The organism is Gemmatimonadaceae bacterium (assembly GCA_020851035.1).
Taxonomy (GTDB): Bacteria; Gemmatimonadota; Gemmatimonadetes; order Gemmatimonadales; family Gemmatimonadaceae; genus JACMLX01.
In genome coordinates this window covers 1-57,671 of the sequence record JADZDM010000004.1, presented here as the reverse complement: position 1 = coordinate 57,671, position 57,671 = coordinate 1, and the positions used below count along the sequence as shown (strand labels likewise).

At 69.1% G+C, this 57,671-nt stretch carries 54 protein-coding genes and 1 tRNA gene (1 of these 55 running past the window's edge); 47 read left to right on the top strand and 8 right to left on the bottom strand.

The window, feature by feature from the left end:
* The 4 genes from IT355_03170 to IT355_03155 all read right to left on the bottom strand — a co-directional run.
* Positions 1–379 carry the start of an AAA family ATPase gene (locus tag IT355_03170; GenBank protein MCC7052240.1) on the bottom strand. The gene continues 1,391 nt to the left of window position 1, outside the view, so only the first 379 of its 1,770 coding nucleotides appear in the window; it begins with the start codon at positions 377–379; its stop codon lies beyond the left edge, outside the window.
* 109 nt (positions 380–488) lie between these two features.
* Positions 489–2,483 carry a hypothetical protein gene (locus IT355_03165; GenBank protein ID MCC7052239.1) on the bottom strand — a complete coding sequence of 665 codons (1,995 nt, stop codon included), beginning with the start codon at positions 2,481–2,483 and terminating at the stop codon, positions 489–491.
* A gap of 9 nt (positions 2,484–2,492) precedes the next feature.
* Positions 2,493–3,341 carry a protein phosphatase 2C domain-containing protein gene (locus tag IT355_03160; GenBank protein ID MCC7052238.1) on the bottom strand — a complete coding sequence of 283 codons (849 nt, stop codon included), beginning with the start codon at positions 3,339–3,341 and terminating at the stop codon, positions 2,493–2,495.
* 4 nt (positions 3,342–3,345) lie between these two features.
* Entirely contained in the window at positions 3,346–4,023 is a 678-nt protein-coding gene (locus IT355_03155; protein MCC7052237.1) for a VWA domain-containing protein, read from the bottom strand.
* A 750-nt stretch (positions 4,024–4,773) separates the two neighbouring features.
* Here IT355_03155 and IT355_03150 point away from each other — a divergent pair.
* Positions 4,774–4,857 (top strand) — tRNA-Leu (locus IT355_03150).
* Positions 4,858–5,224: 367 nt separating this feature from the next.
* Complete coding sequence (locus tag IT355_03145) at positions 5,225–8,491, top strand: TonB-dependent receptor (GenBank protein MCC7052236.1); 3,267 nt, start codon at positions 5,225–5,227, stop codon at positions 8,489–8,491.
* Positions 8,492–8,641: 150 nt separating this feature from the next.
* Here the strand turns inward: IT355_03145 and IT355_03140 are convergent, their stop codons facing one another.
* The 3 genes from IT355_03140 to IT355_03130 all read right to left on the bottom strand — a co-directional run bounded on the left by IT355_03140 (position 8,642) and on the right by IT355_03130 (position 11,176).
* Positions 8,642–9,187: a hypothetical protein gene (locus tag IT355_03140; protein MCC7052235.1), complete on the bottom strand. Its 546-nt coding sequence runs from the start codon at positions 9,185–9,187 to the stop codon at positions 8,642–8,644.
* 132 nt (positions 9,188–9,319) lie between these two features.
* Entirely contained in the window at positions 9,320–10,591 is a 1,272-nt protein-coding gene (locus tag IT355_03135; protein MCC7052234.1) for a hypothetical protein, read from the bottom strand.
* Positions 10,592–10,669: 78 nt separating this feature from the next.
* Positions 10,670–11,176: a hypothetical protein gene (locus IT355_03130; protein ID MCC7052233.1), complete on the bottom strand. Its 507-nt coding sequence runs from the start codon at positions 11,174–11,176 to the stop codon at positions 10,670–10,672.
* Between the two features lie 214 nt (positions 11,177–11,390).
* Between IT355_03130 and IT355_03125 the strand changes: the two genes are divergently transcribed.
* The 27 genes from IT355_03125 (at position 11,391) to IT355_02995 (ending at position 36,650) form a co-directional block, all read left to right on the top strand.
* The gene (locus IT355_03125) at positions 11,391–12,866 is read left to right on the top strand and encodes a leucyl aminopeptidase (GenBank protein MCC7052232.1); all 1,476 of its coding nucleotides are present in this window, start codon (positions 11,391–11,393) and stop codon (positions 12,864–12,866) included.
* An 8-nt stretch (positions 12,867–12,874) separates the two neighbouring features.
* Positions 12,875–14,722, top strand: a complete 1,848-nt coding sequence (locus IT355_03120) for a hypothetical protein (protein ID MCC7052231.1) — start codon at positions 12,875–12,877, stop codon at positions 14,720–14,722.
* 7 nt (positions 14,723–14,729) lie between these two features.
* Positions 14,730–15,623, top strand: a complete 894-nt coding sequence (locus IT355_03115; protein ID MCC7052230.1) for a YicC family protein — start codon at positions 14,730–14,732, stop codon at positions 15,621–15,623.
* Positions 15,620–16,255: a guanylate kinase gene (gene gmk / locus IT355_03110; protein ID MCC7052229.1), complete on the top strand. Its 636-nt coding sequence runs from the start codon at positions 15,620–15,622 to the stop codon at positions 16,253–16,255. Before IT355_03115 ends, gmk begins: the two co-directional genes overlap by 4 nt.
* Before the next feature lie 163 nt (positions 16,256–16,418).
* Positions 16,419–16,634 (top strand): DNA-directed RNA polymerase subunit omega, encoded by a 216-nt coding sequence (locus IT355_03105; GenBank protein ID MCC7052228.1) that lies wholly within the window; start codon positions 16,419–16,421, stop codon positions 16,632–16,634.
* Between the two features lie 21 nt (positions 16,635–16,655).
* Positions 16,656–17,879 carry a bifunctional phosphopantothenoylcysteine decarboxylase/phosphopantothenate--cysteine ligase CoaBC gene (gene coaBC / locus IT355_03100; GenBank protein MCC7052227.1) on the top strand — a complete coding sequence of 408 codons (1,224 nt, stop codon included), beginning with the start codon at positions 16,656–16,658 and terminating at the stop codon, positions 17,877–17,879.
* Positions 17,876–18,952, top strand: coding sequence for a uracil-DNA glycosylase (locus tag IT355_03095; protein MCC7052226.1), 1,077 nt, complete (start codon positions 17,876–17,878; stop codon positions 18,950–18,952). Before coaBC ends, IT355_03095 begins: the two co-directional genes overlap by 4 nt.
* Positions 18,906–20,324: a replicative DNA helicase gene (dnaB, locus tag IT355_03090; GenBank protein MCC7052225.1), complete on the top strand. Its 1,419-nt coding sequence runs from the start codon at positions 18,906–18,908 to the stop codon at positions 20,322–20,324. The genes IT355_03095 and dnaB overlap by 47 nt, the downstream gene beginning before the upstream one ends.
* Positions 20,321–21,703 carry a DNA repair protein RadA gene (gene radA, locus IT355_03085; GenBank protein ID MCC7052224.1) on the top strand — a complete coding sequence of 461 codons (1,383 nt, stop codon included), beginning with the start codon at positions 20,321–20,323 and terminating at the stop codon, positions 21,701–21,703. Before dnaB ends, radA begins: the two co-directional genes overlap by 4 nt.
* On the top strand, positions 21,700–22,509 hold the full coding sequence (ispD, locus tag IT355_03080; protein MCC7052223.1) for a 2-C-methyl-D-erythritol 4-phosphate cytidylyltransferase: 810 nt from the start codon (positions 21,700–21,702) through the stop codon (positions 22,507–22,509). The genes radA and ispD overlap by 4 nt, the downstream gene beginning before the upstream one ends.
* A complete protein-coding gene (locus IT355_03075; protein ID MCC7052222.1) occupies positions 22,506–23,177 on the top strand; it encodes an L-threonylcarbamoyladenylate synthase in 672 nt (223 codons plus the stop codon). Before ispD ends, IT355_03075 begins: the two co-directional genes overlap by 4 nt.
* Positions 23,170–23,655: a low molecular weight protein arginine phosphatase gene (locus IT355_03070; protein MCC7052221.1), complete on the top strand. Its 486-nt coding sequence runs from the start codon at positions 23,170–23,172 to the stop codon at positions 23,653–23,655. The genes IT355_03075 and IT355_03070 overlap by 8 nt, the downstream gene beginning before the upstream one ends.
* Positions 23,655–24,488, top strand: coding sequence for a shikimate dehydrogenase (locus IT355_03065; protein MCC7052220.1), 834 nt, complete (start codon positions 23,655–23,657; stop codon positions 24,486–24,488). The genes IT355_03070 and IT355_03065 overlap by 1 nt, the downstream gene beginning before the upstream one ends.
* The gene (locus IT355_03060) at positions 24,488–25,288 is read left to right on the top strand and encodes a ComF family protein (protein MCC7052219.1); all 801 of its coding nucleotides are present in this window, start codon (positions 24,488–24,490) and stop codon (positions 25,286–25,288) included. Before IT355_03065 ends, IT355_03060 begins: the two co-directional genes overlap by 1 nt.
* Before the next feature lie 4 nt (positions 25,289–25,292).
* Positions 25,293–26,306, top strand: coding sequence for a type I glyceraldehyde-3-phosphate dehydrogenase (gap, locus tag IT355_03055; GenBank protein ID MCC7052218.1), 1,014 nt, complete (start codon positions 25,293–25,295; stop codon positions 26,304–26,306).
* Positions 26,306–27,514: a phosphoglycerate kinase gene (locus tag IT355_03050; protein MCC7052217.1), complete on the top strand. Its 1,209-nt coding sequence runs from the start codon at positions 26,306–26,308 to the stop codon at positions 27,512–27,514. Before gap ends, IT355_03050 begins: the two co-directional genes overlap by 1 nt.
* The gene (locus tag IT355_03045; GenBank protein ID MCC7052216.1) at positions 27,511–28,260 is read left to right on the top strand and encodes a triose-phosphate isomerase; all 750 of its coding nucleotides are present in this window, start codon (positions 27,511–27,513) and stop codon (positions 28,258–28,260) included. Before IT355_03050 ends, IT355_03045 begins: the two co-directional genes overlap by 4 nt.
* Positions 28,261–28,325: 65 nt before the next feature.
* A complete protein-coding gene (secG, locus tag IT355_03040) occupies positions 28,326–28,739 on the top strand; it encodes a preprotein translocase subunit SecG (protein ID MCC7052215.1) in 414 nt (137 codons plus the stop codon).
* Positions 28,740–28,750: 11 nt separating this feature from the next.
* A complete protein-coding gene (carA, locus tag IT355_03035; protein ID MCC7052214.1) occupies positions 28,751–29,866 on the top strand; it encodes a glutamine-hydrolyzing carbamoyl-phosphate synthase small subunit in 1,116 nt (371 codons plus the stop codon).
* 92 nt (positions 29,867–29,958) lie between these two features.
* Positions 29,959–30,303: an integration host factor subunit beta gene (locus IT355_03030; protein MCC7052213.1), complete on the top strand. Its 345-nt coding sequence runs from the start codon at positions 29,959–29,961 to the stop codon at positions 30,301–30,303.
* A gap of 167 nt (positions 30,304–30,470) precedes the next feature.
* Positions 30,471–30,716, top strand: coding sequence for a MoaD/ThiS family protein (locus tag IT355_03025; GenBank protein ID MCC7052212.1), 246 nt, complete (start codon positions 30,471–30,473; stop codon positions 30,714–30,716).
* Positions 30,713–31,162 (top strand): molybdenum cofactor biosynthesis protein MoaE, encoded by a 450-nt coding sequence (locus tag IT355_03020; GenBank protein MCC7052211.1) that lies wholly within the window; start codon positions 30,713–30,715, stop codon positions 31,160–31,162. The genes IT355_03025 and IT355_03020 overlap by 4 nt, the downstream gene beginning before the upstream one ends.
* Complete coding sequence (moaA, locus tag IT355_03015) at positions 31,159–32,145, top strand: GTP 3',8-cyclase MoaA (protein MCC7052210.1); 987 nt, start codon at positions 31,159–31,161, stop codon at positions 32,143–32,145. The genes IT355_03020 and moaA overlap by 4 nt, the downstream gene beginning before the upstream one ends.
* A 129-nt stretch (positions 32,146–32,274) precedes the next feature.
* Complete coding sequence (mdh, locus tag IT355_03010; protein MCC7052209.1) at positions 32,275–33,204, top strand: malate dehydrogenase; 930 nt, start codon at positions 32,275–32,277, stop codon at positions 33,202–33,204.
* An 81-nt stretch (positions 33,205–33,285) separates the two neighbouring features.
* Positions 33,286–33,945 (top strand): succinate dehydrogenase cytochrome b subunit, encoded by a 660-nt coding sequence (locus IT355_03005; GenBank protein MCC7052208.1) that lies wholly within the window; start codon positions 33,286–33,288, stop codon positions 33,943–33,945.
* 15 nt (positions 33,946–33,960) lie between these two features.
* The gene (locus tag IT355_03000) at positions 33,961–35,874 is read left to right on the top strand and encodes a fumarate reductase/succinate dehydrogenase flavoprotein subunit (GenBank protein ID MCC7052207.1); all 1,914 of its coding nucleotides are present in this window, start codon (positions 33,961–33,963) and stop codon (positions 35,872–35,874) included.
* Positions 35,874–36,650: a succinate dehydrogenase/fumarate reductase iron-sulfur subunit gene (locus IT355_02995; protein ID MCC7052206.1), complete on the top strand. Its 777-nt coding sequence runs from the start codon at positions 35,874–35,876 to the stop codon at positions 36,648–36,650. Before IT355_03000 ends, IT355_02995 begins: the two co-directional genes overlap by 1 nt.
* Before the next feature lie 78 nt (positions 36,651–36,728).
* Here IT355_02995 and IT355_02990 read toward each other — a convergent pair whose 3' ends face one another.
* Positions 36,729–37,283, bottom strand: a complete 555-nt coding sequence (locus IT355_02990; GenBank protein MCC7052205.1) for a dCTP deaminase — start codon at positions 37,281–37,283, stop codon at positions 36,729–36,731.
* A gap of 186 nt (positions 37,284–37,469) precedes the next feature.
* Here IT355_02990 and IT355_02985 point away from each other — a divergent pair, with 186 nt between their 5' ends.
* From IT355_02985 to sucD, 18 genes are all read left to right on the top strand, one after another.
* Positions 37,470–37,874 (top strand): NADH-quinone oxidoreductase subunit A, encoded by a 405-nt coding sequence (locus tag IT355_02985; GenBank protein ID MCC7052204.1) that lies wholly within the window; start codon positions 37,470–37,472, stop codon positions 37,872–37,874.
* Complete coding sequence (gene nuoB, locus IT355_02980; protein MCC7052203.1) at positions 37,865–38,494, top strand: NADH-quinone oxidoreductase subunit NuoB; 630 nt, start codon at positions 37,865–37,867, stop codon at positions 38,492–38,494. The genes IT355_02985 and nuoB overlap by 10 nt, the downstream gene beginning before the upstream one ends.
* On the top strand, positions 38,491–39,183 hold the full coding sequence (locus tag IT355_02975; protein ID MCC7052202.1) for an NADH-quinone oxidoreductase subunit C: 693 nt from the start codon (positions 38,491–38,493) through the stop codon (positions 39,181–39,183). Before nuoB ends, IT355_02975 begins: the two co-directional genes overlap by 4 nt.
* Positions 39,184–39,323: 140 nt before the next feature.
* Positions 39,324–40,493: an NADH dehydrogenase (quinone) subunit D gene (nuoD, locus tag IT355_02970; protein MCC7052201.1), complete on the top strand. Its 1,170-nt coding sequence runs from the start codon at positions 39,324–39,326 to the stop codon at positions 40,491–40,493.
* Positions 40,490–41,014, top strand: a complete 525-nt coding sequence (locus IT355_02965; protein MCC7052200.1) for an NAD(P)H-dependent oxidoreductase subunit E — start codon at positions 40,490–40,492, stop codon at positions 41,012–41,014. The genes nuoD and IT355_02965 overlap by 4 nt, the downstream gene beginning before the upstream one ends.
* Complete coding sequence (nuoF, locus tag IT355_02960) at positions 41,014–42,339, top strand: NADH-quinone oxidoreductase subunit NuoF (protein ID MCC7052199.1); 1,326 nt, start codon at positions 41,014–41,016, stop codon at positions 42,337–42,339. Before IT355_02965 ends, nuoF begins: the two co-directional genes overlap by 1 nt.
* Before the next feature lie 34 nt (positions 42,340–42,373).
* Positions 42,374–43,912 (top strand): (2Fe-2S)-binding protein, encoded by a 1,539-nt coding sequence (locus IT355_02955; GenBank protein ID MCC7052198.1) that lies wholly within the window; start codon positions 42,374–42,376, stop codon positions 43,910–43,912.
* Positions 43,913–43,926: 14 nt separating this feature from the next.
* Complete coding sequence (gene nuoH / locus IT355_02950; GenBank protein MCC7052197.1) at positions 43,927–45,192, top strand: NADH-quinone oxidoreductase subunit NuoH; 1,266 nt, start codon at positions 43,927–43,929, stop codon at positions 45,190–45,192.
* A gap of 41 nt (positions 45,193–45,233) precedes the next feature.
* Positions 45,234–45,689 carry an NADH-quinone oxidoreductase subunit I gene (locus IT355_02945; GenBank protein ID MCC7052196.1) on the top strand — a complete coding sequence of 152 codons (456 nt, stop codon included), beginning with the start codon at positions 45,234–45,236 and terminating at the stop codon, positions 45,687–45,689.
* Positions 45,686–46,213: an NADH-quinone oxidoreductase subunit J gene (locus IT355_02940; GenBank protein MCC7052195.1), complete on the top strand. Its 528-nt coding sequence runs from the start codon at positions 45,686–45,688 to the stop codon at positions 46,211–46,213. Before IT355_02945 ends, IT355_02940 begins: the two co-directional genes overlap by 4 nt.
* Positions 46,210–46,503 carry an NADH-quinone oxidoreductase subunit NuoK gene (nuoK, locus tag IT355_02935; protein MCC7052194.1) on the top strand — a complete coding sequence of 98 codons (294 nt, stop codon included), beginning with the start codon at positions 46,210–46,212 and terminating at the stop codon, positions 46,501–46,503. The genes IT355_02940 and nuoK overlap by 4 nt, the downstream gene beginning before the upstream one ends.
* Positions 46,504–46,516: 13 nt before the next feature.
* Positions 46,517–48,577 carry an NADH-quinone oxidoreductase subunit L gene (gene nuoL, locus IT355_02930; GenBank protein ID MCC7052193.1) on the top strand — a complete coding sequence of 687 codons (2,061 nt, stop codon included), beginning with the start codon at positions 46,517–46,519 and terminating at the stop codon, positions 48,575–48,577.
* Positions 48,574–50,097, top strand: a complete 1,524-nt coding sequence (locus tag IT355_02925; GenBank protein ID MCC7052192.1) for an NADH-quinone oxidoreductase subunit M — start codon at positions 48,574–48,576, stop codon at positions 50,095–50,097. Before nuoL ends, IT355_02925 begins: the two co-directional genes overlap by 4 nt.
* Positions 50,094–51,656: an NADH-quinone oxidoreductase subunit N gene (locus IT355_02920; GenBank protein ID MCC7052191.1), complete on the top strand. Its 1,563-nt coding sequence runs from the start codon at positions 50,094–50,096 to the stop codon at positions 51,654–51,656. Before IT355_02925 ends, IT355_02920 begins: the two co-directional genes overlap by 4 nt.
* Positions 51,653–53,017 carry a phosphomannomutase/phosphoglucomutase gene (locus IT355_02915; GenBank protein ID MCC7052190.1) on the top strand — a complete coding sequence of 455 codons (1,365 nt, stop codon included), beginning with the start codon at positions 51,653–51,655 and terminating at the stop codon, positions 53,015–53,017. Before IT355_02920 ends, IT355_02915 begins: the two co-directional genes overlap by 4 nt.
* 22 nt (positions 53,018–53,039) lie before the next feature.
* Entirely contained in the window at positions 53,040–55,484 is a 2,445-nt protein-coding gene (locus IT355_02910; GenBank protein MCC7052189.1) for a UPF0182 family protein, read from the top strand.
* Between the two features lie 141 nt (positions 55,485–55,625).
* Entirely contained in the window at positions 55,626–56,768 is a 1,143-nt protein-coding gene (gene sucC, locus IT355_02905; GenBank protein MCC7052188.1) for an ADP-forming succinate--CoA ligase subunit beta, read from the top strand.
* A complete protein-coding gene (gene sucD / locus IT355_02900) occupies positions 56,765–57,634 on the top strand; it encodes a succinate--CoA ligase subunit alpha (GenBank protein MCC7052187.1) in 870 nt (289 codons plus the stop codon). Before sucC ends, sucD begins: the two co-directional genes overlap by 4 nt.
* Positions 57,635–57,671: the final 37 nt, after the last annotated feature.

Below are 57,671 nucleotides of genomic sequence, written 5' to 3'. Positions count from 1 at the left end.
GGCGACCTTGCTGATTCTGCGCAGATGCGAAGATTTGTGAATCGCCGACGTAAAGCCGTAGAACCGCACCATGCGAGAACTCGGCTGTGATCACACTTGGCGGCGGAGCATATCGGTGGTGAGCAGTGTCAAAATCGAAAGACGTACCGTCGAGCGACGAGAAAATTCCTCGCCCGGCGCCAGGCTGGTCGAGCCACTCCGGTGGCGGTCTGAAAGTACCAGTCGGCAATCTGGACGTGAACAGTGCAACAAGCCGCAAGGCTTCGACAATCGTTGACTTGCCAGCATTGTTGCGGCCGACGATGATCGTTTGCCTGCGCAAGGGAAGCTCATGCTCCTCGAATCCGCGAAAGTTCTTAAGCGTCAGCTTCGTAAGCATGTATAGAGTTCAGGTGACAATTGCGTCGTAACAGTAGTTCCGAACAAGTGCGACAATCGGATCTTCGCAGAACAACCAGTTGATTAGATACCCAGTCCCAGGATGTCACTCACTGTCCAACCGCAAGATTAGCTTCAGAGAGGGAGACTTCTCTCCGCTGCGCTGCGAAACGCTCCTCCAGTCGCTGCCTGACTTGACTGTGAGATGAGAGCATTCGACGCAAGTCACTTGGGCCCGCGAGAAGTGTTCGTTCAATCTCAACCTTCCGCCGAGCAAACTTCTGCTCAAGCGCAGCCACCTCGGCGGGATCGACGGGCTTCGTCGGGTCAAATCGGAATCTGGCTTCGAGTCCTTGTCGCCACGCCATAAGCGTAGCCACGCGCGCGGGTCCGAATCCAGGAACGCCGTACACGCGCCTCCCCTCCAGATCAGCGGCAGTCTCAAAGCCGAACGACGCCAAGGTCGCCGTGAGCCCTGGACCAATTCCACTCAGCGTTGCAGTTCTGATGTAGTGCTTCTGGAGAAATGCGCGCCGCTGTTGTGCCAGACGCTCTCGATCAAGCTTCTGACGCGCCGCATTCTTTGACTCCTCGAGTTTCAGATACTCGTCGCGCATGGCAGCAAGATCCGCGACGCGTCTGCTGAACTGATCCGCGGCTTTCTGGTGTTCCGAGACCCACTCGGCCTCAAGGCCGCGGAGTCGCGCGCGCGCATCCGTGACAGCAGCCTTCAAGCGAACATGCTCGTGCGCGAGGCGGGACACTCTTCGGAGAGCATACGCGCTTACGCCGGCACCGACGATGGCGAGCTTCTCCCGCGTGTCCACGGCGTGACCTTGAGCAGATGCGATCCATGCGACGACACCACCGGCGACGGACGCCCGCATGAGCCACTTCTGGGTTCGCCACGCCAGCCGTCGCCACCAGGTCACCTTCGCGCTCGGCGTGAGCGCACCGACCACTGGTGCGGGGAACGGCGGATCTCTTTCCGGTGCTGTCTGGGCAATGATGGATGCCCACACGCCGTGTAGATCGAAGCCGCCCGCCGTGGCTTGAACCGCTGCAACTACTGACACGAAGAAGTTCGGTCCGCCGGTCGCTTCGATAGCACACCATGGACATGCTGTCCCGAGTGATCGATGGAAGCGATGAGCGCGGTTGACATTGCAGGTCGCGAGTTCCGCCCGTAATCCGTCGAGCGCCAATGCCCACGCTTTAGCGCTCGGGCGCGCGCCCGGGCGTGAACCTGCTTCGCCAAACGCCCTCTCGAACATAGCCGCGAGCGATTCTGATGCGCTGACCAGGGGCAGGGAATCAGGCGGCGGTGCCATCAGCACCGAACCCGCGTTGCGGCCAAATGCAAAACGGTGCTCACGAATTGCTTGCTCGAGTGGCATATTGCCCGTGCCGCCAAACCGACCTGCGTACGGATGGCGACCCATGAAGAGCAAATGGAAGATCAACACCGCTAAGCCAAAGGCATCGTGATTCGGTGTCCGTACGACGCCGCGGAAGGACGCAGACTGTAGCTCTGGTGGCGTGAAATTCGCCACGCCCACTTCACAGAGGCGCCACTCTCCAGCATCGTCGATTTGAAACGAGTCACAGTCGATCAGCTGGACAATACCGTTCGGCGCGACAAGTACGTTTCCCTCGTTCATGTCGCCGACCACGTGTCCTGCGTGGTGAATATGGCTGACCGCTGCGGCGATGTTTCTCGCGATGAAGATGAGTTTCTCCCAGTCGTAGCCGGGAAACTCGGCCTTGCGATACGCGGGGCTATACACACGATGCACCTCGACGCCTCTCGCGCGGGGCATGATCAAGCCCGCGACAGGTCCGCCTGCGTACGCATGCAATGTCGCCATGGGCCACGCGCCTGCAGTAGAAAGTGCCGGCGAAGCTACGCGGGTCATCGCAGCGAGCTTCGCCGCCTTGTCGCTGTCAGGCTGATGATGATACACCTTCGCCACTTGAGTCGGGGCGCCGACGACGTCATAGACAGTACCCTCGCCACCGCGTCCAAGCTCCTGCCCAAGACGCACCTGACGGCCAGCACCATCAACGAAGCCGCGTCCGTGCACCGGAACGGAAGGACCCTTCATTTCTGCGCCTTATTGGTTGCTGACAGGCAACAGGGACGCGCCATGCCGCCGCGTCGCGAGCACCAGAGTTTTGTCGTCGTCTGTGCGGGCATTCACGGCGGGAGAATCGAGGAAGGCGCGAAACTGCCCCTCGATGTTCGCGGTAGCTCCACGACTCAGCGGCCTGAGCTGCCTGAACAGCGACTCAAAAAATGGCCCGTGAGCGGAGCGTGTACCCATATTCAGCGCCAACTTCTCCAATCCGTCGGAGAATAGCGCGATCTCATCAATTCGTCGATCTTCGAGCAAGGCGATCTGAAGATGCCGCAGTGCTTCTTGGTCGGTCGCGAAGAAAGTCTGGTTCGCATACTCGCCTGACTGAGGCCACGTGACGGGCGCATATCCACCTTCGGCGGTGGCATCATTGACGACGATTGCACCGTCGCCAATCTGCGCGCAAACCGCGCGGTTCATTCCGACCACGCCGAGAAGCAGCGTGCACGCGAGCTCTCGTACCTGGACGTTAAGCTCGGCCGCCCGTTCGGTGACGGCTTGGTGCACTCGTACAAACCACTCCTCCACGACTTGGGAGTCGATGGCCGAGAGCTCGTATCCGTCGAGATAGTCAGAGACTTCGCCCAGCAGAGCAGCGCATGCCAGCTCCGCACCCTCGTCAGAATGCGCTGAGCTACCAGCGCCGTCTGCGGTGACAATTGCGGCGACGGCGTCGTCTCCAGCACGCAAAATGGCAAACTCGCACGCATCCTGACACGGCGTGCCAGAGTCAACGTGCGAAGTGCCGCGTACCGAACCGCCAACGATACGCCACGCTTCAGCAGGTGACGGCCTGCCGCTACTCACGCTGTTCGTTTGGTCCACGAGCTCACACAGAGACTGACGCCCATCCGCCCGGCGCCGCCGGGTTGACGAGAGGCACCTCAGTGCTCGGCGTGGAGCGCGAGATCGAGCGCATCGAGTTTGAGAGCCACACGAACAAGTCGCGGAAGCGCAGGTTGTCCAGAACCAAGGGCGGGCGGTCTGGCGACAGTTGTGCCAGCACCTCCATGTTCGCTTCTGGGGTTCCGACGGCGAAGAATGAGAACGCCTTGCTCGCCGAGCCCTCTTGAATGGCCGCGATGGCCTGATGCACGCTATCCGTCGGGGCGCCATCCGTGATCAGAAAGACCCACGGGCGATAGAACGCGATACCGTTGGCGCGATACTCCTCCTTTCGACGACGGATGAGGTCCAACCCAAGCACAATCGCTTCGCCCATCGGAGTCGTTCCGGACGCGGCCAATGTCGGCGGTTGGTAGGTAGCCGCGCCAACGAAGTCGTGCTGGACCTGCACTGGGCCGAACGAGATGGTTGCAACCTCGACTCGTTTCGCCGCAAGCGAATCCGCGACCAGCTCGTCCTTGAATGTCTGGAGACCGGCGTTGAGAGCCGCCATCGGTCGCCCGCTCATCGACCCCGACGTGTCAAGAAGCAGCACGACTGGACACCGCGGCTCTGGGTTCTCAGCGAAGTCGTTCGTGCCGAATGGAATCTGTTCGAGCATTGGTAGACCTATGGGATAATTGCGGACTCGCGCGCAGGAACGTCTAGCAGCGCACGACACGACTCTTCCTCCGAATTTCAATAATATGTGCGAAACGAGTGTCTAGTCTTGTCCGCGCCAGGGATATCAGTGGCCTCGCGAGCGGGGAATTCAGATCCCCCGCCGCTCTCGCCCCCAGCGGGGCGAGGCGACGCTCGTTCTGTGGGCGGACAGGCGAGCGGTGCGCGAGACCTACACATGTTTGCCTCGCAGGAACAAGAGGTCGGCATTCAAGAGGTTTTGCCCTCTCGGCCAATTCCGGAGAATGCCGCCATAGCTACTCTGATGAGTTTTTCCTAATCAACGGCAACTAAGCTTTCCTGTGTGTAGGGGCCAGCATTCGGGGGCTCCTATTCCGAGGAGTACGTGGCCGGGAGCTAGGCGACCGCGGCATTGTGACGGGGGGGCTTTCGGCGCACTAGGGCTGAAGAGGCTGGCCTTAGCTACGCCTCACGCAGTGCGGCTCACGAGGCGGGACGTCGCCACCCACCACGCGCTCAGCTCGATAGGCGCGGCGACGGCGTTTGACCTTAAAACTTGGGGCAAAACTTGGGGCGCGTGACGGCGCGCGGCGATACACGAGCGTTTTCGGTATCTGTCCGCCGAACCTCGCGCGCGCGACAATAGCGGTACGAGGGGAGCCGTATCTGCCGCAATGACAACACGTTAGCAGATACGCCCTAGCCAGTTTATATTCAGACATCACACCCGGCCCGGGTGGCGGAATCGGTAGACGCAGGGGACTCAAAATCCCCCACCCCTCGGGGTATACGAGTTCGAGTCTCGTCCCGGGTATCCGGCGCCCTTGCGCCACGATCAGCGATCCGAAGGGGGATCGCGCCCCGCTGCCGCCGGTCAGGTGTCGCCGGCGCCGCACGGGTCCTGTAACTCCTCCGTCACGGGGTGATCAGCGAGCGATCCACCAGTCCCGGTCGCGACTATCTACCACTTGTCGGCATGAGCCGGTCGCCACGACGACCCGCTCGGGAATCACCCACGCCAATGCGATCTCATCCATACGCATGGGCGCGGCGCAGGACCGGTCTCATCCAATGGACGCGGCCGGTGCGGGAACATTCGATTGCAATGCGCGGGCCACGCCGGGCCCGGTTAGCTTTTCCGACGATCGGCAGGCGCTGTTTTTCACCCCTGGAGACCCGGAATGAGGAAATTTTTCGTCGCGTCGCTGCTTGCGGTCTGCATGGCCGCCGCAGCGAGTATTCTGCCAGCACAGGTCACGACCGGCTCGCTCGCCGGCCGTGTGACCGCCAAGCAAACGGGCGCGCCGATGGCCGGCGTGCGTGTGCGCGCACTGCACCTGCCGTCCGGAACAGCCTATCAGGCCATCTCCCGTGCAGACGGCCGCTACTCCATACCCGGCATGCGTGTCGGTGGTCCGTACACCGTGACGGCCACCACGATCGGCTATGCTCCGGTCAGCCAGGCCAACGTCAGCATCCAGCTCGGCGTCACCGCCGACGTCGCATTCCAGATCGTGCCAGCCGCCGTCCAGCTCGCAGCCGTGTCCGTCACCGCGCAGAGCGGCGGCGTGCTCACGTCCTCACGTACCGGCGCCGCCACCACGGTCAGCCGTGACGCGCTCGAGGCGCTGCCGACCGTGTCGCGGTCGATCAACGACTTCACGCGCCTCACGCCGCAGGCCAACGGCCAGTCGTTCGGCGGGCAGGACAGCCGCCTGAACAACATCACGGTCGACGGCAGCTACTTCAACAACTCGTTCGGCCTCGGTGCCGGCGCCACGCCCGGTGGGCGTACCGGCGTCTCGCCGATCCCGCTCGATGCCGTGGACCAGATCCAGGTCAACGTCGCACCGTTCGACGTCCGCCAGGGCAACTTCGTCGGCGCCGGCGTGAACGCGGTGACCAAGAGCGGCACCAACGAGTTCTCCGGCTCGGTGTACCGCATCTCGCGCAACCAGGACAACGTCGGCAAGAAGGCCGGCTCGCTCGCCGTCAACCCGGGCGTGTTCGACTTCGGCCAGTGGGGCGCCCGCCTCGGCGGCCCGATCATCAAGAACAAGCTCTTCTTCTTCGTGAACTGGGAAGACGATGCCCAGACGCAGCCGGGCACGACCTTCACCACCCGCGCCACGTCCACCACGCCGATCGCCGGCAACACGACTCGCGTGCTGGACTCCGACATCACCACCCTGTCGACGTTCCTGCGGAACAACTTCCAGTACGAGACCGGCGGGGTCAGCGGCTACGACCTCCAGACGCCGTCGCGCCGCATCATCGGCAAGCTCGACTTCAACGCGAACGACAACAACAAGTTCAGCCTCCGCTACATCCAGCTGGACTCGAAGACCGACGTGCTGATGTCGAACTCGAACTCGCTCGGCACCCTCGGCAACCGGCGCACGAACGCGAACTCGATCAGCTTCGAGAACTCGAACTACGCCATCCTCGAGAACATCAAGTCGGTCGTCGGCGAGTGGAACTCGAACCTGGGTGCCAACGTCTCGAACAACATGATCCTCGGCTATACCACGAACGACGAGAGCCGTGAGCCGAAGGGCGCGTTCTTCCCGCTGGTGGACATCATGGAAGGCGGCCTGACGTACACCTCGTTCGGCTTCGAGCCGTTCACGCCGAACAACGAGCTCCGCTACAACACGTTCCAGTTCCAGAACAACCTGACGGTCAACACCGAGCGCCACGACATCACCTTCGGCGTGACCGCCCAGCGCTACCGCTCCGAGAACGTGTTCTTCCCGGGCGCGCAGAGCGTGTACGTGTACAGCTCGCTGGCCGACTTCTACTCCGACGCCAACGGCTACCTCGCGAACCCGAACCGCACCAGCTCCCCGGTGACGCTGGCGCGCTTCCAGGTCCGCTACAACAACGTGCCCGGCCAGACCAAGCCGGTCCAGCCGCTCGACGTGTTCTACGCCGGTGCCTACGTGCAGGACGAGTACCGCGTGACGCCGCGCTTCAAGCTCACGCTCGGCCTCCGCGCCGACGTGCCGAAGTTCAAGAACACGGCGCTGAACAACCCCGCGGCCGCCCTCCTCACCTTCCGTGACGAGATCGGCGCCCCGGTGCAGTACCGCACCGACAAGTTCCCGGACGCAAAGATCCTCTGGTCCCCGCGCTTTGGCTTCAACTGGGACGCCACCGGCGACCGCACCACGCAGGTCCGCGGCGGCAGCGGCATCTTCACCGGCAGCCCGGCCTACGTCTGGGTCTCCAACCAGGTCGGCGGCAACGGCATCCTCACGGGCTTCGAGCAGGTCGACAACACCACGACCCGCCCGTTCAACCCGAACCCGGACACCTACAAGCCGACCACGGTCACCGGCGCGCCGGCCAGCACCTACGAGCTCGCGCTCACGGACCCCAACTACAAGTTCCCGCAGGTCTGGCGCTCGAACCTCGCGCTCGACCAGAAGCTCCCGTGGGGCGTGATCGGCACCGTCGAGTACCTGTACAACCAGGACGTCAACGGCGCCTACTACATCAACGCCAACCTGAGTTCTCCGAACGCGCGCTTCGTCGGGGCCGACACGCGCCCGCGCTGGGTCGGCAGCAACCGCATCAACGCCAACATCAGCAACGCGACGGTCATCAAGAACCAGAGCGTCGGCAGCTCGTACACCATCGCCGCCTCGCTCGAGAAGGCGTTCGACAACGGCTTCTTCGCCAAGGCCGCCTACAGCTACGGCTCGTCCCGCAACACGGTCGACCCAGGCTCGATCGCCTTCGGCTCGTGGCAGTCGAACCAGATCGCGAACGACCCGAACAACCCGGGCGTCGGCTACTCCAGTGGCTGGGCAGGCCATCGCGCCTTCGCGGTGTTCTCCTACTCGAAGAAGTACTTCGGCTGGGGCGCCACCGGTATCTCGGTGTTCTCCGAGCTGCGCTCGCTCGGCAACGCGAGCTACACCGTCTCGGGTGACCTGAACGGCGACGGCAACGCGGCCAACGACCTCATCTACATCCCGAAGAACATCAACGAGATGAACTTCGAGACGTACACGGCCTCGGGTCGCACCTTCACCGCAGCCGAGCAGGTCACGGCCTGGCAGTCGTACATCAACCAGGATCCGTACCTCTCCAAGCACCGCGGTGAGTATGCCCAGCGCGGCGCCGTCTTCCTCCCGACCGTCTTCCGGGCGGACGTCAGCCTCACGCAGGACCTCTTCAGCAACCTTGGCGGTCAGCGGAACAAGATCCAGGTCCGCGTCGACGTGCTGAACGCCGGCAACCTGATCAACAAGAACTGGGGTGGGGCACAGCGCCTCGTCTCGAACACCCCGCTCGTGTCCCGCCCGACGCCGACGTCAGGCGTTCCGCTCTACCGTCTGCGCAACATCGGCTCGAGCTTGATGTCACAGACCTACCAGCGGACGTCCGACCTCTCCGATGTGTGGCGTCTCCAGCTCGGCCTGCGCTACACGTTCAACTGATCGCCCTGATCGCCTGAACGCTGCAGGCAACGAAGAACCGCCGTCTCCCAGGCTCGGGAGGCGGCGGTTCTTCGTTCGTCGAGCGTCACATCCGCTGGTCCGCGAATCCGGCCGGCCGATGCCCCCGTCGGGCACGCGCCACGCCGGCGCCTACTCCTCGTTCTCCAGCGCCCGGCCCAGCGTGCGCAGCTGCGGATGGCGCGCCCGGAAGAACAGCGCCATCGCCACCGACGCCACCACGTTCCCGATCGCCACCTGATACGGCGTGATCGTGCCCGTCGACTGCGTGTCGAGGTACGCCACGAACCCGGTGAAGGCCACCTCGAACGCGAGGAAGAGGATCACGAACAGGAGGATCGCCACCGGCTGCCGCATCGTCACCTGCACGAGGTTGGCCGCGATGATCCCCGTCACGATGAAGGCGCCGAAGTGGAAGACGGTGTACAACGCCAGCGACGTCGCCCCATCCGCCGGCGCGGCACCGAACACGCCCAGCAGCATCTCGCCAAGCTGCCGCGGGGTCCGGAACGGCTGGCCCGCCGCCACGTCGATCGCGAGGAACACCAGCGCCACCGCCGCCGCGGCAACACACCCGGCCAGGACGCCCTCCGACAGCACCGCCCCACTCGATTGTGCCTGGACAGGCCGATCGTGGGCGACCGTCTCGTCGTCCGATTGCGAAATGGAAGCACTCATTGCCGACCCTCACCGTTCAAGGTGTGGCAGCCCGTCCCCGCGGCGGACCGTCAGGCTAGAGTGTACACCACTGTCCGGCAATCGCCCACAGCCGACACTGGCCGTCTCATCCATTCCCTGACACGAGGCGGCTCAGCCAGCCGGGCAGGTCGCGGGGCGCAGCGTCAACGTCGGGAAGCGCCAGCCGCCCCCGGCATCGCGCGCGAAGACACCGAAGTTCGTGACGAGCCCCGCGCCGCGCGGCAGCACCGCAACCACCTGCACGTCACGCTCGCGCACGCCCGTGGCGGCGCGCTCTCGCACGAACTGCGCAACCACGCTGCGGCTGGCCGTGACCTGCCGCTGCTCGGCCGCCGCCATGCGCGGCGGAAACGTCTCCCGGACCGCCACGCCGTTCCAGCGGTCGATCACCTCGCCCGGCCGCGGCGACGGGACGAGCCCCCGCTGTGCCGTCGCCAGGTCGGCGCCGGACATCGAGACCAGGTACGTCCACACCTTCATCCCCTGACAGCTGTCACGCAGCGCCTCCACCCGCTGCCGGGCCAGCACCCGCGCCGACACCGCGCCTCGCCGGCCAGTACGGCCCGGCAGCGCGACCGTCACCGCCTCCCCGATCCCGAACAGCGGCGCAGCCCCGGTGCCATCGTCCTGCACCAGCAGTGGCACCGCACCGCCACCACGCCCGGCCAGCACCAGGGTCGCGACCCGGGTCGGCACCGAGGTGCCCGGATCGGTGACCATCATCAGCGGCTCGGTCGCGGTGCCGACATCCTCGGCCATCGTGCTGTCGCCGGGCACGCCGAAGAGCGCGAACGACGCCACCCAGAGCTGTAACCGTGGCGAGTACACGGCCGAGGCGAAGCCGGCGCGAATCGGCTCCAGCAGCGCACGCGTGGCCGTGACCATCGCCGGAGAGAGCACATGCGCACGCCCATCCACATGCACCGCCATCCCGCTGCTGCGGTGCAACCGCGCGAGCAGCGCAGGGGGGAGGGTCCACCCCGCGACGGTGCGCCGGATCACCCGCGCATCGTCGAGGCGCTTGTCGGAAACCCGGCCCGTGATCACGATCGCGCCACAGGGTGTCGAGTCGCATGCGATCCAGACCGGCACGGCGCGTTCCTTCGGTGCCGGGGGTGCGCCGCGGCGCGCCTGCGCCACGGTGTCGACCAGGATGAACGTCGCGTTCACGACGCCTGCCTGCGCCCGCCGCCCGCGCTCGACGTCGACCTGCAGGCTGTCGAGCGTGCACCCGCCCCGGCACGCCGCCGGATCGAACCCCTGCAGGCCGGCCGCGGGGCGCGTCTCACGTTGTGCCTGCAACTCGGCAGTCAGGCTGACGAGCGGGAACAGCACGGCGCCGGCCAGGGTGGCGCGCCGCACGGAGGGGCGGGGGAATCGCATCACCCACGGTGGCAGCTTCCGCGCCTCGTCACAAGGTCGGCGCGGCCCCGCACCGCCTCGTCACACTACACCGTCACACTACATGTCGCCGGGAACGTGCCAGTCCGGGAGGCCGGCCGTCGTGGCCTCGGCCGCCTCATGCGCCTGCGCGGCGAGCCCCACCGAGCGCACCCACGCCGTGATCGACGCCCGCGTGAGCTGGGCCGTCGGATCGGGGGTCGGACGGATCACCGACAGCGCCTGCGCCAGCCGGCGCTTGCCGTCCGGAGTCTCGCAGAACTGGTCCGCGAACGACTGCAGGCTGCTGCTCCGGCCCAGGCCGCACCCCTCCTGCGCCGTGATCACGTCGTACACCCGCGTGGTCAGGTGTGCACGCGTGGCGCCACTGGCCAGGAACGCGATCACCACCCCCGAGTCCCGCACCGCAGCGAGCGAGTCGGCCCGCGGCGCCGCACCCGCGCGCTGCGCCAGCTCACTCATGGGCAGGATCGGTCCCTGCGGTTCCGGCATCTTGTTCGGCATGCGCCGGAGCGCATTCGTGCTCACGATGAGCTGGCTGTTCGACGGGCGGCGACGGAAGATCACGATGGCCTTGTGGCAAGGGGCTCGGCGCTCCGGTGGGAGCCACTGATGTCCCCCCGACGAGCCACCGCCGCGGGCGGCAACAGCCGGGCTCGCTTAACTCGGTGGCGTGGTACCGCCAGCCGTCCTAGCTTGCCGAAGAGTCGCCGCTGCCTTGCGCGCCCTGAAACGGTGCCGGTCCCCACCGCTGGCGACCCGACCTCGTACCTTCCGCGACATGTCAATCACATATTCCGTCCGCCAGGCCGATCCCGGCACGCTGGAGACCGGCGCCCTGGCGGTGCTCTGCCTCAAGGGTGATCGCGCCCCAGCCGCCCTCACGTCCCTCGACGCTGCCCTCGGTGGCACCGTCACGCGCTCGTTCGAGCGGGCCGCCTTCGTCGGCAAGAAGGACGAGGTGCTGCACCTGGCCGGCGCCGCCAGTGGCCCTGAACGCATCCTGCTCGTCGGCATGGGTGAACCGGCCGACCGCGCACTCGGCCTGAAGCGCGCCGCACAGCTCGCCGGACGCCGCGCCACGGCGCTGAACGTGCCGTCGCTCACCCTCATGGTCGCCGGCCCGCTCGACGAGCGCGACATCGAGCAGGTGCTGGTCGGCGCCTCCATGGGCGCGTGGGAGTATCGCGAGCTGAAGACGCCACCGACGGAGCCGCGCACGCCGCTGGCATCGGTGACGCTGCTCGTGGACGACGCCGTGGCCGCCGCTGGCGCGCTCGCCACCGCCGAGGCCATCGGCGCCGGCTATGCCCTCGCGCGCCGCCTGCAGATGATGCCCGGCAACCTCTGCACGCCCGACACGCTGGCCGAGACCGGGCGTGACATCGCCGCGCGCCACGGCATGGATGTCACGGTGCTCGGGCGCCGTGAGATGGAGGCGCTCCGCATGGGCAGCCTGCTCTGTGTGGCCCAGGGCACGCCGCAGGAGCCGCGCCTGGTCGCGCTCGAGTACAAGGGTGGCGCCGCCGGCGCGCAGCCGGTGGTGCTCGCCGGCAAGGGCGTCTGCTTCGACACCGGCGGCATCTCGATCAAGCCGGCGCCGGGCATGGAATGGATGAAGTACGACATGAGCGGCGCCGCCGGCGTGCTCGGCGCGATGGAAGCCATCGCGCGCCTCAAGCTGCCCATCAACGTGGTCGGCCTGCTCGGCGCGGTGACGAACATGCCGTCGGGCACGGCGATCAATCCGGGCGATGTCGTGCAGGCCTCCAACGGCACCTTCATCGAGATCGTGAACACCGATGCCGAAGGCCGTCTCGTGCTGGCCGACGTGCTCCACTACGCGAAGAAGTACAACCCGGCCGCCGTCATCGATGCCGCGACGCTCACCGGCGCGGTCGTGATCGGCCTCGGCAACTCGCTGATGGGCGTGATGGGCACCGATGCGGCGCTGGTGAGCGAGGTGCTCGCGGCCGGCACGCGCGCCTCGGAACCGGGCTGGGAACTGCCGCTCTGGCCCGACTACGAGGAGCAGATCAAGTCCGACACCGCCGACATCAAGAACACCGGCGGGCGAGCCGCCGGCACGATCACCGCCGCACTCTTCCTCAAGGTCTTCGCCGAGGGCATGCCCTGGGTGCATCTCGACGTGGCAGGCACCGCCTACTCCGAGACCGACCTCGTGTCGCTGCCGAAGGGGCCGACCGGCCGACCGGTCGGCACGTTCGTGGAATTCGTGCGCGCGAGGGCACGCTGAGGCATCGGGTGCACCGTGCCGTGACGCTGGCGGTGCTGGTCGTGGCCGCCGTCATCGTGGCGTCTCCGCTGCGGGCGCAGGTGAAGTCAGCAGCCGACTCGCTGCTCCGCGTGCGCGCCGATTCCATCGCGCGCGCCGACTCCGTCACCGGCGCCCTGCCGCAGGCCGAGGTGCCGTTCCTCACCGAGGCCGGCATGTCGCACCGGTGGAATCGCGACAGCCTGTTCAGCACCGGTGCGCTCACCCTGGCCGACTTCCTCGATCGTGTGCCCGGGCTCGCGTCCCTGCGTGCGCGCTTCTACATGGGCGCGCAGGTCGGGTCGTACCTCGGTGATGCCGGCCGCGTGCGCCTCTTCCTCGACGGCATCGAGCTCGACGCGATCGACCCGCGCAGCGGTGGTGTCGTGGACCTCTCGCTCTTCCCCATTGGCGCACTCGAGGAACTCGTCGTGGAGCGGGGTGCGAACGAGCTGCGGCTGCACATGCGCAGCTGGCGCGGCCCGCTGCGGCTCACCGCGCAGACGCGCGCCGACGTGCTCACCGGCGACAACCGCAGCAACACCTTCCGCGGCTACCTCGCCCGCCGCGCCCGCAACGGCTTCGCCTTCCAGGTGATGCTGCAGCAGCGCAGCACCGACGACCGTCGGCTGGGTGGTGACGGCGATGCGACCACGGTGTTCGCACGCGCGGGACTCGTGCGCGAGCGGTGGAGCCTGGACGGCACGCTGCTGCGCATGCGCACCACGCAGCAGACGCTCACGCTGGTGGCCGTGCGGGAGTACGAACTCGCTGGCCGGCCGATCCCGCGCTACGACCAGGTGCAGCGTGAGGCGTACCTGCGGTTCGCCACCGGCGACCAGTCACGCGGTCCGTGGCTGAAGGTCGTGGCGGCATCGCGATCGAACGCGGAGAACACCCCGTTCGGTGCCGCCAGCAGCACGCAGCGCTTCCTCGCCGACTCGGCCGACACCAGCCGCACCAGCTCGCAGCTCGTCGCCACCGCCGGCTGGGCATCGGCCCACGCGCAGGTCTCGGCCACCGAGCGACTCCGTCGCGTGGATGGGCGGACGCTCCACCAGCCGTCGGTGCGCGCCGGCTTCGACCTCGGACGGCTGACCGGCACGGCGTGGGCGGAGCGCAACCCGTTCTCCGAGGTCACGCAGGCCGATGCCTTCCTGAAGTTCCTGCCTGCACCACGGCTGGCCCTCACCGGTGCCGTCTCGTATGGCACCACCGGCACACTGCCGCTGCCCGCGGATTCGTCGTTCACGCCCGCCGCCGTGCCGCTGCCGGTGGCGCGCGCTGCGCGTGGCGAGGTGGCGCTGCGGGTGGGCCGGCTTTGGCTGCAGGGCGGTGCGATCGTGCGCGACAGCGCAGTGCTGCGCGCGCCGCGCATCTTCGATCGGCAGACGCCCTGGGTGGCCGAGGGCAGGGCGACCGGCCTCACGTGGGCGGTGACCGGCCCGCTCTTCAAGGGGTTCGAGCTGCACCTGAACGGCGTGCGCTGGAGCGACGCCGGGTGGTATCGCCCGCAGCTGCAGGCCCGCAGCGAGCTCACGTGGCGCTATCATTGGACCGGTGCGACGAAGACCGGTGGCTTCGACTTCGTGCTCGCCGGCGACGTGGAGTACCGCACGGCGTCGCGCGTGCCGGTCTACAACTCGGCGGGCACCGTCACGCCGTTCCCGACCTTCCCGGCGACGCCGCTGGGCATTCGTGCGGAGTTCACGCTCAAGGACGCGACCATCACCTTCCAGATGCGAAACCTGCTGAATGTCCCGTACACCACCGTGCCGGGATTGCTGATGCCCGGCCCGCTCGCCGTGTACGGCGTGCGCTGGACCTTCTGGAACTGACGCCGGGATGATCGGTTCGATCCAGAGCATGACCGGGTACGGCAACGCCGAGGCGGTGATCGGGTCGCACCGCGTGTCGGTCGAGGTCCGCAGCGTGAACCACCGCTTCTTCACGCCGTCGATCAAGCTGCCGCAAGCGCTCACGCGGCTCGAGGCGGACGTGCGCGAGCTGCTGCGCACGCGGGTCACCCGCGGGCACGTGTCGCTCTCGCTGCGCATCGAGCGCGACGCCAGCGACGGCCCGCGGATCGACATCGCGAGGCTGGTGGCGTACGCCGAGCAGCTGCGCGCGATCCCCGACGACGCCGGGATCGACCGCACCATCGACCTCGCGACGCTGCTGCGGATGCCCGACGTGATGACCAGCGCCTCGGTGGAGGAGGACTCGGTGGCGACCCTCGATCCGGCGGCGCTCCTCGCGCTGACCGGCGAGGCGATCCGGCTGTTCGTGACGATGCGGGAAGCCGAGGGCAGCCGGCTGGCGCAGTACCTGCTGGACCGCCTCGTGATCATCGAGGGGGCGCTGGCCCGACTGGCCGCGCGCGCGCCGCAGCGGCTGGTGGAGCAGCGTGACCGGCTCGCCGCAGCGGTCCGCGACCTGGCCGGCGGGGTTGCCGTGGATCCCCAGCGGCTGGCCCAGGAGATCGCGATCCTCGCCGACCGGGTGGACGTGGCCGAGGAGCTGAGCCGGTTCGCCAGCCACAACGCTGCCTGCCGGGCGGCCATCGCCTCGCCGCAGGGTGAGGGGGTGGGCAAGCGCCTGGGCTTCATCCTCCAGGAGATGGTGCGGGAGGCGAACACCACCGGGTCGAAGGCCAACGACGCGTCGATGCAGGCGGACGTGGTCCTGATCAAGGAAGAGCTCGAGCGGATGCGCGAGCAGGTCGAGAACCTCGAATGACGACGCCGGCGTTTCCTGTCATCCTGGCAGCCCCATCCGGAACGGGGAAGACCACCATCGCACGGCGGCTGCTGGAGCTCAGGCCCGACCTCGGGTTCAGCATCACCTGCACGACCCGGCCCCCCCGGCCTGCGGAGCGGCATGGGGTCGATTACTTTTTTCTGGCTGGGGACGAGTTCGAGGTCCGGGTCCGCGCCGGCGAGTTCGCCGAGCACGCCCACGTCCATGGCAAGCGGTACGGCACCCTGCGCAGCGAGATCGACCGGCTGATGGCCTCTGGCCGGAACCCGATCATGACCATCGACGTGCAGGGCGCGATCGAGTTCGTGAAGTCGTTTCCGTCGGCGGTGCTGATCTTCCTGCTGCCGCCTTCGGCGGTGGAGCTGCTGGCACGGCTGTCGGGGCGCGGGTCGGAAGATCGTGCCACGCTCGCGACGCGGGTGGACAGTGCACTGACGGAGCTGGCGACGGTGGACAGCTTCGAGTACGTGGTGGTGAACGACGAACTGGAGCACGCGGTGGCGCAGGTGCTGAGCATCATCGATGCCGAGGCGCTGCGACGGACGCGGCTGACGGACCTGCCAGCTCGTGTGACGGCGCTCGCCAATGAGCTGCGCGACGCGGTCCGGTAGCACGACGGGAGGTGGCGCGCGGCCGGCCGGGTGTGACGAGCACCGGCCTGCGGCGTGCAGGAGCAGGAGCAGGCGTTGGAGCAGGCTCGAACGGTGTGTGGCGGCCCGGCCGGCGCACAGATGGTCACCCAACGGCGCGTGTGCGCCGAGGAGATGGAACGGAATGCGAGTCTTCACCCCCGGCGACATCACCGAGCAGCAGCAGTCGCAGAACAAGTACCTCGGCGTGCTGGTCGCGGCGAAGTATGCGCGCGTGCTGAACGAGTTCCCGAAGATCGGCTCCACCGGCAAGGAGAAGAAGCTCACCACGCGTGCGCTCGAGGACCTGCATGGCAAGGACTTCGAGTACCGCGTGATGCCGCGCCGCCGTCCCGAGTAAGCCGCGCCGGGGGCCGGTCACGTGCGCCCCTTCGACGGCCGCCGCGTCATCCTCGGGGTGACCGGCGGCATCGCCTGCTACAAGGCTGTCACGCTCGCCCGCCTGCTCACCCAGGCGGGCGCCGTCGTTGACGTCATCCTGTCACGCGCCGCGCGCGAGTTCGTCGGCCCGATCACCTTCGAGGCGGTCACCGGGCGTCCGGTCGCACCGGCCATCCTCGACGCCGGCCACGCCCTCGCGCACATCCGGCTGGCGAAGGAGGCGGAACTGGTCATCGTCGCCCCCGCCACCGCCGACCTGCTCGCGCGCGCCGGACAGGGCCGCGCCGACGACCAGCTCACCGCCGTGCTCCTGGCCACCCGGGCACCTGTGCTGGTGGCGCCGGCGATGAATGACGGGATGTGGGCACACGCACTGGTGCGCCGCAACGTGCAGGTGCTGCGCGAGCTGGGCCACAACGTCCTCGATCCGGACACCGGGCCGCTCGCCTTCGGCGAAGGCGTGGGCCCCGGTCGCATGTGTGAACCGGAGGAGATCCTCGCACATGCCGGACGCCTCCTGGAAACCGCGCGCGGGCTTGCCGGACGCCACATCGTCGTCACGGCAGGCCCGACCCGTGAGGCACTCGATCCCGTGCGGTACATCACGAACCACAGCAGCGGACGGATGGGCGTCGCCATCGCGAACGCGGCGTGGCGCCGTGGTGCGGCCGTCACGCTCGTGCATGGGCCGCTCGAAGTGCCGCTGCCGTGGGGTGGTGACGCGATCGCCGTCACCTCCACCACCGAGATGCGTGACGCCGTCGCCGCAGCGCTGCCCGCCGCCGACGCCCTCGTCATGGCCGCCGCCCCGGCCGACTTCCGGCCCACCGCCGTCGAGCCGCACAAGATCAAGAAGGGCGACACCGCACCGGTGATCGCCCTCGAGCACACGGAGGACATCCTCGCCTCCACGCGTGCGTTCCGGCGACCCGGTGCAGTGATCATGGGCTTCGCGCTCGAGACGACCAGCGTCGAGCAGCACGCCATGTCGAAGCTCCACCGCAAGGGCCTGGACTTCATCGTGGCCAACGATGCCACCGAGGAAGGCGCCGGGTTCGGCACCGACACCAACCGCGTCGTGATCCTCGATGCCGCCGGTGGGCGGGAAGTGACGCCCGTGCTGCCGAAGTCCGTGCTCGCGGACCTGCTGCTCGACCGGGTCTCGCGCCTGCTCGAAGCGCGTCACGGCGGAGGCACCGCGTGAACGCCCGCGAGCGCCTCCGCGCCTACCTCGAGCAGCGCCGCGAACTTGGCGAATCGGAGATGCTGCTCGATGCGCTCGGCGTGGACGACGTGATGCGCATGCTCGGCGCCCTTCCGGGCGACGGGGGCGCCACTGCGGCTGTGCCCGCGGCCGCACCACGCCCTGTCCCGACCCGTGCAGCGCCGCGCGACGATGCAGCGGCCGTCGCACCGGACCGGCCTGTCGCGCCACCGCGCGCAGGGGATGACGGCCCGAGGCCGCCACGCGAAGCGCGTGAACCGGGTGCACCGGTGGAGCAGGGCGACGACTGGCGCGAGATGATGCAGCGCCTGCAATCCGCGGCCCCCGCCCGACCCGTGCCGGCAGCCCCGGAGTCGTTGCCTGCCGCGGCAGACGACGCGCCGCCGCCGCCGCGCAAGACCGGCACGCTCGCACTGCAGGAGGGCGCCGTCTTCCCGCGCGGGCTCCGCGTGGAGCGGCCCCCCCTGATCGGCGTGGACCCGGGTGCCGCGTGGCAGTCGATCGATGCCGTAAACGTCGCCATCGCCGCCTGCAAGGCGTGTGACCTTGTGCGCACGGCGACGCAGCCCGTCCCGGGCATCGGGAACCCGCTGGCCGAGGTCCTCGTGGTGGGCGAGGCGCCCGGCGAGAAGGAGGACCTGCGCGGGGAGCCGTTCGTGGGACCGGCCGGCGAACTCCTCGACAAGATCCTGGGGGCGATCCAGCTCGATCGCACCACGATCTACATCTGCAACGTCCTGAAGCACCGCCCGCCCGGCAACCGCACCCCCACGCCGGAGGAGGTGCGCGCCTGCGCCCCCTTCCTGCAGCGGCAGGTGGACCTGGTCCAGCCGAAGCTGATCCTCGCCTTCGGCGCGTCCGCCGCGCAGGCGCTCCTCGGCACTAAACTTGGGATAGGCCAGCTGCGCCAGCAGTTGCACTGGTACCAGGGGATTCCGCTCGTCGCCACCTATCACCCGGCCGCCCTCCTGCGCAACGACGCGTGGAAGCGGCCTACGTGGGAAGATGTCAAGCTTGCTCGACGCGTTCTCGACGCGACCCTCCGCGCCTGACCCGTACCGCGACCGCCGGCCCCCACAGTCGGAGGATGCGGAGCAGTCGGTGCTGTCGGCAATGCTGATCGACGCCGACGCGATCACGCGCGCGACCGAGATCGTCGACGACACGATGTTCTTCCGCGAGGGCCACCGCCGCATCTACCGCGCGATCATCGCGCTGATGGAGAAGGGCAGCGGCATCGACGTGGTGACGCTCTCGGACGAGCTGGAGCGGCGTGGCGAGATGGACGCCTCGGGCGGGCGCGAGTACCTGAGCTTCCTCGCCGATGCCGTGCCGACAGCCGCGAACATCGAGCACCACGCCCGGATCGTGAAGGAGAAGGCGATCCTGCGGCGGCTGATCGAGGTCTCGACGCAGATCGCCGGCGAGGCCTTCGAGGCGCGCCAGCCGGCGCGCGAGCTGCTCGACTTCGCGGAGCAGCGGATCCTGCAGGTGGGCCAGGACGGGGGCGGCGAGGGCTTCACGCGGATCAAGGCCCTGATGTATCCGGCCATGGAGCGCATCGAGACCATCGCCAAGGAAGGGCGCTCGGTCACGGGCGTGGCCAGCGGCTTCGCGGACCTCGACCAGATGACCTCGGGGTTCCAGCCGTCCGACCTGATCATCGTCGCCGCGCGCCCGTCGATGGGGAAGACGGCGCTGACGCTGAACATCGCGCAGCACGTCGCGATCACCGAGGGGGTCGGCGTGGCGTTCTTCTCGCTCGAGATGAGCAAGGAGTCGCTGGTGCAGCGCATGATCACCAGCGAGGCCCGGCTCGATGCCCAGGCCATGCGCACGGGGCGGCTGCGCGACGACGACTGGCCCCGCCTGGCGCGCGCCGTGGGGATCCTCTCGCAGGCGCCGATCTACATCGACGATGCGCCGGCGATCAGCGTGCTGGAGATGCGCGCCAAGGCCCGGCGCCTGAAGGCGGACCCGGACTCGAAGCTCGGCCTGATCATCGTCGACTACCTGCAGCTCATGACCGGGCCGAGTTCCGAGAACCGGCAGCAGGAGGTGAGCCAGATCAGCCGCGGGCTGAAGGCGCTGGCCAAGGAGCTGCGCGTGCCGGTGGTGGCGCTCTCGCAGCTGTCGCGCGCCCCGGAGCAGCGCACCGGCGACGAGAAGGGCCGGCCGCAGCTCAGCGACCTGCGCGAGTCCGGTGCCATCGAGCAGGACGCCGACCTGATCATGTTCATCTTCCGCCAGGAAGTGTACGCGGAGCGCGACGAGGCCGGCCGGCTCAAGAACAGCGAGCTGGATGGTCGCGCCGAGATCATCATCGGCAAGCAGCGCAACGGCCCGATCGGCACCGTGCCGCTCTTCTTCCACAAGCACTACACGCGCTTCGAGAACTTCTCCAAGCGCTCGCAGGGCGAGTGAGCGCGAAGACCAGGACCGCGTACCGGTGCACGAGCTGCGGCGCCGAGCATCCCAAGTGGGGCGGGCGCTGCGAGACGTGCGGCGAGTGGTCCACGCTGGTCGAGGAGATCGTCGAGAAGGCACCGTCGAAGGCCATCGGGCGACCCGCAGCGTCACCACGGCGCGGGATGGTCGCGGTGCGCGCGGCGAAGCTCAGCGCGGTCAGCGGCACCGAGTCGAACCGGCTGCGCACCGGACTCGCCGAGTTCGACTTCGTGCTCGGCGGGGGCATAGTGCCCGGCAGCATGGTGCTGGTGGGCGGTGAACCCGGCATCGGCAAGTCCACCCTCCTGCTGCAGGTGGTCGCGCGGCTGCAGGGCATGGGGCACGCGGCGCTCTACGTGAGCGGCGAGGAGAGCCCGCTGCAGGTGAAGCTGCGCGCCGACCGGCTGGGCGAGGGGGCCGGCGAGGTGGAATTCCTCCCGGAGACACACCTCGAGACGATCATCGCGCACCTCGATGCCACGCGTCCCGTGATCGCCATCATCGACTCGATCCAGACGGTGCACACCGAGGAGCTCGAGGGCGCGCCCGGCAACGTGGGGCAGGTGCGCGAGTGCGCGGCGCGGCTGATGCGCGCCGCGAAGGAGCTGGGCACCGCGATCTTCGTCGTCGGGCACGTGACGAAGGGTGGCGGCATCGCCGGCCCGAAGACACTCGAGCACATCGTGGACACGGTGCTCTACTTCGAGGGCGAGTCGGGTGCCGACTACCGGCTGTTGCGCGCGACCAAGAACCGTTTCGGCAGCGTCGACGAAATCGGCGTCTTCCGCATGGATGCCGCCGGCCTGCAGCCGGTCGCGAACCCCTCGGCGCTCTTCATGGGCGACCGCACCCAGTCGGCGAGCGGGAGTGCGATCACCGCGCCGCTCGAGGGCACGCGGCCGCTGCTGGTCGAGATCCAGGGGCTGGCGGCGAAGGCCGGATTCGGGACGCCGCAGCGCGTGACCACCGGCTACGACCCGCGCCGCCTCGCGCTACTGCTCGCCGTGCTCGAGAAGCGCGCCGGCCTGGGGTTCGCACAGCTCGACGCCTTCGTGAACGTGGTGGGCGGCATGCGGCTCACCGAACCGTCGGGTGACACCGCCGTCGCGGCCGCACTGGCCTCGTCGGTGTACGATCGCGCGCTGCCCCCGGACTCGCTCTTCCTCGGCGAGGTCGGACTCGGCGGCGAGATCCGTGCGGTCTCGCAGCTCGAGCGCCGCCTGGCCGAGGCGGCGCGCCTGGGCTTGACGCGGGCCTACGTCTCGAAGACCTCGGCACGCGTGAAGGCCCCCGCGGGCCTCACGGTCATCGGCATCGCGAACATCCGCGACCTGCTGGACACCATCTTCACATGAGCACCGAGTCCACCCTGCACACTCCGCACGAACCCGACCACCACGACGATGAGCGCGCCGCCGCGAACCTCGATCGCGATGCGCGTCCCGCCGAGCTGCGCGCGGTGACCCCCGTCACCGCGCCGAACGTGGGAGTGGTGATCGTCGCCGCCGGCAGCGGCACCCGCGTCGGCGGCCCGGAACTGAAGCAGTTCCGCTGGGTCGCCGGCAAGCCGATGGTCCTGCACAGCCTGCAGGCCTTCCAGTTGCGCCCCGACGTCGCGCTGGTGGTGGTGGTGCTGCCGCGCGACTTCGCGGCCGACCCGCCGCCCTGGATCTTCCAGTGCGACATCGACCGCATGCTGGTGAGCACCGGCGGCCGCGACCGCATGCAGTCGGTCTACAACGGGCTGGAGGACATGCCGGAGAACGTCGACACCGTCGTGATCCACGACGCAGCGCGGCCGCTGGCCAGCGCCACCGTGATCGACCGCGTGATCCGCGAGGCGCAGTGCGGCCACGGCGCGATCGCGGCGCTGCCGGTGGTCGACACGCTGAAGGAGGTGGACGCGACCGGGCGCATCGTGCGCACCGTGGATCGCACCGCGCTCTGGCGCGCGCAGACGCCGCAGGCGTTTCCCCGCGCCATGATCGACGAGGTGCACACCCGGGCGCGGCGTGACCGGCTCGCCGCGACCGACGATGCGGCCCTCTGCGAGCACTACGGGTTTCCGGTCGTGGTCGTGCGCGGGAGTGAACGCGGCATGAAGGTCACCGACGAGGCGGACTTCGCCACCGCCGAGTCGCTGTCGGTGCTCCCCGAGTGAGCGGGTACAACGTCGTCCGTCCGTTCTGGTCGCCCGATGAGGTGCAGGCCGCGCTGACGCCGGTGGTGCTGCACCTGCAGGACCGCGGCGTGCTCGCCTATCCCACCGAGACCGTGTACGGGTTCGGCACGATGGTCGACTTCGAGTCGGTCGAGAAGCTCGTGACCCTGAAGCGGAGGCCGCCCGCCAAGCCCTTCCTGCTGCTGGTGTCGAACAGCGCGATGCTCACGCGGCTGGGCCTGCACCTCTCGGCGCAGGCGGCCCACCTCGCGGCCCGCCACTGGCCCGGGCCGATGACGCTGGTGCTGCCGGGCGGCGAGGGCCAGCTCCCGCCGCGGTTGCGCGGGCCCGAGGGCGGCATCGCGGTCCGCTGGACGCCGCATCCCGGCCTGCAGCGCCTCATCACGGCGCTCGGCTCGCCGCTCACATCCACCTCGGCCAACCGGCCCGGCGTGCCGCCCGCGATGCGCGCCGGCGAGGTGGTGGAACAGTGGACGCCGGAGATCAACCGCGGCCTGCTGATGGTGCTGGACGGCGGCCTGCTGCCTCCCTCGCCACCCAGCACCGTGATAGACTGCACGGGGCGGCGGCTCCGCGTGATCCGCCCGGGCGCGATCAGCGCCGCCAGACTGCGCGAGACTGTCCCCGACCTGCTTGGCGATGCCTGACCGACCCTACCGTGTCCTGTTCGTCTGCACCGGCAACACCTGTCGCAGCCCCATGGCCGAGGTGATCGCAAACGCGATCGTCGAGGCGCGACAGCTGCCGCAGGTGAGCGTCGCGAGCGCCGGCGTGGCCGCGGACGACATGAGCGGCGCGTCGGAAGGGTCGCTCCTGATTGCCATGGAGCACGGGCTCGACCTGTCGCGGCATCGCTCGCGCCAGGTCACGCCGGCGATGGTCGGCGCCGCCGACCTGGTGCTCACGATGAGCCCCAGCCACCTGCTGGCGATCGAGGGCCTGGGTGGCGCCGGCAAGGCGCACCTGCTCAGCGCCTTCGCCACCCACGGCGAGGTGTCTCGTCCGGTGAGCGATCCGATCGGCGGTGACATCGGCGTCTACCGGGCCACGTTCGACGAACTGCACGCGCTGATCAGCCGCGCCTTCGACCGGCTCGCCGCCTCGCCGAAGTCGCCCTCGCGCTGATGCCGATGCCCACGCGGCTGGTGCTGCTCGGGCACCCGGTCGCGCATTCGCTCTCCCCCACGTTCCAGAACGCGGCCCTCCAGGCGGCGCACCTCGCGCCTCGCTACGAGGCCGTCGACGTCTCCTACGCCACACTCGGGGCCACGCTGCGGTCGCTGGTCGCCGAAGGCGCGGCCGGCAACGTGACCATCCCGCACAAGGAACGCGTCGCCGCGCTCTGTGACGTGCTGACGCCCCTCGCCACGCGCCTCGGTGCCGTGAACACCTGGTGGACCAGCGACGGCGCGCTGCACGGAGACAACACCGACGTGGGTGGGTTCGATGACGCGGTCGCGGCGCTGCTCGGTGAACTTCCGCGCGGGGCGATCCGGGTGGCGGTACTCGGCGCCGGTGGGTCGGCCAGGGCGGTGGTGGCCGCGGTGGGCGGGTGGCCGGCAGCACGGCTGGCGATCTGGGGCCGGACGCCGGCGCGGGCGGCTCCGTTGCTGGCACTCGGGCCAGCCGGCGCGACAACGGTGGAGGAACTCGTGGGTGATGCAGTGCGAGGGGCCGACCTGATCGTGAACACGACGCCGGTCGGCATGCGCGACGACCAGTTGCCGGTGGAGCCGCGCCTGCTGCCGGTGGGCGCGGCGTGCCTCGACCTCGTGTACCGCCGGGACTCGCTCACGCCGTTCGTCCGGGCGGCGCGGGCGCAGGGGCGGCGGGCGGACGACGGCCTCCGGATGCTCGTGAGCCAGGGCGCGCGGTCCTGGATGCGTTGGTTCGGCCGCGCTGCGGACGGCGACGCGATGTGGCACGCGGCCTGTGAGGCCTCGACGGGCCGGTCCTGATGCGGTGGCCCGTCCGGATGGCGCGAGAGGGCGGGGCACAGCTCGCCGCCCTGGCCGGCACACTCCTCGAACTGGCGCTGCCGGGGGTCTGCGTGCTCTGTGAGGCCCCGCTGGGCCGTGAGCGCGGTCCCGCCTGCCTGCTCTGCTGGAGTCGCGTGGAGCGGCTGCCACACCCGCAGTGCGCGCGTTGCGGCCACCCGGCGCCCCGTGACGCCACGGCGGGCGATCCCTGTCGCTGGTGCGACGCGCTGCCCCCCTTCGTCCGCAGCGTCCGCTCCGTCGCCTGGATGTCGCGGCACGGTGTCGCGAGCCGGCTGGTGCATGCGCTCAAGTACGATGGCTGGCCGCAGGTGGCACAGGGCATGGCGGCCGAGATGTCGCGGCTTGCGTGGCCGCCGGACGTCGTGCGGGAGCGTGCCCTGCTGGTGCCCGTGCCGCTGGCCGGGTGGCGTGAACGTGAGCGCGGCTACAACCAGGCGGGCGTGCTCGCGCAAGCCCTGGCGGCACATTGGGGGGTGCCGGTCGTCGCCGCACTGCACCGCGGGCGGACCCCGTCGAGTCAGACGCGGTTGACACCCGGGGAGAGACTGGTGAACGTAACTCGCGCTTTCACCGTGGCTTCGGCTGGTGCCCCTCACGTGCAGGGTGCGCACTGCGTACTCGTGGACGATGTCGTGACCACCGCAGCCACACTTGTCGCGTGCGCCGCAGCCCTCACCGGCGGCGGCGCACGTATCGTAAGCTGTGTCACATTCGGACGGGCGCCCGCCATCGGCGACCGCCGTTCACCACTGGAGTAGCGTCATGGCAATTCGGGTCGGCATCAATGGGTTCGGTCGGATCGGGCGAAACGTGCTGCGCGCCGCGAAGAAGTCAGGCGCCGCGATCGATTTCGTCGGCATCAACGACCTGACCGACACGGCCACGCTGGCGCACCTGTTCAAGTACGACTCGGTCCATGGCACCTACCAGGGCGAGGTGAGCGCGAAGGAGGGCGCCATCGTCGTGGACGGCGATGAGATCAGGATCACGGCCGAGCGCGACCCGGCGAACCTGCCGTGGGCTGCGGCGGGCGCCGACATCGTCCTCGAGTCCACCGGCATCTTCACCGACGCCGACAAGGCGCGGAAGCACATCGCCGCCGGCGCCAAGAAGGTCATCATCTCGGCCCCGGCCAAGGGTGAGGACATCACCATTGTGATGGGCGTGAACCACCAGAAGTACGACGCGGCCACCCACCACATCATCTCCAACGCCAGCTGCACCACCAACTGCCTGGTGCCGATGGTGAAGGTGGTGCGCGACACGTTCGGCTTCAGGCACGGCTCGATGGTGACGATCCACAGCTACACCAACGACCAGTCGATCCTCGACCTGCCGCACAAGGACATGCGCCGCGCGCGTGCCGCCGCGGTCTCGATCATCCCGACCCGCACCGGTGCCGCCAAGGCCACCGCGCTGGTGATTCCGGAAGTGAAGGGGAAGATCGACGGCATCGCGATCCGCGTGCCGACGCCGGACGTCTCGCTCACCGAGCTGACGGTCGAGGTCGAGCGCGCCACGACCATCGAGGAAGTGAACGCCGCGTTCATCGCCGCCGCCAAGGACGGCCCGCTCAAGGGCATCCTCGACTACAGCACCGTCGAGCTGGTCAGCGTGGACTACATCGGCAACCCGTTCTCGTGCACCATCGACGCCAAGAGCACCAACGTCATCGACGGCACGATGGTGAAGCTCTCGGGCTGGTACGACAACGAGTGGGGTTACTCGAGCCGCTGCGTGGACTTGCTGCAGTACGTCGGCAAGACGCTCGCCTGATGTCGAAGTCCTCCGTGAAGGACCTGACGCCCGCGCAGTTGCGCGGGCGTCGCGTCGTGGTGCGCGTCGACTTCAACGTGCCGTTCGACGCGGCGGGTGCGGTCACCGACGACACCCGCCTGCGCGCCGCGGTGCCGACCATCCAGCTGCTGCGCAGCCACGGCGCGCGCGTCGTGCTGCTGTCGCACCTGGGACGCCCCAAGGGCGCGCCCGACCCGAAGTACACGCTCGAGTCGGTGATGCCCGCGCTGCGGAACGTGCTGCCGGGTGTGGACGTCACGTTCTGCGGCACCACCGACGACGAGGCTGCGATCGCCGCGACGAACGCCCTCACCGACGGCGCCGTGCTGCTGATGGAGAACACGCGCTTCCTCCCCGGCGAGGAGAAGAACGACGACGCACTGTCGGAGCGACTCGCGAAGCTCGGTGACCTGTACGTGAACGATGCGTTCGGAAGTGCACATCGCGCGCATGCATCCACCGCCGGCATCGCGAAGTACCTGCGACCTGCCGTCGCCGGCCTGTTGATGGAGGGCGAGCTGGCCTACCTCGGTGGCGCCCTCGACGACCCGAAGCGGCCGTTCGTGGCGATCCTCGGCGGCTCGAAGATCTCCGGCAAGATCGACGTCGTCGAGGCGCTGCTGCCGAAGGTGGACGCGCTGCTGATCGGGGGCGCGATGGCCTGCACCTTCTACAAGGCGATGGGCTTCGAGACCGGCACGTCGCTGGTGGAGCCCGACCGCGTCGAGATGGCGAAGGACCTCATCGAGCGCGCCGGCAGCCTGCTGATCCTGCCGCACGACGCGACCGTCGCGAAGGGCATGGACCAGCCGAAGACGGCACACGCCGTGAAGCGGGATGGCATCCCGGCGGACGAGGCGATGCTCGACATCGGGCCGGACTCGGCGCAGAGCTACGCGCGCGCGATCCTGGCGGCGAAGACCGTGCTGTGGAACGGGCCGATGGGCGTCTTCGAGAAGCCGCCGTTCGATGCCGGCACGCGCGCGATCGCCACCGCGATGGCCGCCGCAACCGGCAAGGGCGCGATCACGATCGTCGGCGGCGGGGATTCCGCCGCGGCCGTCGTCGAGGCAGGGCTGGGAGAGATGATGAGCCACGTGTCCACCGGCGGCGGAGCCAGCCTCGAATTCCTCGAGGGCAAGGAACTCCCCGGCGTGGCCGCACTGGATGACAAGGGGACCGCTTGAAGCTGCCGATCTTCGCTGCGAACTGGAAAATGCACCACGGCCCGAGTGATGCCCGGGCGTTCATGAAGAACTTCCTCGTGCACTACCCGCGGCAGCACGACCGCAAGGTCCTGTTCTTTCCGAATGCGCTGTCGGTCACGACGGTCAGCGAGATGCTGCGTGAGCGGTCCGACCTCGAGGTGGGGATCCAGAACATCCACCACGAGGACAAGGGTGCGTTCACCGGTGAGAACTCGGCGCCGATGGCGCGCGACGCGGGTGCCACGCACGTGCTGGTGGGCCATTCCGAGCGCCGGCACGTCTTCGGCGAGACCGATGCCGAGACGAACCTGAAGGTGAAGGCCGCCATCCGGGCCGGGCTGACGCCGGTGCTCTGCATCGGCGAGCTCCTCGCCGAGCGCGACGCCGGCAACACCGAGGCGACCGTGCTCCGGCAGCTCCGGGCCGGCATCGACGGCGTCGAGGAGGGGCAGGTCGCCTCGATGCTGTTCGCCTACGAGCCCGTCTGGGCCATCGGGACCGGTCGCACCGCGACGCCGGAGGATGCCAGCGCCGTCCACGGCGCCATCGTGGCGGCCCTCAAGACCGCCATCGGCGAGCGCGCGAACGGGATCCCGATCCTCTACGGCGGCAGCGTCAACCGTGGCAATGCCACCACCCTCCTCGCCGCCCCGGACGTGGATGGGGTCCTGGTGGGCGGTGCCAGCCTCGACGCCGACGGCTGGAACGCCATCGTCCGCGCTTGATTCGCACGCCGGGATTCGCTTCCTTTCACGGCTAGTCCAGAGACGTCCCCGACCCAGCCCAGCCGATGTACACGTTCCTCCTCGCCATCCTGATCCTGATCAGCCTCGTGCTGATCGCCGTCATCCTGCTCCAGTCCGGCAAGGGAGGCGGTATGGCTGCCAATTTCGGCGGCGCGACCTCGTCGGCCGACGCCGTCATCGGGACCCGGCAGGCAGGCAACCTGCTGACGAAGATCAGCTGGTGGGGCGGCGGCGCGTTCATGTTCCTGGCGCTGGTGCTGCAGCTCATGACCACCCGCCAGCGCGCGCCGAAGTCGGTGCTCGACAACGCCTTCACGGCGCCGGCACCGGCCGCGCCCGCCACCGCCCCGGCGGCGGGTGGCACCCCGAAGGGCGGCGCTTCCGCGCTCCCCCTCAGCCCCGCAGCCCCCGCCGGACAGGCGCCGGCACCGGCCTCGCCGGCGCCCGCCAAGCCGTGATCGGCACGCCGCTGCCGCTCGCGCTCGAGACCGTCCCCGGGGTATTGCTCCTCGAGGACGGTTCGACGTTTGAGGGGCTCATCAATGCCGGGACGCCGCCGACGGTGGCCGAGGTGGTCTTCACGACCAACATGACCGGCTACCAGGAGGTCTTCACCGACCCCTCGTATCGCGGCCAGATCGTCGTCATGACGTCGCCCGAGATCGGGAACTACGGCATCAACACCGAGGATCCGGAGAGCGGCAACGTGCAGGTCTCCGGCGTCATCGTCCGTGAGATGTCGAAGACCTACTCGAGCTGGCGCGCCACCGGTGACCTGCCGTCGTGGCTGGCCGCGGCCGGTGTGCCGGCGCTGCAGGAGGTGGACACCCGCCGTCTCACGCGCCACCTCCGGAGCGCCGGCGTCATGATGGGCGTGCTCTGCGCGGGCACGGATCCCAGTGCCGAGGCGCGCGACCTGCTCGCCGCCGCCCCGCGCATGGAAGGGGCCGACCTGGCCTCGGGCGCCGCGCGGTCGGAGAGCTTCGTCTACGGCGCCGAGCGCACCGCGCACCACATCGTGGCGGTCGATTTCGGCATCAAGGACAACATGCTCCGGCTCTTCGCCGAGGAAGGCTGCAAGGTGACCGTCGTGCCGGGCAGCACCACCGCCAGCGAGATCCTTGCCCACAAGCCGGACGGGGTCTTCATCTCGAACGGCCCGGGCGACCCGGCCGCCATCGACTACGCCCCCGCCATGATCCGTGGTGTGGCGGAGGCCGGTACACCGGTGTTCGGCATCTGCCTGGGGCACCAGCTCATCGGGCTCACCTTCGGCGGGCGGACCGAGAAGATGCCGTTCGGCCACCGTGGCGGAAACCAGCCGGTCAAGGAACTCGCCACGGGCCGGGTCCTGATCACGGCCCAGAACCACGGATTCGCGGTCTCGGGCGACGCGACCCAGGTCACGGGGTCCACGGACCTCCAGGTGACGCACGTCAACCTGAACGATGGCTCGATCGAAGGGCTGCGCCACCGCTCGCTGCCGGTCTTCTCCGTGCAGTACCATCCGGAGGCGGCGCCGGGTCCGCACGATGCCCGGCCGGTGTTCCACGAGTTCATGGCGAGCCTCCGGAAGCCTGCCTGAGCAGAGCCAACCTCTTGACTGACAACGCTCTACGTCGCTAGCTTCGCGCCCGAGCCCGGTGCCAACCGGGAGTTGACTCCTTGAGGGCGTCCATGACGAAAGCCGATCTGGTGGAGCGGGTCACCGAGCAGATTTCTCGCACGGCCGGACCGCTGATTTCCAAGAAGGATTGCGCGCGGGTCGTGGATGCATTCCTCGACGCCATCAAGGACGCAATGAAGGACCAGAAGAACATCGAGGTTCGCGGATTCGGCACCTTCAAGATCCGCCAGCGGAAGACGCGGATGGCGCGTAATCCGCGCACGGGTGAACCGGTCGAGGTCTCGGCGCGCCCGGTCCCGGTGTTCAAGCCGTCGAAGGAACTGCGCGCGATGGTCGCCGGTGAGGAAGTGCCGGAAGGCGGGTTCGCCGAGGACGACGACGACTACGACGATTAAGTCCTGATGTCGCTTGCAGATAGGCGACGCGGACACTGCGCGGGGTACCGGGTCCGGTGCCCCGCGTTCTCTTTTCGGGCGACGCGCGCGGCGCCGCGATGCCGGAGACGGAACGATCCGCGATCTCGCGCGCTATCTTCCCCGACCGTCTCTCCCTCGTCCGAACCATGACCCAGCTGCAGGTCCTGCTCTTCGCCTCGTATGCCGATGCCTTCGGTGGCAGCGCTGTGACCATCTCGGTCGCTGAGCCCGCCACGGTCGAGGACGTCGTCGCGGCGTTGCGCGCACTGCCTGGGGGGGCGAGCCTGCCGTCGCGTCCGCTCGTGGCCGTCGACCGGCGCTACGTCCCGGGGGCCGTCCCTGTGCACGCCGGCCAGGAGATCGCACTCATTCCACCGGTGGCCGGCGGGTGATCCGCACGGCCATCGTCACGGCGCCGATCCGCGCCGCGGAGCTGCTGGCCGAGGTGACCACTGCGGCCACCGGGGCCACCACGCTGTTCCTCGGCACCGTGCGCGACGTGAACGACGGTTGCGCCGTGACGGGCATCGAGTACAGCGCCTACACCGCGATGGCGCAGGATGAACTCGCGCGCATCGCGGGTGAGGCGGCCGGGCGCTTTCCCGGCGTGCGCATCGCGGTCGAGCACCGCGTCGGCACCCTTGGCCTCACCGACGTGAGCGTCGCGATCGCCGTCGCCCATGCGCGTCGTGCACCGGCGCTCGAGGCGCAGCGCTTCGTGATCGAGGCGCTGAAGGTGCGCGTGCCGATCTGGAAGCGTGAGCACTACGTGGACGGTGACCGGCGGTGGGTGGACCCGACGGCGGCGTCGGCCGTCACCGATGGGGTGGCACGGTGACGCAGGTCACGCTGCGCGACCAGTTCGGGCGGGGCATCGAGTACCTGCGCATCTCCGTCACCGATCGGTGCAACTTCCGGTGCACGTACTGCATGCCGGTCGACGGGCTGGCGTGGCTGCCGAAGCAGGACATCCTCTCCTACGAGGAGATCACGGCGGTGGTGCGCCAGCTGGCGCCGCTCGGCCTGCGGCGCATCCGGCTGACCGGCGGTGAGCCGACGATCCGCCCCCAGCTCGCGTCGCTGGTGCGTTTGCTGCGTGACGTGCCCGAGGTGGAGGACATCGCACTCTCCACCAACGGTGTGCGGCTCCCCGAGCTGGCCGGGGCCCTGCGTGATGCCGGCCTCGATCGCCTCAACATGAGTGCCGACAGCCTGCGTCCGGCGCGGATCACGGCGATCGCGCGACGGGACCTGGCGTTCGATCCCGTGCAGTCGCTGCTGGCCGCGGAGCGCGCGGGGCTGGCACCGATCAAGGTGAACGTGGTGGTGATGCGCGGGGTGAACGACGACGAGGTGCTGGATTTCGCGCGACTCACCCTGGACCATCCGTGGCACGTGCGCTTCATCGAGCTGATGCCGGTGGGCGACATGCGCGAGCTGACCTGGGCGCACGTGGTGCCTGCGGCCGAGATCCTGGACCGGATCGCGGCGCTGGGCGCGCTGCAGCCGGATACCGGGCCCGTGCGCGGGAACGGGCCGGCCGCCTATCACCGGCTGGCGGGGGCGGCCGGCACGGTGGGCGTGATCACGCCGATGACGCACACCTACTGCGGCACCTGCAACCGGGTGCGCCTGACGGCGGACGGGCGGCTCCGCACCTGCCTCTTCGGGGACCATGAGGTGGCGCTGCGGGAGCCGCTGCGCGCGGGCGCCCCGCTGGAGCCCCTGTTCCGCGAGGCACTCGCGGGGAAGCCGAAGGAGCATGCGCTGCTGCAGATGCAGGTGGGCGGACTGCGGGCACTCAGCCAGGTCGGCGGCTGATCGCGACGCGTCCGTCGTTGTCGCCTGCGGTGTGGTTGTCTAGGTTTCCGTCGATACTCGCTAGCGATGGTTACCCCGCGCCGGCCCGCCGGTGCGCTCGCCGCATACCTCCAAGGTCGACTAACGCATATGGTGAACAAGATCACGGTCGTGGGCGCTGGCAACGTCGGCGCCACGGCCGCACAGCGCATCGCCGAGAAGGAACTGGCCCGTCAGGTGGTGATGGTGGACGTGGCCGAGGGCGTGCCGCAGGGCAAGGGACTGGACCAGTACCAGAGCGCGCCGATCGAGGGCTTCGACGCCCGCGTGATCGGCACCAACGGCTACGAGGAGTCGGCCGGCAGCGACATCGTGGTGATCACCGCCGGCATCCCGCGCAAGCCGGGTATGTCGCGGGATGACCTTGTGAACACGAACGCCGGCATCATGAAGGCGGTCTGCACGCAGGTGAAGGCGACCTCGCCCGGCGCGATCGTGATCGTGGTGTCGAACCCGCTCGACGTGATGTGCTACGTCGCGAAGGAAGTGACCGGGTTCCCGCGCGAGCGGGTGATCGGCATGGCGGGGGTGCTGGACACGGCGCGCTACTGTGCCTTCCTCGCGATGGCGATGGACGTGTCGGTGAAGGACATTCGCGCGATGGTGCTGGGCGGCCACGGCGACACGATGGTGCCGCTGGTGAGCTACACGTCGGTGAGCGGCATCCCGGTGACGCAGCTGCTGGACAAGCCGACGCTGGACGCGATCGTGCAGCGCACGCGCGACGGTGGTGCGGAGATCGTGAAGTACCTCAAGACCGGCTCGGCGTACTACGCACCCTCGGCGGGTGCGGTGCAGATGGTCGAGGCGATCGTGAACGACCAGAAGCGTATCCTGCCCTGCGCCGCCTGGCTGGACGGCGAGTACGGGATGTCGGGACTGTACCTAGGCGTGCCGTGCAAGCTCGGGCGCGCGGGACTGGAGAAGGTCATCGAGGTGGAGCTCACGTCGGACGAGCGTGCCGCGCTGGAGAAGAGCGCGCAGGCTGTCCGCGAACCGATGGCCGCGCTCACGATCTGAGCATTCCGCGGACGGCGGGCCGGCGCGAGGTGCCGGCCCGCCGTTCGACCATCCTGACCCAGTACCGGAGCACACGGCTCGATGAACACGGTGTTGACGTTCTGGCGCTCCACCATCGGCAAGAAGGTGGTGATGGGCGCGACGGGGCTGATCGGTCTCGGCTTCGTGCTCGGCCACATGGTCGGCAACCTGCAGGCCTTCTCGGGGGCAGAGAAGCTCGACGCGTACGGCGCGCTGCTGCATGGCCCGCTGCACGAGGTGGTGCTGCTGGCGCGCGTGGTGCTCATCGCGGCGGTGGTGCTGCACGTGACGGCGGCCTGGCAGCTCACGATGATCTCCCGCGCCGCGCGCCCGGTGGACTACGCCGCGCGCCAGCCGCAGGTGAGCACGCTGGCCTCGCGGACGCTGCGGTACGGCGGCGTGCTGCTGCTCGTCTTCATCGTCTTCCACATCCTGCACTTCACCGTCGGCAGCGTCCATCCCGACTTCGTCGAGGGGCAGGTCTACCGGAACCTCGTAACCGGCTTCGCGGTGAAGTGGGTGGCCGTGTTCTACCTCGTGGCGATGCTCGCACTGGGCATGCACCTGTACCACGGCGCCTGGAGCTCGATGCGCACGCTGGGCCTGGCCCGGCCGAGCGCCGCACCGCTGAAGCGGTACCTGCCGGTGGTGCTGGCGGTGGTGATCACTTGCGGCTTCGCGGCAATTCCGCTGGCCTTCCTTCTCGGCGTACTCCAGTAGTCGGGCGCACAGCATATGGAACTGAAGTCCAAGATCCCGTCGGGTCCACTCGAGCAGAAGTGGGATGCGCACCGCTTCGGCATGAAGCTCGTGAACCCGGCCAACAAGCGGAAGTACCACGTGATCGTGGTGGGCGCGGGGCTGGCCGGCGCGTCGGCCTCGGCCACGATGTCGGAGCTCGGCTACCAGGTGTCGTGCTTCGTGTACCACGACTCGCCGCGGCGCGCGCACTCGATCGCGGCGCAGGGCGGCATCAACGCGGCCAAGAACTACCAGAACGACGGCGACTCCATCCGCCGGCTCTTCTACGACACGATCAAGGGCGGCGACTTCCGCGCCCGTGAGGCGAACGTCTACCGCCTCGCCCAGTGCTCGGTGAACATCATCGACCAGTGCGTGGCGCAGGGCGTGCCATTCGCGCGGGAGTACGGCGGCCTGCTGACCAACCGCTCGTTCGGGGGCGCGCAGGTGAGCCGCACCTTCTACGCCCGCGGGCAGACAGGCCAGCAGCTCCTGCTCGGCGCCTACCAGGCACTCGAGAAGCAGGTCGGGAAGGGCGCCGTCACCATGCACACGCTGACGGAGATGGTGGACCTCATCGTCGTCGACGGCGTCGCCCGCGGCATCGTCGCGCGCGACCTGCGCACGGGGAAGATCTCGTCGCACCTCGCCGATGCGGTGGTGCTCGCGACCGGCGGCTACGGCAACGTGTTCTTCCTCTCGACGAACGCGAAGCAGTCGAACGTGACGGCCACCTGGCGCGCCTACAAGCGCGGCGCGGCGTTCGCCAACCCCTGCTTCACGCAGATCCACCCCACGTGCATCCCGCAGGCCGGCGACCACCAGTCGAAGCTCACGCTGATGTCGGAGTCGCTGCGCAACGACGGTCGCTGCTGGGCACCGGTCAGGAAGGGCGACACGCGCAACCCGCGCGACATCCCCGAGTCCGAGCGCGACTACTACCTCGAGCGCAAGTACCCGAGCTTCGGCAACCTGGCGCCGCGTGACATCGCCAGCCGCGCCGCGAAGGAGGTCTGCGACGAGGGCCGCGGCGTCGGTGACACCGGCCTCGGCGTCTACCTCGACTTCGCCGACTCGATCACGCGGCTGGGCGAGCACGCGATCCGCGAGCGGTACGGCAACCTGTTCGAGATGTACGAGCGCATCACGGACGAGAACCCGTACAAGCAGCCGATGCGCATCTACCCGGCCGTGCACTACACGATGGGCGGCACCTGGGTGGACTACAACCTGATGAGCACCATTCCCGGCCTGCACGTGCTGGGCGAGGCGAACTTCTCCGACCACGGCGCCAACCGCCTCGGCGCCAGTGCGCTGATGCAGGGCCTGGCCGACGGGTACTTCGTGATCCCGGTGACCATCGGCGACTACCTGGCACAGGCGAAGCTCGCGCCGGTGACGGCCGACCATCCGGAGGTGAAGGCGGCCGAGGCGGCGTCGAACGCCCGGATGAAGCAGCTCGTCGGGATCAAGGGGAAGCGCGCGACCGACAGCTTCCACCGCGACCTCGGCAAGATCATGTGGGAGAAGTGCGGCATGGCGCGCAACACCGCGTCGCTCACCTCGGCCATCCAGGACATCGGGGCGCTGAAGGAGGAGTTCTGGCGCAACCTCAACGTGCCGGGCAGTGACGCGGACCTCAACCAGGCGCTGGAGAAGGCCAACCGCGTCGCCGACTTCCTCGAGCTGGGGGAACTGATGTGCCGCGATGCCCTCGAGCGCGAGGAGAGCTGCGGCGGCCACTTCCGCACCGAGTACCAGACGCCCGACGGCGAGGCGCTGCGCAACGACGACCAGTTCGCGCACGTGGCCGCGTGGCAGTACAACGGCGAGTCCGCCGCGCCGACGCGGCTCGTGGAACCCCTCACGTTCGAGAACGTGCAGCTCAGCCAGCGGAGCTACAAGTGATGAAGTTCACGTTGAAGGTGTGGCGACAGGCCAGCCCGACGAGCGCCGGACGGCTCGAGACCTACCAGGCCACCGACATCCCGTCGGATGCGTCGTTCCTCGAGATGATCGACATCGTGAACGACCACCTCGAGGAATCCGGGAAGGAGCCGATCGCGTTCGCGCACGACTGCCGCGAGGGGATCTGCGGGAGCTGCAGCATGATGATCGACGGCGTCGCACACGGCCCGGTGAAGGGGGCGGCGACCTGCCAGGTGCACATGCGCACGTTCACCGATGGCCAGGAGATCACCATCGAGCCGTGGCGCTCGGCGGCGTTCCCGGTGCTCAAGGACCTGATCACCGACCGGGCGGCGTTCGACCGGATCATCCAGGCCGGCGGGTACATCAGCGCCCCGACCGGCGGCGCGCGTGATGCCAACGAGATCCTGGTGGCGAAGACCGACTCCGATGCCGCCATGGATGCCGCGGCCTGCATCGGGTGCGGCGCCTGCGTGGCCGCCTGCCCGAACGGCTCGGCCTCGCTGTTCACGGCGGCCAAGGTCGCCCACCTCGGGCGCCTGCCGCAGGGGCAGCCCGAGCGCTACAAGCGCGTCGAGGCCATGGTGGCGCAGATGGATTCGGAGCACTTCGGGCACTGCACCCTCTACGGGGAGTGCCAGGAGGCGTGCCCGAAGCAGATCTCGATCGACGTGATCGCGCAGATGAACCGGGACTACATCGTGGCGATGGCCACCAGGAAGCCGGAGATGTCGGGGTCGAGCGGCAACGGCTGAGTTCGACAGGACAGGACACGCGCGGGGCCCGGCACCGAGGAACTGGTGCCGGGCCCCGCAGCGTTCCGGCCCTGCGTCCTAGAGCTTCGGCAACGTGATGCCGACCTGGGCCTGGTACTTCCCGCGCTTGTCCCGGTAGCTCACATCCGGCGGGGCGTTGCCCTGCAGGAACAGCACCTGGGCGATCCCCTCATTGGCGTAGATCTTGGCCGGCAGCGGCGTGGTGTTGGAAATCTCCAAAGTCACGAAACCTTCCCATTCCGGCTCGAACGGGGTGACGTTGGTGATGATCCCGCACCGGGCGTAGGTGGACTTGCCTACGCAGATCGTGAGGATGTCCCGCGGAATGCGGAAATATTCCACAGACCGGGCGAGGGCGAAGCTGTTGGGGGGGACGATGCAATGGTCCCCCTCGAACTCCACGAAGCTCTTCGGGTCGAAGTCCTTGGGGTCCACGATGGAACTCAGGACGTTGGTGAAGATCTTGAACTCGCGGGCGACACGCATGTCGTAGCCGTACGAGGACACTCCGTAGCTGATGACACCCTCTCGGACCTGTCGGTCCTCATAGGGTTCGATCATCCCGTGGTCGAGCGCCATGCGGCGGATCCACGCGTCGTTCATGATGGCCATGGCGCGGGAACGTAGCGGGGCTGGGTCCGGCATGCCACCGTCCGACACTCCCTCCGCATCGGGCCGGTCCGCAGGGGGTGCCGGCGGCGGCTGCGACGGGCTCTGGCGAGCGTTGAAGTACGTCCCGTTGACGGCTACCTTGCCCGTGACCGGTTAGTGAATTTTTTCACGAGCTTTCGACCACGAATGGGGCTCCAAGCGTACCTGCCTATCCTGATGTTGATCGGTTTCGTTCTGCTGAACGCGGCCGTGATCATCGGTTTGTCACACTGGGCCATGCGCCGGCGACCGAGCCTCGTGAAGTCGGAGGCCTACGAATCCGGCATCCCGGTCATCGGCGACGCCCGGGAGCGCTTCTCGGTCAAGTTCTACCTCGTGGCGATGCTCTTCATCGTCTTCGACATCGAGACGGTCTTCCTCATTCCGTGGGGCACCGCCTTCCGCCGCCTCTCCTGCAGCACGGCCCTGGTGGACGGGATGTGCACCGGCGCGACCAGTTTCTTCGGGCTCGGTGAGATGCTCGTGTTCATGGCGATCTTCGCCGTGGGCCTGGCCTACGTGTGGCGCAAGGGAGCACTGCAATGGGATTGACACCGGCATCCGCCGGCGCGCGCGTGTCGTACGATCCGCCGTCGCAGGAGGGCTGGATCACGACGCGGCTCGAGTTCCTGGTGAACTGGTCGCGCGCGAATTCCCTCTGGCCGATGCCGTTCGGCACCGCCTGCTGCGCCATCGAGTTCATGGCGACGGCGGCCAGCCGCTTCGACCTCGCGCGGTTCGGGATGGAGCGCCTGAGCTTCTCGCCGCGCCAGGCCGACGTGCTCATCTGCGCCGGACGCGTGCCGTACAAGCTGGCGCCCGTGATCCGACGCATCTACGAGCAGATGCCGCAGCCGAAGTGGGTGATCTCGATGGGCGCCTGCGCGTCCAGCGGGGGCATGTTCGACAACTACGCGGTGGTGCAGGGCATCGACACGATCATCCCGGTGGACGTGTACGTCCCGGGCTGCCCGCCGCGGCCCGAGGCGCTCATGTACGGCGTGCTGATGCTGCAGGACAAGGTCATGCGGAACCGCTCGATCTCGGACCAGGCGCAGTACGACGAGATCACCATCGACCCCACCTCCAAGCTCTACATCCCGCCGGCGCGCATCGACGAGCTGTCCGAACCCTTCGGCAACTCCGTGCACCAGACCCGGTCGGCACCATGACGGTGCTTCCGGGCGCCGCCCTCCCGTCCGGCACGCCGGATCCCGTCACCCCGCGCGGGCTGCCGCACCGCGGTGGCGACGCCAACCCCTCGGTGGAGGCCCTCCGCGCGCGCTTCGGCGGCGCCATCGGCCGCCATGAGGTCATGTGGGGCGAGACCACCGTGTGGGTCGAGCCGGCGCGCATCCGCGAGATCGTGCTCTGGCTCCGCGACGACCCCACGCAGCAGTATGACTACCTGGTGGACGTGACCGCGGTGGAGCATCGCGACGCCGGCCGCCCGCTCGAGATGGTGTGGCACGTGCGCTCGCTCCCGTATCGCCGGTTCCTGCGGCTCAAGGCGGCCCTGCCCGACGGCGCCGACCTGGAGGTGCCGAGCATCGAGCCGGTGTACAAGTCCGCCAACTGGCTCGAGCGCGAGGTGTGGGACATGTTCGGCATCCGGTTCGCCGGCCATTCCGACCTCCGCCGCATCCTGCTCTGGGAGTCGTACGCCGAGGGCTACCCGCTGCGGAAGGACTTCCCGCTGCGGGGTCGCTTCAGCCGTTCGGAGCAGCTGTCGCAGGCGCTGGCGGCGAACCCCGAGGCGCGCTACTCGATGGAGGAGCTGACGGTGGCGGACGCCTTCCACGAGCTGCCGGCGGACATGCGGGCGCGGCTGCTGGCCGAGCATGACGAGGTGGGGGCATGACGACCACCACCCGCACGGTGGACGTGGAGCTGGCGACGCCGGTGCTCGGGGCGGACGGTGTGCTGCGACGGGCACCGCTGACGGCGGATGCCGCCGGTCACGTCGTGCCGCGCGACCTGGAGCCGGGATTCGAGCCCGACATGGGCAGCGAGCGGATGCTGATCAACATCGGCCCGCAGCACCCGGCCACGCACGGCGTGCTGCGCCTCGTGCTCGAGCTGGATGGCGAGACGGTGATCCGCTGCGTGCCGCACATCGGCTATCTCCACTGCGGCTTCGAGAAGATCGGCGAGTATCGCCAGTACAACCAGATCATCCCGTGGACCGATCGCGAGGACTACCTCAACTCGATGGGAAACAACATCGCCTACGCGCTCGGCGCGGAGCGGTTGTTCGGCATCGAGATCACGCCGCGGTGCACCGTGCTGCGCGTGATTGCGATGGAGCTCTCGCGCATCATCTCGCACCTGGTCTGGCTGGGCACCACCGCGGTGGACCTCGGCGCGTTCACGCCGTTCCTGTGGACCTTCCAGGAGCGCGAGACGGTCTACAACCTGTTCGAGAGCTGGGTGGGGGCGCGGCTCACCACCAGTGCGTCGCGGATCGGGGGCATGGCCGCCGACCTCCCGCCGGGCTGGGTGGACGGGCTGAAGGGGTTCCTGCGCTCGCTGCCGAAGACGCTCGACGAGACCGACCGGATGCTCACGCGCAACGGCATCTGGGTCGGGCGCACGGTGGGCCTCGGGGTCATGACCGCGCCCGAGGCCATCAACTACGGGCTCTCCGGCCCGATGCTGCGCGCCTCCGGCGTCGCCTACGACGTGCGGAAGGACTTCCCGTACCTCGACTACGACACCTACGACTGGGACATCGTCGTCGGCTCGCGCGGCGACGTGTACGACCGCTACCTCGTGCGCCTCGAGGAGATGCGGCAGAGCGTGCGGATCATCGAGCAGGCGCTCGAGCGGCTGCCCGACGGCCCGCTGAACATCGATGACCCGCGCGTGATCCTACCCGCCAAGAGCAAGGCGACGAGCGAGATGGAGTCCATGATCCATCACTTCAAGCTGGTGATGGAGGGGCCACGCCCGCCGGTGGGCGAGTGCTACGTGCCGACCGAGAGCCCGAAGGGCGAGAAGGGGTACTACCTCGTCAGCGACGGCACCTCGAAGCCGGTCCGCTGGCGCATCCGGCCACCGGCCTTCGTCAACCTGTCCGCCATCTCGAAGATGGCCGAGGGACACCTGTTGTCCGACGTGATCGCGATCAATGCCAGCATCGACATCGTGATGGGGGAGATCGACCGATGAGCCTCCACGCGATGGCACCGGACGGGCACGATGCCCACACCGCGCATGTGCCGGTGTTCACCGGGGCGCGCCGGGCCGAGCTCGACGAGCTGCTCACGCGCTACCCCACCAAGATGGCGGCGCTGCTGCCGGCACTCTGGATGCTGCAGGAGGACCGGGGCTGGGTGAGTCCGGAGGGGATGGCCGAGGTGGCCGCCGTGCTCGACCTCACGCCGGCGTACGTCAAGGGCGTGGTGTCGTTCTACACGATGTACCACCAGCACCCGGTGGGCCGGCACTTCGTGCAGGTCTGCACCACCACGCCCTGCAACGTGTGCGGCGCCGAGGACGTGGTGCATGCCTTCCTGCGGGAGACGAAGTGCGGGGAACTGGGCGTGACGTCGCCCGACGGCCGGTTCACGGTGATCGAGGTGGAGTGCCTCGGCGCCTGCGGCTTCGCGACACCCGTGATGATCAATGACGCGCTCGTGGAGTGCGTCTCGGTGGACAGCGTGAAGGACCTCGTCGCGGGGCTCGACTGATGGGCTATCCGCATCCGGCACACCCGCGCGAGACGCCGGTGATCTCGCGGTACTTCGGCGACGCCGAGGCGCGCACCCTGGCCGGCTGGCAGAAGCGCGGCGGCTACGAGGTGCTGCGCCAGGCCCTGGCCACCGATCCCGTCGACGTGCAGAACGTCGTGAAGGACTCCGGGCTCCGCGGGCGCGGCGGCGCCGGCTTCCCGACCGGCGTGAAGTGGAGCTTCATGAAGCCCGACGGCAAGACGCACTACCTCACCATCAACGGTGACGAGTCGGAGCCGGGCACGTTCAAGGATCGTGAGATCATGCGCTGGACCCCGCACCAGCTCGTGGAAGGTGCGGCCATCGCTGCCCACGCGATCTACGCGGAGACGGCGTACATCTACATCCGTGGCGAGTACACCGAGCCGATCCACCGGGTGCGTGAGGCGGTGAAGGAGGCGTACGCCGCCGGCATCCTCGGCGCGAATGCGATGGGCAGCGGCAAGCGGGTGGACGTGCACGTGCACAAGGGTGCCGGCGCGTACATCTGCGGCGAGGAGACCGCGCTCATGAACTCGCTCGAGGGGCGGCGCGGGAACCCGCGCATCAAGCCGCCGTTCCCGGCCGTGGCCGGCCTGTTCGCGCAGCCGACCACGATCAACAACGTGGAGACGGTCAGCGCCGCGCAGCACGTGCTGCGCCACGGCGCCGACTGGTACAAGTCGCTCTCGTCCCCCGCGAACCCGAAGAGCACCGGCACCAAGCTCTTCTCGGTCTGTGGCAACGTGGCGAAGCCGGGCAACTACGAAGTCGGCATGGGCTTCCCGATGAAGGAGTTCCTCTGGGACCTCTGCGGCGGCCCGCCCGCCGGACGCCGTTTCAAGGCGATCATCCCCGGCGGCTCCTCGGTGCCGATCCTCACCCCCGAGGAGTGCGAGGGGGCGGTGATGGACTACGAGGGCATCCAGGCCGCCGGCTCGCTGCTCGGCTCCGGCGGCGTGATCTGCTTCGACGACTCGCAGGACATGGTGCGCCAGATCGCGCGCCTGGCCCGCTTCTACGCCCATGAGTCCTGCGCGCAGTGCTCGCAGTGCCGCGAGGGCACGGCCTGGACCACCCGCATTCTCGAGCGGATCCGCGACGGGCAGGGCACGATGCAGGACCTGGACACGCTGCTGGAAATCGCGGACAACATGTCGGGGAAGACGATCTGCGTGCTCAGCGACTCGTGCGCGACCCCGGTGGTGAGCGGGTTGAAGAAGTTCCGCCACGAGTTCGAGGCGAAGATCCCGAAGAACCGGTCGAGCGTGATGATCCCGGGCTTCTCGCCCGCGGCGGCCTGAGGTGACGGCCCCCGCAGCGCCCGCGAATCCGGGCATGGTGACCCTCACGATCGAGGGCCGCGAGGTGATCGTCGCACCGGGCACGAGCCTGCTCGAGGCGGCGAAGACGGTCGGCGTGCTGGTGCCGCACTACTGCTACCACCCGTCGCTGCCCGTGGCCGGCGTCTGCCGCATGTGCCTCGTGGAGGTGGAGAAGTTCCCGAAGCTCGCGCCGGCCTGCGCCACCACGGTCGGTGAGGGGCAGGTGGTGCACGTGCACTCGGAGAAGGCGCGCGAGGCCCGCAAGGGCGTGCTCGAGTTCCTGCTCATCAACCACCCGCTCGACTGCCCGATCTGCGACCAGGCGGGTGAGTGTGAGCTGCAGGACTACACGTTCGCGGAAGGCCGGAAGGACTCGCGGTACATGGAGCCGAAGCGCTTCAACCCGATGGAGGACTTCGGGGGAGACGTGGTGTACGTCCCGAACCGCTGCATCCTCTGCACGCGCTGCGTGCGGTTCATGGACGTGGTGGCGCAGGACCCGGTGCTCTGCGTGGCGGAGCGCGGCGACCGCGCCTACATCGGCAAGTTCGAGGGCCAGGACCTCACCAGCCCGTGGGCGTCCAACGTCGTCGACCTCTGCCCGGTGGGCGCGCTCCTCTCGAAGGACTTCCTGAACAAGGCGCGTGCCTGGGAGCTGGATCGCGCCGCGTCGATCTGCACGGGGTGCTCGCAGGGGTGCAACGTGATGGTCGAGACGCGCGACGGGGTCGTGGTGCGCATCCGCCCGCGGCCCAACGCGGCCGTGAACCAGCACTTCGCCTGTGAGGTCGGCCGGATGCACTACCGGTGGATGAACCGGCGCGACCGGCTCGAGGTGCCGATGGTGAGTGACGGGCAGGGGCTGGCGCTGGCGACGTGGGATGCGGCGCTCACCGCCGCCGCGTCGGAGATCGCATCGGCTGGTCGCGTCACCGTGCTGGCGTCACCGGCACTCCCGAACGAGGCGCTCTTCCTGCTGCAGCGCATCGGCGCGCACGTCGGCGCCTCGCTGGTGATGACGGTGCCCCGCGGCCCGGAGGCTCCGCTGCCGGGCGTGACGGATCTTGCCCTGCGCGCCGAGCGCGCACCGAACCACACGGGGGCCGAGCTGCTCGGCTTCACCGACGTCTCGTCGCCGATGGCCGGGCTCGGGGCCAACGACCTGGTGATCGTCGCCGACGCCGCCGTCGCGTCCGTGCCGGCGGGGGTCCGGGTGATCGTGGTGGGCACCGTCCTCGATGCCACCCTCGCTGGCGCCACCATCGTCGCGCTCCCGGTGTGCAACGTCGCGGAGGAGGATGGCACCTTCACCAACCTCCGCGGCCGCGTGCAGCGGTTCCTCCAGGCGAAGGCGCCCCCGGTGCAGGCCCGTCCCACCTACCGCGTGCTCGGCGCGCTGGCCGAGGCGCTGGGTGCCGGCGCCTACCCGCCGCTGGCCGCTGACGTCTTCGCGAGCCTGGCGGCCGCCGTGCCGGCGTTCGCCGGTCTCTCCTACCGTGGCCTCGGGCTGCAGGGCGCGGACGTGACGCTGCCCGCGGAGGCGACGACCTGATGGGCCCTTTGCTCATGACACCGATCGAGGACAACAGCACCGCATTCGCCATCGCGTCGGCGATCAAGGTGCTCGCGTTCTTCGGGGTGTACCTCGTGACCGTGGCGCTGCTGACCCTCGCCGAGCGCAAGATCAGCGCGTGGATCCAGGATCGTCACGGCCCCAACCGGGCCGGCCCGGGTGGCCTGCTGCAGCCGGTGGCCGACGGGGTGAAGAACTTCATGAAGGAGGAGCTGTCGCCGGGTGCCGGCAACAGCATCATCTTCACGCTCGCACCGGCGATCGCATTCTGCACCGCGATGGTGAGCTGGGCGGTGATTCCCTTCGCCTCGCCGCTGCCGACGCCGTGGGGGGTCGTCTCGCTCGCGATCGCCGACCTCCAGGTGGGGTTCGTGTTCACGCTCGCGATCGCCTCGCTCGGTGTGTTCGGGATCACCCTCGCGGGGTGGTCGTCCAACAACAAGTACTCGTTGCTCGGTGGCCTCCGCTCCAGCGCCCAGATGATCTCGTACGAGATCTCGATGGGGCTCTCGATCATCCCGGTGCTGCTGCTGGCCGGCAACGTGACGATGGACTCGATCGTGCGCCAGCAGGCGAACGGCGGCTGGAACGTGCTCAACCTCTCGGTGGCCTTCCTCACCTTCCTGATCTCCGCCTTCGCCGAGACGAACCGCCTGCCGTTCGACCTCCCGGAGGCCGAGAGTGAGCTGGTGGCCGGCTATCACACCGAGTACAGCTCGATGCGGTTCTCGATGTTCTTCATCGCGGAGTTCGCGAACATGGTCACGACCAGCGGCCTGATGGCGACGCTCTTCTTCGGTGGCTGGGACATCCCGTTCACGTCGTGGGACAACACCGGCGACCCGTCGCTGCTGAAGACCCTCCTCACGCTCGGGTCGTTCGCGACCAAGGCCGGCTTCTTCCTGTTCTTCTACATGTGGATCCGCTGGACGTTGCCGCGCTTCCGCTACGACCAGCTGATGTCGCTGGGCTGGCGGTTCCTGCTGCCGCTGGCCCTCGGCTACATCGTGCTGATCGCCTCCGTGCTGCTCGGGCTGCAATCGGCGGGCATCCGGCCGGGCGCCCTGCAGACGGGGATCCTGCTGGTGCTGAACGTGGTGGTGCTGGTGGCGGTGTTCGTGCTGTTCGACCGCGGTCGCCTGCTCAGCCCGACCACCGCCAAGATGACCGCCACCGAGATGCTGCGGCTGCGCATGCTCGACCGCGCCGGCTCGACGCTGTCGGCGGACATGCGGCCGGAACCCGGGACGGGGGACTGATGGCGATCAAGGTCAAGGTCATGGACCGGCCAGTGGAGCAGGTGAGCTACGTGCGCGCGACGCTCTCCGGCCTGGCGCACACCTTCCGGCACCTCGTCGACCCGCACAAGGTCACGACGCAGTACCCGGAGGAGACCGAGGCGCTCTCGCGACGCTGGCGGGGCACGCATCGCATGCTCACGACCGAGGACGGTCGCGCGAAGTGCGTCGGGTGCGGGCTCTGCCCGACCGTCTGCCCGGCCAACTGCATCAAGCTCGTGCCCGGCGAGGACGAGCAGGGCAACCGGTTCCCGCTGGTGTTCGAGATCGACGAGTTCCGCTGCATCTTCTGCGGCTACTGCCAGGAGGTGTGTCCCGAGGAGGCGATCCATGTGGGTCGCCACTACGAGAACGCGGAATACACGCGTGACGGCTTCGTGTACGACCTCGAGCGGCTGACGGCGCAGACGCACCCGGTGAGCGAGTTGTGGGACCCCGCAGACCCGGCAGGGGAATGATGGGCACGTTCTACACCTTCCATTTCTGGTTCTTCTCGGCGATGGCCGTGGTCGCGGCGCTCTTCATGGTGACGCGCCGGAACCCGGTCGTGGCGGCGCTCTGGCTGGTCAACGTGATGTTCGCGCTCGCCGCGCTGTACGTGATGCTGGGCGCCCACTTCCTCGGCGCAGCGCAGGTGCTCGTCTACGCCGGCGCGATCATGGTGGTCTTCGTCTTCGTGGTCATGCTGCTCAACCTCGGCGAGGGTGACCCGCGGGAGGCACGCGGCATGGCGGCGGCGGTGGGCGCGTCCGCGATCAGCGGTGCGCTGGCTGCGGAGCTGCTGTACGTGGTGCGGGCGACCGGCGTGCCCACCGGCCCCCTGCAGGCCGTCGACGCGGACGCGCTGGCCGCCATCGCCGACTCGCTCTTCACCGAGAACCTCGTCGCGTTCGAGGTGACCTCGGTCCTGCTGCTGGTGGCGGTGGTCGGCGCGGTCGTGCTGGCCAAGCGCGGCCGCATCGCCCCGGAGGTGCGCCCATGATCCGTGAGGCCCTGTTCGTCTCGGCGCTCCTGTTCAGCATCGGCGTGCTCGGCGTGCTCACCCGCCGCAACGCGCTGATCCTCTTCATGTGCGTCGAGCTGATGCTCAACGCGGTGAACCTGTCGTTCATCGCGCTCTCCCGCCTGCATGGCGTCTCCGGCCAGGTTTTCGTGCTGTTCGTGATGACCGTTGCCGCGGCCGAGGCCGCAGTCGGCCTGGCGATCGTGATCAGCGTGTTCCGGCATTATCGCACGGTCGATCTCGGCCGCATTCGGCTGCTCAGAGGGTAGCGACTCCCCACGCATGTCCACTTCCATCGCGTCACAACTCGTCTGGCTCATCCCCGCGCTGCCGTTCACCGGCTTCGCGGTGAACGGGCTGCTCTCGCTGCTGCCGGCCTGGCGTGGCGGGGGCGGCCCGGACGTGCCGGCCGGCCGCAGGACCCTCGTGAGCCTCGTCGGTGTGGGGGTGATGCTGGCCGCGCTCGGCCTGACGGCGGCGCTGCTGCCGGCGGTGGCCGACACGCCGGGTATCGTCTCGTCCTCGCTCGGCGAGTGGATGGCGGCCGGCTCGCTGCACGTCAACTGGGAGCTGCGGGTCGACCGGCTCAGCCTCCTGATGATGTTCGTCATCACCGGCGTCGGGTCGCTGATCCACATCTACAGCATCGGCTACATGGCCGATGACGCCGGGTTCGCCCGCTACTTCGCGTACCTGAACCTCTTCGTCGGCTTCATGCTCATCCTCGTGATGGGCGCGAGCCTGCCGGTGCTCTTCATCGGCTGGGAGGGCGTGGGCCTGGCCTCGTACCTCCTGATCGGCTTCTGGTTCGGTGACCTCGCCAACGTCGTCGCGGGCAAGAAGGCGTTCGTCGTCAACCGGATCGGCGACTTCGGCCTGCTGGTGGCGATGTTCCTCCTCTTCACGAACATCGGCTCACTCGACTTCAGCGTCATCACCGAGCAGCACGCCGTGCTCTCGACGTCGCTCGCGACCGCGATCTGCCTGTTCATGTTCCTCGGCTGCGCAGGGAAAAGCGCGCAGCTTCCGCTGTACGTCTGGCTGCCGGACGCGATGGCCGGACCGACGCCGGTCTCGGCGCTCATCCACGCCGCGACGATGGTGACGGCGGGCATCTACCTGATCGTCCGGAACGCCGCGCTGTTCTCGGCCGCGCCGGTGGCCTGCCTCGTGATCGTGCTCGTCGGTGCGCTCACGGCGCTGTGGGCGGCCACCGTCGGCCTGAAGCAGTGGGACATCAAGAAGGTGCTGGCGTATTCGACCGTCTCACAGCTCGGCTACATGTTCGTGGCCGTGGGCGCGGGCGCCTACACGGCCGGCATGTTCCACCTGGTGACGCACGCCTTCTTCAAGGCGCTGCTCTTCCTCGGGGCCGGCGCGGTCATCCACGCCATGCACCACGCCCTGCACGCCACGCATCGCCACGACGACCCGCAGGACCTGCGCAACATGGGTGGCCTGATGCAGCGCATGCCGGCCACCGGCACCCTGATGTGGATCGCGACACTCGCCATCGCCGGGATCCCGCCCCTCGCCGGATTCTTCTCGAAGGATGCCATCCTCGCGGCTGTGGCGGAGCGTGCGATCGAGTCCCCCCTGGCCGAGTCATCGCTCGGGCCGGTGCCCGGTGCCGTCGTCCTCTGGTTTGCGTACGGCGTGGCGCTCGTGACCGCATTCCTCACCGCCGTCTACATGACGCGCCTGATGCGCTATGCCTTCCACGGCACCTTCCGTTCCGGTGAGGATGTCGCGGCGGCGGTGCATGACTCACCCTGGCTGCTCCGTGGGCCGCTGGTCGTGCTGGGCGCGCTGACGCTGGTGGGCGGCTGGCTCCAGCTGCCCGACGTGCTGCCGCTCGGGCGCACCGGGCTGCTCGACGCCTGGCTCGCCCCGGTGTCCGGCTCGTCGTCGGTGCTGCTCGCCGGCACCGGCCGCCTGTCGCACCAGACCGAGTACCTGCTCATCGGCATCGCCATCGCGGTGGCGGTGGCCGGCATCGGCGTGGCCATGACCGTGCTCAAGCCGGCGGGACTCGTGCGAAAGTCGGAGTCGCCAGCCGACACCGGCATCGGGCTCGTGCTGGCCAACGATTACTACGTGGACACCGCGATCGAGCGCGGCGTGGTCGGCCCGACGGTCGCGGCCGCGCGCCGCATCTTCTGGCGCGGCCTCGACATCGGGGTCATCAACGGCGCACTGGTGCAGGGCAGCGCCCAGGTCTTCCGGCTCGTCTCCGGCGTCGCCTCGCGCATGCAGGCGGGCTTCGCTGGCAGCTACATGTGGGCGATCGCGATCGGGGCCGTCGCACTGCTCGGCGCCTTCACGCTGCGGGGCGGCCAGTGAGCACCGCCGCCGACATGCTGCTGCCCGCGGTGCTGCTCGTCCCGCTGCTCGGGGCACTGCTGGTCTGGCTGCTGCCACGCGGCGCGGCGGACACGCACGCCGGGCTCGCGCGCTCCGTCACCATCGGCCTGCTGCTGGTGACAGCGGTGCTGGCCGTCGCGCTCTGGTTCGCCGTGCCGGAGGGGCTGGCGCAGGTGGACTTTCCGTGGATCGACGAGTTCGGGTCGCGGCTGCGGCTCGCGGTGAACGGTGTCTCGCTCCCGATGGTCCTGCTCACGGCGCTGCTGATGCCGCTGGCCGTCATCGCGATGGATCACACGAGCGTATCCCATCGCGCGGCCTCGTATTACGCCCTGGTGCTGCTGCTGACGGCCGGCATCCTCGGCATCTTCCTCGCCGCAGACCTGCTGCTGTTCTACCTGTGCTGGGAACTGATGCTGGTGCCGCTGTACTTCCTGATCGGCGTCTGGGGCTCGGCGCGCGGTCCCGCGGCCGGCACGACGTTCTTCATCTACACCATGCTCGGCTCGCTGCTGATGCTGGTGGCGGTGGTGACGGTGGCCGGTGCGGCTGGCGGCACCACCTACGAGGCGCTGCGCGTGATGGCCGCATCGCGGCCGATGCCGGTCACGACACAGCTCTGGTGCTTCGGCGCCTTCGCAACCGCCTTCCTCGTGAAGAGCGCGCTCGTCCCCTTCCACACCTGGCTGCCGGACGCGCAGGGTGAAGGGCCACCGCTCGCCGCGGTGGCACTCGGCATCAAGGTCGGCACCTACGGCCTGATCGCCATCGCCTACCCACTCTTCCCGGCGGCCGGCATGCACCCCACGGTGCGGCTGGTGCTCGCGTCCCTCGGCGTCGTGGCCGTGCTGTACGGCTCGATCACCGCGCTGGCGCAGCCGGATTTCCGCCGCGTGATGTCGTACGCCTCGGTGGCGCACCTCGGGTTCGTGGTGCTGGGCGTCAGCGCATTCACGCCCGGATCGCTGCAGGGGGCGCTGGTCGTGATGGTGAACGCCGGCATCACCACCGGCGGCATGTTCATCCTGCTTGGCATGCTCCGGGAGCGGCTCGCCGACGACCGCTTCGCCGCGCTCGGTGGCCTCGCGAAGCAGGCCCCTGCCTTCGGCGCGCTGGCCGTGCTCTTCGCGCTCGCCAATGCCGGCCTGCCCGGCACCAACGGATTCGTCGGCGAGTTCCTGGTGCTGCTGCACTCCTTCCCCCGGTTCCCGGTGCTCGTCCTCCTGGCCACCGCGGGCGTGATCCTCGCGGCCGCGTACCTGCTCTGGGCCGTGCAGCGGACGTTCTTCGGTCCGCCGGCCGAGGGCGCGCCCTCGCTGCGTGACCTCAGCCTGCGTGAGGCGGGCGTGATGGCCTGCTTCGTGGTGGCGATCGTCGGCCTCGGCCTCGCGCCGGCGCCGCTGCTGGATCGCATGGAATCGTCCCTCGCGTCATTGGTGACGACGGTGACCGAATCGGCCGCACTGTTGCCCACGGCCGCCGCGGCGGTGGCACCGTGACGGGCTTCAGCTTCGCCGCGCTGGACCTCGGCGCCCTCCTCCTGCCCGAGCTGGTCGTCTCCGTCGGCGGCATGCTCGTGCTGCTGTTCGGGGTCTTCGGCAACGAGGGCGCGGCACACACGCGCCGCGTGCACCTGCTTGCCGTGGTCGTGACGCTGGCCGGACTGCTGGCCACGGCGATGATGGCGCGGGCGGTGCCGCCGCTCGGCGCCAGCACGGGACCGCTCGCGTTCGATGGCTTCCGCTGGGCGTCCGCCTCCGTGATCCTGCTCGGCGTGCTCGGGACGCTGGTGATGGCGATGGAGTACAACGAGGGCGCCGCGCTGCATGCCCCCGAGCCGCCGGCGCTGGTGCTGTTCGCCGCCGCCGGGATGCTGCTGCTCGTCGGTGCGCGCGACATGATGCTGATCTTCCTTGGCATCGAGCTCATGTCACTGTCGATCTACGTGCTCACCGGGCTCGATCGCAGCCGCGCACGCTCGGCCGAGGCGGCACTCAAGTACTTCCTGCTTGGCTCCTTCTCGACCGGCTTCCTGCTGTACGGCATGGCGCTCCTCTACGGCAGCACCGGGAGCACGAACCTGCCCGCGATGTCGGCCGCGATCACCGCCGGCAACCTCGTCACCGACCCGCTGCTGATCGGCGGGCTGGCGCTCCTCTTCGTCGGCTTCGCCTTCAAGATCGCGGCGGTGCCGTTCCACATGTGGTCCCCCGACGTGTACGAGGGGGCGCCGACGCCGTACACCGCCTTCATGGCGGCCGGCGTGAAGACGGCGGCCTTCGCCGCCTTCGCGCGCCTGCTGCTGGACGGCCTGGGCGCGGCGTATGGCTCGTGGCACTACGCGGCGTGGGTCCTTGCCGCCGTCACGATGGTGGTGGGCAACGTGCTGGCGCTGGTGCAGCAGAACGTGAAGCGCATGCTCGCCTACTCCAGCGTCGCCCACGCCGGCTACCTGCTGGTGGCGATCACCAGCCATTCCAGCGATGGCGTGGCGGCGATCGTGTTCTACGCCCTCGCCTACACCCTCGCCACCGTCGGGGCGTTCGCTGTCGTCAGCATCGTGTCGGGTGGCGTGGAGCGGCGCACGAACCTCAGCGACCTCGCCGGGCTGGCCCGCACGCGACCGGCGCTGGCCACGGCGATGGCGGTCTTCATGCTGTCGCTGATGGGGTTCCCGGTGGCCGGCGGCATGGGCTTCTTCGCGAAGTGGTACGTCCTCCGGGCCGCGATCACGGCGCCGGCCCCGCAGGTCCGCCTGGCGGTGATTCTCGTCCTCGCCAGCGTCGTGTCCGCGGCGTACTATCTCGGCGTGATCCGCGCCATGTTCATGCAGCCGCCCGCCGACGAGACCACGGGCCGTGCCCCCGTCGCCGCCCGCATGACCGGCGGCGTGGTCGCGATCGCCGCCGTCGTGCTGCTCGTCCTCGGTGTCTACCCCGGCCCGGCAGTGCGGTGGGCGCGGGCCAGCACCCTTCCCATGACCCCGACGCGCAGTGTGGGTGCGCCGTCGTCGGTCCAGGCGTCCGTGCTGCCTGATTCACAACCCGTTCTGCCATGACCATCGCTGCAGGCATCTTCCGGCAGTATGACATTCGCGGTGTCGTCGGTGACGACCTGACCGTGGAGGCCGCCGAGGGCATCGGCCAGGCCTATGCCGCGCTCCTCGACGAGCGCGGCCTCGCCGGTCCCGTCGCCGTCGGCCGCGACAACCGGCCCAGCGGCGCCGCCTTGCGCGACGCGCTCGTGCGCGGGCTCACCACGCGCGGCCGCGACGTGATCGACATCGGCGTCGGGCCGACCCCGCTGCTCTACTGGTCGCTGCACCACCTCACGGTGGCCGGCGGCATCCAGATCACCGGGTCGCACAACCCGCCGGAGTTCAACGGCTTCAAGATCTGCGTCGGCACCGGCTCGCTGCACGGCAGCGGGATCCAGCGCCTGCGGGACCTGCTCGAGGCCCCGGCGGCCACGCAGACGGGCAGCGTGTCGCACGCGGACCTCAACGCCGACTACGCCGAGGACATTCTCGCGCGCACCGGGCCGCTCCCGCGCCGCCTCAAGGTCGTGCTCGACGCCGGCAACGGCGCCGGTGGCCCGCTGACCGAGGCCATCTTCTCGCGCATGAACATCGAGGCCACCTATCTCTTCACCGAGAGCGACGGCACCTTCCCGAACCACCACCCGGACCCGACCGTCGAGGAGAACCTCGTCGACCTGATCGAGGCGGTGCGGCGCACGGGGGCCGACATCGGCATCGCATTCGATGGCGACGCCGACCGCATCGGCATCGTCGACGGCGACGGCACGATCATCTGGGGCGACTACCTGCTGCTGCTCTATGCCCGCGACGTGTTCGCGCGCACGGGCGCCGGCCAGGCGATCATCTTCGACGTGAAGTGCTCGCAGGCGCTGCCCGACGCGATCACGAAGGCGGGAGGGACGCCGGTGATGTGGAAGACCGGCCACTCCCTCATCAAGGACAAGATGAAGGAGCTGCACGCACCGATCGCCGGTGAGATGTCGGGGCACATGTTCTTCACCGAGGGCTTCTACGGCCACGATGACGCGCTCTACGCCGCCGCCCGCATCCTGCGCATCGTGGCGTCGAGCCCGGGCAGCGTCCGCGACCTGCTGGCCGACGTGCCGTCGTACTTCAGCACCCCGGAGCTGCGCGTGGACTGCCCGGACGACAAGAAGTTCGCACTCGTCCAGGCGGCGTCGGCGCACTTCCGCCAGTCGCGCGAGGTGATCGACGTCGACGGCGCCCGCGTGCTCTTCGGCGACGGCTGGGGCCTGATCCGTGCGTCCAACACGCAACCGATCGTCGTGCTGCGCTTCGAGGCACTCACGGCCGGGCGGCGCGACGCGATCCGCGCCGAGTTCAACGCCTGGTTGCGCTCGCAGGGCGTGGAGGCCTGATCGTGGCAAGCGAGCGGCCGTGATGATCCGCCGCCGCGGGCTGCTGACGCTGGTCGTCGGCGTGGTGGTCGTGCTCGCGGCGGGCAGGGCATGGGGAGCGCTCATCGGCGACCATGCCTGGTTCGATGCCCTCGGGTTCGGGGATGTCTGGTGGTGGCGCACGAACGTCTCGCTGGTGCTCAAGTGCACCGCCGGCACGGTGGCGGCGCTGGTCATGCGGGCGCACCTGGAGGCGGTGCGGCGCTCCTTCGTGAGCCTGGTGGTGCCGGGCAGCGTCGGCAACCTCCAGGTCAACGGCGCCGTCCCTGAACGCACGATCTCGCTCACCCTCTGGGCCTGCGCCGTCGCCGTGGGCGTGCTCCTGACGGTGCCGGTCGACGACTGGGTGCCGCTCGCGACGGTCCTCGATGCCCACCCGTTCGGCGAGTCCGATCCGTACTTCCAGTACGACCTCGCCTTCTGGACGGCATGGCTCCCGCTCGAGCTGCAGGCGTACACGTGGGCGCTCGTCTCCCACGCGGTGATGGCCATGCTCACGATCGTCGGCTACGTGCTCACGCGCGGCATCGCCACCGACGGCCGTGCCGTCCGCATCACGCGCCACGCACGACGCCACGTCACCGTGCTCGGCGCCATGCTGCTCTGCCTCATCGCCTGGAGCTATCGCCTCGACGGGTTCGACCGGCTCGTCAACGGCGGCGGCAGCGGGACGTTCGGCTTCGCCGACCACCGCATCGGACTGCCCGGCGGCATCGTGATGCAGGTGGTGTCGCTCGCCGCCGCCGCCGTCGTCACGTGGAGCGCGTGGTCGGCCCAGCCACGCTCTGCGATCGCGGCGGTGACCACGGTGCTCCTCATGGCGCTGCTCCTGCGCCAGGGGCTGCCGCTGCTCGCCGACAGCGTGGCCGGTGACGTCGACAGCACCACGCGCGAGCAGCGCTACCTGGAGACCCACGCCAGCTACACGCGCCGCGCCTACGAGTCCGATCGCGTGCTGCCCGCCGACCCCGGCGACACCGCCTCGCTCGCCGCCACGCCGCTGTGGGACCGCGCGACGGTGCCGCACGCCACGCCGGGGCAGGTGGCATCGCTCGTGGGCTGGGATGCCTCCGCCGGTGTGCCGGGCGCCTACGTGTTCGATGCGCAGCGCACGCCGGGGTTGCTCCCCACCTGGCACGCGCTGCCGGTGGCCATCACCAGCGAGACCCCGTTCCGGAACGTCAACACCCGCGGCGGCGTGGCGCTGCCCCCGATCGCGGTCAGCGACTCGGGCCGTGGCTATGCGATCGTGAGCGACCCGTCGCACCGCATTGCCGCACCGTCCATCGCGGCCACCTCCGCCCGGCTCGCGCACGCCTGGAACCAGCAGAACCTGCGCCTCCTGTTCGCCACGGTGCCGCAACCGTCGCCGGTGCTGGTGACGGAACGCGATGTGCGTGCGCGGCTCGCGCTCGTCGCGCCGACGCTGCGCACCGGCGCGCAGGTCGCGGCCGTCGTCGTGGCTGACTCCCTGCTGTGGGTGGCGGAACTGTACGCGGTGAGCGCGACCTACCCGCTCTCGGAGCACCTGCCGTTCGCGGACGGCGCGATGGAGGTCACGGCCGCCCAGCATGCAGCGACGGCGCTCGTGAATGCGCACACGGGTCGCATCCTGCTGGTCACGGAACGGAACCCGCCGGCGCTGGCCAGGCGTCCGCTGCACCGCCTCGCCCGGCACCTGACCATGCTGGACCGCCTGCCCGACGCCGTGCGCCGCGCGCTGCCGCCCCGCGCCGACGCCCTCGCCCTCGAGGGTGCGGTCGCGGCGCGCTTCGGCACGCGGACCCTGCGGGACGACGCGCCGGCAACGCGGAACGGGGGAATCACGGGGTACCTGCTCGTGCGCGGCGCGGTCTCCGACAGCGCCGTCGCGGAAGACGCGCAGGTGCCGGTCTGGCTGCCGATGCGGAAGGCCTGGGCGCACACTGCCGCGGCGATCGACGTGCGCGGCATCGTGCGCGGGGTGCTGATCGCGCCGGGCGGCGGCGACCGCCGCACGCGCTGGCTGCCGAGCGACGACGCCGCACCATACGAGGGGGTCGAGCGTGCGGCCCGCGACGTCTCCGACTCGCTGCGCCAGCCCGGCAGCCTGGCTGGCGCGCATCGCGGGACCACCCGGGTGCTGCCCGGTGCCGACGCCCCCCGGTTCCTCACCCCGTACCTCACCTTCCGCGACGGCCGGCCGACACACCTCGCCGCCGTCCTCGTGACGGATGGCATCCGCCGGGGGACGGGGGTGACGGCGCCGGAGGCGGCGCTCGCCTGGCGCGAGGGTGCGCGCGCCGCGCAGCCTGGCTCCGCCGCGGCCGCATTGTACCGGCAGATGCGGACGGCGCTGCAACGCGGCAGCTGGACGGATTTCGGGGCCTCGTTCGAGGCCCTCGGGCGCGCCCTCGGCGTGCCGCCCCCGGACTCCGTGCCGCGATGAGCCGCCGACACCGGTTATCTTGCCGCCGGCACCTCGGCGCCCATCACGGGCGCTGGTTCCACCCCCGGCAGCCGCGGCACGCGCCGCCGGGGATCACAACATCACAGTCGCTGCAATCACTCGATCGCAGATGGAGCGTGTGTGAACCTTCATGAATACCAGGCCAAGGAGATCCTGCGGCGCCACGGCGTCCCGATCCCCGATGGCGACATCGCAACCACGCCCGACGCCGCCGAGGCGCTGGCCGTCCGGTATGGCGTGCCGGTGATGGTCAAGGCGCAGGTCCACGTGGGCGGCCGCGGCAAGGCCGGCGGCGTGAAGTACTGCCCGACGCCGGCCGCGGCGCGCGAGAAGGCGACCGCGATCCTCGGCATGGACATCAAGGGCCTGACCGTCGAGAAGGTGCTGGTCACGATCGCCGAGGACATCGGCAGCGAGGCGTATGTCGGCATCATCGTCGATCGCGCCACGAAGAAGCCGGTGTTAATGGTCAGCGCGGCCGGCGGCATCGACATCGAGGAAGTCGCCGCCACCACGCCGGAGAAGATCAAGTACCATCCCGTCGACCCGCGCTACGGGCTGCGGACGTACGAGGCGATGGAGATGGGCTTCTTCCTCTACGACGACGTGAAGCAGGCGCGCGCCGCCGCGAGGATCATGCAGCAGCTCTACGCCGCATTCATCGAGAGCGGCTGCTCGCTGGCCGAGATCAACCCGCTGGTCGTCACGCCGGCCGGCAAGGTCGTGGCGGTGGACGGCAAGATGGTGATCGACGACAATGAGCTCGAGCGCCTGCCGGCGATCGAGGCACTGCGCGACGAGAGCAGCGAGGACCCGGCGGAGGTCGATGCCCGCAAGGCGAACCTCACCTTCATCAAGCTCGACGGCAACGTCGGCTGCGTGGTCAACGGCGCCGGCCTGGCGATGGCGACGATGGACCTGGTGAAGTACTACGGCGGTGACCCGGCGAACTTCCTCGACATCGGCGGCTCGTCGAACCCGGAGAAGGTCGTCAACGCGCTGCGCATCATCACGGCCGACAAGAACGTGAAGGCGATCCTGTTCAACATCTTCGGCGGCATCACGCGCACCGACGACGTCGCGAACGGCATCGTGACCGCCACGAAGGCCAACCCGCTCACCGTCCCGATCGTGATCCGCCTGACAGGCACCAACGAAGAGCTCGCGATGCAGATCCTGACCGAGAACGGCTTCACCGCATCGTCCGACATGGACGAGGCGGTGCAGAAGGCCGTGGCCCTGGCAACGGGAGCCGCCACGTGAGCATCTTCATCGACAACGACACCACGCTGCTGGTGCAGGGCATCACGGGCCGCGACGGCTCGTTCCATGCGAAGCAGATGATGGAGTACGGCACGAAGGTCGTGGCCGGCGTCACGCCCGGGAAGGGTGGCCAGCAGTTCGAGGGCACGGTGCCGATCTTCAACACCGTCGCCCAGGCCGTCGCCGCCACCGGTGCGAACACGTCGGTGATCTACGTGCCGCCGCCGTTCGCCGCCGATGCGATGATGGAGGCAGCGGCCGCCGGCGTGAAGCTGATCGTCTGCATCACCGAGGGCGTGCCGGTGCTCGACATGACGAAGGTGTATCCCTTCGTGAAGGAGATGGGGGCCCGCCTGCTCGGGCCGAACTGCCCGGGGCTCATCACGCCCGGCGCGTCCAAGGTGGGCATCATCCCGGGGCGCATCTGCACCCCCGGCCCGGTGGGTGTCGTGAGCCGTTCGGGTACGCTCACCTACGAGATCGTGAACCTGCTCACCCGGGCCGGCATCGGGCAGAGCACCTGCGTCGGCATCGGCGGTGACCCGATCAACGGCACCAACTTCATCGACGCGCTGGCGGCCTTCGAGGCCGACCCGCAGACCAAGGTGGTGGCGATGATGGGCGAGATCGGCGGCACCGACGAGCAGGAAGCGGCGGAGTTCGTCCGCACGAAGATGACCAAGCCGGTCGTCGGCTTCATCGCCGGCCAGACGGCACCGCCGGGACGCCGCATGGGCCACGCCGGCGCCATCATCTCGGGCTCGGCCGGCACCGCCGCCGAGAAGCTGGAAGCGTTCGAGAAGGCCGGCATGGGCATCGCCCGGCGCCCGATGGACTTCGTCGAGCTGGTCCGGGCGCGGCTCTAGCCCCGGGCAGTTATCTTCCCGACGCGCCCGGTCACCC

Excerpts from the sequence above, each read along its gene's own strand:
- IT355_02975 (MCC7052202.1), top strand. The coding sequence starts at position 38,491 with ATGACGGTGCTTCCGGGCGCCGCCCTCCCGTCCGGCACGCCGGATCCC.
- IT355_03115 (MCC7052230.1), top strand. The coding sequence starts at position 14,730 with ATGATCGGTTCGATCCAGAGCATGACCGGGTACGGCAACGCCGAGGCG.
- gmk (MCC7052229.1), top strand. The coding sequence starts at position 15,620 with ATGACGACGCCGGCGTTTCCTGTCATCCTGGCAGCCCCATCCGGAACG.
- IT355_03135 (MCC7052234.1), bottom strand. The coding sequence starts at position 10,591 with ATGCGATTCCCCCGCCCCTCCGTGCGGCGCGCCACCCTGGCCGGCGCC.
- IT355_03105 (MCC7052228.1), top strand. The coding sequence starts at position 16,419 with ATGCGAGTCTTCACCCCCGGCGACATCACCGAGCAGCAGCAGTCGCAG.
- gap (MCC7052218.1), top strand. The coding sequence starts at position 25,293 with ATGGCAATTCGGGTCGGCATCAATGGGTTCGGTCGGATCGGGCGAAAC.
- nuoK (MCC7052194.1), top strand. The coding sequence starts at position 46,210 with ATGATCCGTGAGGCCCTGTTCGTCTCGGCGCTCCTGTTCAGCATCGGC.
- IT355_03125 (MCC7052232.1), top strand. The coding sequence starts at position 11,391 with ATGTCAATCACATATTCCGTCCGCCAGGCCGATCCCGGCACGCTGGAG.
- IT355_02985 (MCC7052204.1), top strand. The coding sequence starts at position 37,470 with ATGGGGCTCCAAGCGTACCTGCCTATCCTGATGTTGATCGGTTTCGTT.
- IT355_03165 (MCC7052239.1), bottom strand. The coding sequence starts at position 2,483 with ATGAAGGGTCCTTCCGTTCCGGTGCACGGACGCGGCTTCGTTGATGGT.
- IT355_03030 (MCC7052213.1), top strand. The coding sequence starts at position 29,959 with ATGACGAAAGCCGATCTGGTGGAGCGGGTCACCGAGCAGATTTCTCGC.
- IT355_03065 (MCC7052220.1), top strand. The coding sequence starts at position 23,655 with ATGCCGATGCCCACGCGGCTGGTGCTGCTCGGGCACCCGGTCGCGCAT.
- IT355_02990 (MCC7052205.1), bottom strand. The coding sequence starts at position 37,283 with ATGGCCATCATGAACGACGCGTGGATCCGCCGCATGGCGCTCGACCAC.
- IT355_03025 (MCC7052212.1), top strand. The coding sequence starts at position 30,471 with ATGACCCAGCTGCAGGTCCTGCTCTTCGCCTCGTATGCCGATGCCTTC.
- IT355_02995 (MCC7052206.1), top strand. The coding sequence starts at position 35,874 with ATGAAGTTCACGTTGAAGGTGTGGCGACAGGCCAGCCCGACGAGCGCC.
- ispD (MCC7052223.1), top strand. The coding sequence starts at position 21,700 with ATGAGCACCGAGTCCACCCTGCACACTCCGCACGAACCCGACCACCAC.
- IT355_03000 (MCC7052207.1), top strand. The coding sequence starts at position 33,961 with ATGGAACTGAAGTCCAAGATCCCGTCGGGTCCACTCGAGCAGAAGTGG.
- IT355_03155 (MCC7052237.1), bottom strand. The coding sequence starts at position 4,023 with ATGCTCGAACAGATTCCATTCGGCACGAACGACTTCGCTGAGAACCCA.
- IT355_03145 (MCC7052236.1), top strand. The coding sequence starts at position 5,225 with ATGAGGAAATTTTTCGTCGCGTCGCTGCTTGCGGTCTGCATGGCCGCC.
- IT355_02955 (MCC7052198.1), top strand. The coding sequence starts at position 42,374 with ATGGTGACCCTCACGATCGAGGGCCGCGAGGTGATCGTCGCACCGGGC.
- IT355_02915 (MCC7052190.1), top strand. The coding sequence starts at position 51,653 with ATGACCATCGCTGCAGGCATCTTCCGGCAGTATGACATTCGCGGTGTC.
- IT355_03070 (MCC7052221.1), top strand. The coding sequence starts at position 23,170 with ATGCCTGACCGACCCTACCGTGTCCTGTTCGTCTGCACCGGCAACACC.
- nuoB (MCC7052203.1), top strand. The coding sequence starts at position 37,865 with ATGGGATTGACACCGGCATCCGCCGGCGCGCGCGTGTCGTACGATCCG.
- nuoH (MCC7052197.1), top strand. The coding sequence starts at position 43,927 with ATGACACCGATCGAGGACAACAGCACCGCATTCGCCATCGCGTCGGCG.
- nuoF (MCC7052199.1), top strand. The coding sequence starts at position 41,014 with ATGGGCTATCCGCATCCGGCACACCCGCGCGAGACGCCGGTGATCTCG.
- dnaB (MCC7052225.1), top strand. The coding sequence starts at position 18,906 with ATGTCAAGCTTGCTCGACGCGTTCTCGACGCGACCCTCCGCGCCTGAC.
- mdh (MCC7052209.1), top strand. The coding sequence starts at position 32,275 with ATGGTGAACAAGATCACGGTCGTGGGCGCTGGCAACGTCGGCGCCACG.
- IT355_03140 (MCC7052235.1), bottom strand. The coding sequence starts at position 9,187 with ATGAGTGCTTCCATTTCGCAATCGGACGACGAGACGGTCGCCCACGAT.
- IT355_03060 (MCC7052219.1), top strand. The coding sequence starts at position 24,488 with ATGCGGTGGCCCGTCCGGATGGCGCGAGAGGGCGGGGCACAGCTCGCC.
- IT355_03005 (MCC7052208.1), top strand. The coding sequence starts at position 33,286 with ATGAACACGGTGTTGACGTTCTGGCGCTCCACCATCGGCAAGAAGGTG.
- nuoD (MCC7052201.1), top strand. The coding sequence starts at position 39,324 with ATGGGCAGCGAGCGGATGCTGATCAACATCGGCCCGCAGCACCCGGCC.
- IT355_02940 (MCC7052195.1), top strand. The coding sequence starts at position 45,686 with ATGATGGGCACGTTCTACACCTTCCATTTCTGGTTCTTCTCGGCGATG.
- IT355_03050 (MCC7052217.1), top strand. The coding sequence starts at position 26,306 with ATGTCGAAGTCCTCCGTGAAGGACCTGACGCCCGCGCAGTTGCGCGGG.
- IT355_02965 (MCC7052200.1), top strand. The coding sequence starts at position 40,490 with ATGAGCCTCCACGCGATGGCACCGGACGGGCACGATGCCCACACCGCG.
- nuoL (MCC7052193.1), top strand. The coding sequence starts at position 46,517 with ATGTCCACTTCCATCGCGTCACAACTCGTCTGGCTCATCCCCGCGCTG.
- secG (MCC7052215.1), top strand. The coding sequence starts at position 28,326 with ATGTACACGTTCCTCCTCGCCATCCTGATCCTGATCAGCCTCGTGCTG.
- IT355_02910 (MCC7052189.1), top strand. The coding sequence starts at position 53,040 with ATGATCCGCCGCCGCGGGCTGCTGACGCTGGTCGTCGGCGTGGTGGTC.